This window comes from Desulforegulaceae bacterium, from assembly GCA_034006035.1.
Classification (GTDB): domain Bacteria; phylum Desulfobacterota; class Desulfobacteria; order Desulfobacterales; family JACKCP01; genus JACKCP01.
Genome location: JAVETN010000004.1, coordinates 1 through 57,671 on the forward strand (window position 1 = coordinate 1; position 57,671 = coordinate 57,671).

Consider the following 57,671-nt stretch of genomic DNA (forward strand, 5'->3'; position numbering starts at 1 on the left):
ATGGCAGTGGTTTTTCCCTTCAAAAGAACTTACCCTTGTACCGGATTCTAAAGAGTTAAGGAGATATCATCTTCACGAAACCCATGTACAAAAGGCTATTAAGATGGGAGTAAGAAAGTCTAAACTTGAAAAACGTGCGTCAGCCCACACTTTCCGCCATTCATTCGCAAGCCATCTTCTGGCTGCAAATGTGGATTTGCGGACCATACAGGAGCTTCTCGGTCACAGCAATATACACACTACAATGATTTATAAACAGACAGTTCAGTCTACAACTATCAGGGAAAAGATAAGTCCTCTGGATTTTGATGATAGTTTTTTCAAGTCTTTGAAGTACTCTTAATTTATAAAGCCCAAAGTTTTTTATTGTTTATATAATTATTTCAGTTTGTTGTTTTGGTCTGACCCCGTTAGTTTAGCAGAATTTAGGTTGAAGTAAAAACTCACTATGTCTTGTTAAACGGGTATTAAGCAGTTATAATATTTTTTTAAAAAGGAGATAAAATTTATGAACAAGCCCTGAATCTACCTGTTGAAGATAGGGTTTCTCCCATCGACAAGCTTCTTGAAAGTACAAATTTTTCTTTAAAAAAAGATGTTGAAGAGGCTTGGATAGAGGAAGTTGAAAAACGATATAATGATTTCAAAAGCGGAAAGACTAAGCTTATTTCAGGAGAAGAAGTTTTTGAAAAAATAAGAAAAAGATTTGGAAATGATATATAGTTTTCATGAGGAAGCAGAAAAAGAACTTTTTTTAACAGTTGACTACTATGAAAAACTTCAAAAAGGTTTAGGGTTGAGGTTTTCAAAGCAAGTATCTGATGCCATAAAAATAATTTGTGAATTTCATTTAGCTTTTCCAAAAAATGATTTGAAAACAAGAAGATGTCTGGTAAATAAATTTTTTTTTGGAATACTTTATTAAACTAATAAAGAAAATATCAGAATTATTGCTGTAATACATTTACACAGAAAACCTGATTATTGGAAAAATAGATAATTTATGAGTTTTATAAAAGAAAATCAGCTTGTTTTTGAAAATTCAAGCGACTCGATAATCGTTCTTCAAGACGGTTTGTTAAAATATATAAATTCAAACGGATTTAAAATTATAGGATATGAGTCTGAAGAAATAATAAATCATCATTTCACCAAATTTGTATACAAAGAAGATATTTCCCTTGTTGAATCAAGATATAAACAAAGACTTAACAACGAGCCTATTCCGGAAGTTTACCCTTTCAGACTTGTTTCAAAAACCGGAGAAAATGTCTGGTTTGAAATCCATGCAATAGAGATTGTGTGGGAAGAAAGACCTGCTCACCAGAAGAAAGCTTGCTGAAGTTGCTTTAAGCAAGAGAGAATCCCAGATAAGAGCTGTTTTGAACGCAGTTCCGGATATGCTTTTCCAGGTAAGAAAAGACGGGACAATTTCAAGTTTTCGTTCTGCCAAGGTTACAAAAACATCATATCCCGATGATTTTACAGGAAAGCATATAGCAGAAATTATTCCTTCAGAGCTTTTTGACGATTGTTTGAATAAAATCAATGAGGCTTTTAATACAAAAGAGGTGATTGTTTTTGAGTTTCCTGTTGAAAATTTTAAAAGGAAAAGATTTTACGAGGCAAGAATTGTTGCATACAGCTATAATGAAGTATTGGCCCTGATACGTGATATTACAAAGAGAAAGCTTAAGGAGGAAACCCTTAAAAAAAATCAGGAATTGCTGAAACAAGAGCTGAAAAGGCTTAAAACAAGTATTAAAGGTCGAAATCCTTTTGAGGGAATAGTCGGACGAAGTAAGAAAATGCTGGATGTTTTTGATGAGATTTTAAAAGCTGCATCAGGTTCTGCCCATTTATTGATTCATGGTGAATCAGGAACAGGTAAAGAACTTGTAGCCCGTGCTGTCCATGATTTGAGTGATAGAAGTTCAAAGGGCTTTGTTCCTGTAAATTGTGGAGCAATCCCTGAAAATCTTCTTGAAAGTGAGTTTTTTGGATACAGAAAAGGAGCTTTTACTGGAGCTGTATCAGATAAAAAAGGATTTATGGAGCTTGCAGATTCTGGAACTCTTTTTATGGATGAAATTGGAGAAATAAATCTTAATATGCAGGTAAAGCTTCTTCGTGTAATTGAAGGAGGAGGATTTACTCCTGTTGGAGGAGTTGAGCTTCTTGTTCCTGATATAAGAATAATAGGTGCAACCAATAAAAATCCTTTTGAACTTGTAAAACAAAAACTTTTAAGACAGGATTTTTTTTACCGTATAAATATAATTCAGATAATCCTTCCTCCTTTGAGAGAACGCCTTGAAGATCTTCCTCTTCTTGTTTATCATTTTCTTGAAAAATTTGGAAAAGGAGTGAATTTTCCCTCAATTCCTTCAAAAATAATGGACAGGTTTTTATCCCATTCCTGGCCTGGTAATGTGCGTGAACTTGAAAATGCTGTTCACAGATATGTTACCATGGGAAAAATTGAACTTTCCACAATGGATGGTTTGCCAAAAAAGGAAGAAATTGAATGTGAAAATACTTTGGGAACTGATTTAAAGACGGCTTTAAATGATTTTGAAAGACGGCATATTTTAAAAGTTCTTGAATTAAATAAATGGCAAAAGGGTAAAACTGCATCACTTCTTGGGGTACACAGAAAAACCCTTTTCAGAAAACTAAAAGAACTTGGAATAGAATAGTCTAAAAATGTGTCAATTTTGACACAAGCTTGTTTGAGCCCTTTAAAACACCCTCCTTGATAGAAATATCTACTTGATGTGGCAATTTAGTCACAAAAAAGAGTTTTTCATTTTACACTGAATATAATCAAAAAATATATAAATTTAAGATAGTTATCTTCGGTTTTTATCGGTGGCATATCCTTTGCTTTAGATTAGTTAATAATGAATACAAAGAATAAAAAATCTAAAAGTATGAAAGGGTATAAAAATGGATTTTTCGGCAGAATACAAAAAAAAGTGCGTTGAAGCGTCAGAAGCTGTAAAAGTAGTGAAATCGGGAGATATTGTTGACTATGGCTTTTTTAACGGACGTCCGGTTGTCTGTGACAAAGCTCTTGCAGACAGACATGAAGAATTAAAAGATGTTTTAGTTCACGGAGCTGTAACCCTTCCCCCTGTTCCGGAAGTTGTTCAAAAACCCGGCTCATTTATTTATCATGATCTCCAGTTCAGCAAGATTTCAAGGGTTCTTCAAAAGGACTACAATCTTTGTTATTATTATCCAATCATGTATCATCAGGCTCCTTCATGGTTTAGAGACAAGATTGCTCCCAAAAGAAATGTTGTTATTTGTTCTGTGTGTCCAATGGATAAAAGCGGATATTTTAATATCGGGCCCCATAACTCAGCGTCATTGGCTGCAATGGAAGAATCTGATTATGTAATTGTTGAAGTTAATAAAAACATGCCTGTATCCCTTGGGGGAGCAGAAGAATCAGTTCATATTTCAGAAGTGGATTTCATTGTTGAAGCTCCAGCAGATCTTACTCTTGTTGATCTTCCTGTTCCAGAGGCTTCAGATGCTGACAGAAAAATTGCAGAGCATATAGTTGGATTTATTAAAGACGGCTCTTGTATTCAGCTTGGAATAGGTGCAATGCCAAGTGTTGTTGGAAAAATAATAGCTGAATCAGATCTTAAAAATCTTGGCGGACATACAGAAATGCTTTCTGATGCCTATGTTGACATGATTGAGTCGGGAAGAATGAACGGCAAGATGAAAAAATTTGATAAAAACAGAGTTCCCTATACTTTTGCACTTGGAAGTAAAAGACTTTATGATTTTATTGATAATAACCCGGCAGCAGCTTCATATCCTGTAAATTATACAAATGATCCCAGAATTATTGCAGAACTCGATGATTTTGTTTCAATAAACAATGCCCTTCAGGTTGACCTTTATTCCCAGGTTAATGCTGAAAGTCTTGGAATAAGCCAGGTTTCAGGAAACGGTGGAATGTGGGACTTTGTAATTGGAGCTCAATGGTCTAAAAACGGAAAAAGCTTTATCTGTCTTACTTCAACATTTAAAAATTCCAAGGGTGAAGAAAAATCAAGAATTTTGCCTGTTTTTGAACCAGGTTCAATAGTTACAATTCCAAGACATCAGGTAGACTATATTGTAACAGAATTTGGAGCGGTTCAGGTAAGAGCCCAGTCTACATGGAAAAGAGCGGAACTTGTCATAAGCATAGCTCATCCTGATTTCAGGGAAGACCTTATCAAGGAAGCTGAAAAAATGAAGATCTGGAGAAATTCAAATAAAAAGTAAGATTTTTTAATTTTTTTTAAACCTGAATTGAGCAATTTTCAAATTATTATGGAGAGAAGAGATTTGAAAAATTTAAAAATATTTGTTTTTGCATTTTGCCTGTTGATTTTTCCAATGGGGGTATCAGCAACATTTATTGATAACAATACAAATTTAAGTGCTGAATGGACAAGAATGCAGGCAAGAACAGGGTCTTTTGATTCTATGGACGCAATTACATACAACCCGGCCGGAACTGTTAAAATGGAAGATGGTTTTTATTTAAGTCTTCAAAATCAGGTTCTTCCCAAAGCCTACTCCCATAAGTATAACGGGGAAAAATATGAGGCAGACAATACAACTTTTTTTGTTCCGGGTTTTTTTGCAATGAACAAAAAAGGTAAATGGTCACAGTTTGCAGGCATAAACGTCATTGGAGGAGGAGGTTCACTTGAGTATCCTGACAGTATTTATACAAAAAAGGGTACTGATGCTGTAAACCTGACTCCTGGAAAGGAAAGTATTTATACAAGTGTTTATATGGGAGTAATTGCCGGAGGAGCTTTAAATATAAATGATAAGCTTTCTGTTTCCCTTGCAGGACGGCTTGTGTATGGCCTTAACAGTCTTGAAATTGAAGATGGTGATATGTTTGAACTTGAAAAAACAGCCATTGGGTTTGCACCGATAATTGGTCTTAATTATCAGGTAAATGAAAAGCTTAATATTGGATTCAGACATGAATTTAAAACATCCCTTGAATTTGAAGTTGATGAAATGAAAGGTGCTATGGCTCAAAAGATGCAAGCTATGACAGGGCTTAAAAAAGGAAATAAAAGCAGAAAAGATTTTCCCGCACTTTCAGCTCTTGGAGCAGCTTACATGGTAAATAAAAAGCTGAAAATTGCAGCAGATTTTACATATTGCTGGAATGAAGAAGTAAAATGGGATGAAGATCCAAAAGGCGATAATGCCTGGGAATTGGGTCTTGGGGTTGAATATGAAATAAAGGAAGGCCTTAAGATAAGTTCAGGTTATTCCTATGTTGATGCAGGTCTTGACGTGGATGATTATTCAACAGCAATTGGAAAAAACCCTTATCATCTTATTGGGGGTGGTTTTATGATATCTCCCATGGAAAATATGAAACTTAATTTTGGTGCAAGCAGGCTTTTTTACGACGAAAAAACAGATTCCGGAGGAATAAAGTATGAAAAAGAACTCTGGATTTTAGGAGCAGGAATTGAATACAGGTTTGATTAATATCTAAACCGGAGTTTTTTTAAAAAATAAATTTAAACCAGAATAGAAATTTTTATAATTTTGGTTTAAATGGATAATAAGGTTTGCCGGATTTGGAAAAGTCCGTATTAACCCGCCTCTTTTATATAAAGGCCGGCTTTTTGCCGGCCTTTAATCTTTTTAAAATTAAGAAAAAAGTCTTTTTTCAAAACGGTTTTTAAGATTGTCCAAAAAATTATCCCAGGGATTTTTATTTTCTTTGTTTCTTTCTTCCATCTGAGCCTTCATATCTTCAAAAAGTCTATTTATGGTAGAAAGAACATTGTCCTTTGGAACTTCAGTATTTTTAGCAGTATCTGCAAGTTCATCTGTCAGTCTTTGAAGAAGAGATTTACTGTTATCAGAAATTTTAGTGTCAGCTTTTGACTTATCTGATGTATCAGGTCTTTGAAAGGTTGATTTTTCAATATAATCATATTGTTTTGTAGCTGAATATCTAAGATTTGCTTCAAAACCTCCAATTGTGTCAAGTCCTGAAATAGATACTGCATTATCAACTGCTTTATCCATGTTTCCCCTTGAAAGATGCTTCATTGATTTTTCAAGTTTTGATATTGCCTTGTTTATATCCCTTAATTCTTCCTTGCTGAAGTCTCCTTCAAGTGAAATTTCATAGGAGCTGCTGTAGTTAATATTTGCTGAAAAACCAGCCATGGAAGCTGCTGAGTCATTGGTCTTTTTAAATGCTGAATAAGTTGTCATTTCAGAATCATAGGCAGAAGCAGCTCTAAGTGTTACAATATCGCCTTCTTTGGTGGTAAGCTTCAGTTCTGTTTTTTTTGATTCAGACTGAGCAATTCTTCCGGCACTGGCAGATTGGGTTTTTATAAGATTTTGATCCCCACGGGACTGCTCCTGAAAAGGCAGGTTGTTGGGTATAAAATTCAGCTCCATGGTTTTTTCTCCTTAATTTATTCTGAATTGAGGGGTTATTGACTTTTCACCCTTTGGTTTATTTGTATTTCGGCTTAAAAAAATAAAACTTTATTTTGTTTTTAAAAAATGCTGATTTTCCAATAAATATTTTCTGGTTTATAAAACTTTTCTTGGTTTTTCAAAACTGTGGCTTATCAGATTTTGAAATGATAAATTGGGAAGAAATATAAACTGCTTATGTTTACAAATATCCCATTTTAATGGTGGAGGCTCTCAAGAAATCAGTTCTTTATAACAAAGGCAGAAAAGAATTTTACCTAGCTGGAACAAGAATTCTTTCAGCCTAAATTTAAACCCATTTAGGTAAAAACATAAATTTAAAAGTGATAATTTTTTAGATGACACCAGGCCCTTTTGCTGGTATTCTGTAGTGCTTTTAAAAAAGAGACCTTTCAAATTTTTAAAAATCAGACATTTTGAAGAGGTTTATTTTTTATGCTTTTCATCCATTTGCAGTATTTAAGTTAATATAAATAGAGGTAAAAAAATGAGCACAAAAACAAGAATAGAAAAAGATTTTCTCGGGGAAAAAGAAATACCGTCAGATGCATATTACGGGGTTCAAACACTGAGGGCCCAGGAAAATTTTAAAATAACAGGGATCCCAATTAGTTCTGAGCCCAGGATGATTGAAGCACTAGGTTTTGTAAAAAAGGCGACTGCATTGGCAAATATGGATTTGGAAGTGCTTCCCAGGGAAATAGGAACTGCAATTTGTTCTGCTTGCGATGAAGTAATAGCTGGAAAATTAAATGATCAATTTGTAGTTGACGTAATCCAGGGGGGTGCAGGAACCTCAACTATAATGAACGCTAACGAGGTGATTGCTAATCGTGCCATTGAAATTTTAGGCGGAAATAAGGGTGAATATAATCTTGTACATCCAAATAACCATGTAAATTGCTCCCAGTCTACAAACGATGCTTACCCTACATCATTAAGAATTGCTTTGGTAAGGATCATTCCTGATCTTATGGAGTCTCTTCAGTCACTATCAAAGGCGTTTAGTGAAAAAGGTGAAGAGTTTTCCAATATTTTAAAACTTGGGCGGACCCAGATGCAGGATGCAGTTCCAATGACATTGGGCCGTGAATTTAAAGCATTTGCTAAAGCCATTGGCGAAGATGTTGCTCAATTGGAAAATGTTGGGAAACTTTTTTTAGAAATTAATATAGGGGCTACTGCCATAGGCTCTGGTTTAAATACTCCCTCAGGATATAAAGAATTGACAGTTGGCTATCTAAGTGAGCTGACCGGGTTGGAACTTAAGTCAAGCGAGGATCTTTTTGAAGCAACCTGGGATACAGGTGATTATGTTCAATTGTCCGGGGTTTTAAAGCGAATTTCGGTTAAGTTGTCAAAAATTTGTAATGATCTAAGGCTTCTTTCATCTGGTCCCCGTGCCGGGTTTAATGAAATTAATCTTCCCAAAATGCAGCCTGGTTCTTCAATTATGCCTGGAAAGGTAAATCCTGTTATTCCTGAAGTGGTAAATCAGATTGCATTCCAGGTTATTGGAATGGATTTAACAGTGACCCTTGCAGCAGAATCAGGACAGCTTCAGCTTAATGCAATGGAACCTGTGATGGCTTTTGACTTGTTTTCCATGCTTGATATGCTGAAAAAAGGTTGTTCTGTACTTGAAGAGCGCTGTGTTAAAGGGATAACTGCCAATGCTCAAAATTGCCGGGATCATGTTTTTAACAGCACAAGTATTGTAACAGCACTTAACCCTATTATTGGTTATGAAGCTGCTGCTTCAATTGTCAGTGATTTGTTGAAAACCAACAAAAGCGTTAAAGAGCTGGTGATTGAAAGAAATCTTGTATCAGCAGAAGTTTTGGATGAAATCTTTTCAACAGAAAACCTTATGAATCCAAAGTTTTTCAAATAGAAATATGCTTACCAAGGCTTAAATTAAATCTTAGCCCTGGTTAAGCCTGAATCTTGTAAATTGTATCAGGCTGAAAATCAGTCTGATACAAGATTATTTTAGTATTCCTGGTAGTTTACCCTGAAAAATATTTTGTAAAGTGTAGGTACAAAAATAAGGGTAAGTACAGTTGCAAACATAATACCGAAAATTATTGAAATAGCCATTGGTTCCCACATAAGCCCGCCTCCAAGCCAGAGTGGAACAAGTCCAAGTGAGGTGGTTATTGTTGTCAGAAGAATGGGGCGGAGCCTTTGAATTCCTGAATCAACAATTGCGTGGAAAGTATCCTTGTTGTTTTCTGTTTCTTCAATATTTATTCTGTCAATAAGAACAATTCCATTGTTTATTACTATTCCTCCAAGGGAAATAATTCCGAGAAATGCCATGAATCCAAAGTATGAGCCCGTAATGTAAAGGCCTGCAATGACTCCTACAAGACCAAGGGGAATGGTTAAGATTATTATCAGAGGTTTTCTTATGGAATTGAACTGGGCTATTAGGAATATGATTATAATAAAAAAGCAGATTGGGAGTTTTTTTGCCACAGCACCCATTGCATCAGCACTTCCTTCTGCGTCTCCTCCAAGTTCAAAGCTTATGTTTTTTTGTTTCAGATTTTGGTTGTTATTAAGCCAGGGAGAGATTGCTCTTGTAATTTCAGCAGCTGTGTAATTTGTTTTTACATCCGAAGTTACTGTTATGGTTTTTGTAAGATCCCTTCTAAGCACTTTTGTAGGCTGCCATTCAACTCTTATTTCTGCAACCTGGGACAGAGGAACACCTTTTCCTGATTGCTGAGCATAAATATTTATTGTTTTAAGGTCTTCAATTTTAAGCAAATCAGCTTTTTCATTTTTCATTACTATGGGAATAGTTTTGTCACCCTCCCTAAAGCTGCCTGTTCCTACTCCTGAAAGGATTGTCTGAAGTGAAACTGCAATATCTTGATTTGTTATTCCTGCCATCTGTGCAGCAGCAGGATTAATTTCTATTACAAGTTTTTTAGTTTTCATTCCCCAGTCATCGTCAACATTTTTAGCTCCTGGTATTGTGCGAAGTTTTTCTTTTATTTCTTCTGCAGCAAAATATAAACTTTCTATTTCATCACCTGAAAGTCTTATCTCCACAGGGTTTGCAGAGCCGCCTCCGCTTAAAAGCCTTGAGACTGTATAAGTTGCGTCAGGGAAATTATTGAAAATAAATGAATCAACTTTTTCAATAATATAGTCGTTTATATTGTCTGAGGTGGTGTTTAAAAGAAGATGGGCAGAGTTTGGATTTGATTCTGGGGGCAAATATCCAAGATCATATTTTGGAGCACCTTCTCCAATATAGGAAGACCAGTTTATAATTCCTTCTTTTCCAGACTGGACAAGAAGGTTTTCTTTTACAAACTCTTCAATATTTACAACAACTTGTTCAGTTCTTTCAATTGTAGTGCCAATAGGAAGCTCTAGGTTTACTGTTACAAGAGCCCTGTCGCTTTTTGCCATGAAAATAAAAGGGATTTTTGTTCCCAATATAAAGGAAAGCAAAAATACAAAAACAATTGTTGCTACGGTTAATTTAGAATATTTAAGGCAAAAGATAAGAGCTTTTTTATATTGGGAAGCTATTTTTTCAAAAAATGAATTTTTCTTGTTTTCTGATTTTGAAGACGATTTTATTCCGTATACACAGAAAAGAGCAATTATTGTAAGAGTTAGGATCCATGAGCTTAAAAGAGAATAACTCACAACTATAAAAATATTACCCATAATTTCGCCCATTACAGAATCCGCAAGAAAAAATGCCATAAAAGCAGCTGAGGTGGTAATAGATGATGTAAAAAGTGGAAACATAAGTTCTTTTGCCGATTCTATGGTTGCATCAAGAGAACTTTTTCCCTCATCAATTTTAAAAAGAACTGATTCTGACATTACTATTCCGTTGTCAACAAGAATTCCCAGGGCAATTATAAGAGCAGCAAGGGAAACTTTGTTTAAGCCCACGTCTGTAAGGGATATCAAAAAAATTGTTGTAATCATTGCACAGGGAATAAGTGAAGCAACAATAAAACCTGTTCGCAAGCCAAGAAATAAAAGCATGAGTACGAGAACAACAACAACAGACTGAAGAAGATTGCCCACAAAATCATTTACTGATTTTTCAACAACAAAATCCTGGGAGGCAACCCTTTCAAACTCAACTCCATGGGGATATTTTCCCCTTAAACTATCAAGCTTTTCATCAATCTGAAGGCCTAAGTTGATTGTATTTCCGCCTTTTTTCAGGTTTACTCCAATTGCAAGTCCTTGAACTCCGTTTATTCTTACAATATTTGTCTTTGGTTCCTCATATCCTCTTCTTATTGTGGAGATATTTGAAAGTTTTATGATTTTACCCTCATTTGAGGATATAATCATATTTTTAAGATCCTCAATGTTTTCGAAATTTCCTGTGGGCTCAAGGATTATTCTTTGTTGACCGACTTTTATTTCCCCTCCCGGAATTATTATATTTGTTCTTTCAATTAAATTGCTCAGACTGCTTTTTGTAATCCCAGTTTCAAGAAGCCTTGCATCATCAAATTCCACATAGATTTTTTCTTTTTGTTTTCCTGCAATTTCAACTTTTGCAGCATCAGGAAGTTTGATAAGTTCATCTCTTATTTCATCTGCAATATCATTGATTTCAGCATAGGAGTGCCCTTCGGCTGTAAGGCCCACAATAATTCCAAAAACATCTCCTACTTCGTCATTTATTTCTACATGAGCTCCTTGAGGAAGTTCTTTTTGTACATCTTCAACCTTTCTTCTTATTCGGTCAAAAATTGGCTGAAGCTCATAAACATTTTCTTTTAAAGAAATATTGACTATGGAAATTCCTGTTCTTGATTCGCTTGTTATATAGTCAACTTCGGGTATTTCCTGGACAACTTTTTCTATTTTGTCAGAAATAAGATTTTCAATTCGATCCGGGCTTGCTCCTGAATATGCGGTGACAATGCTTATATATCTTATAAGAAAAGGCGGCATATCATCGCGGGGCATTGAATTAAAAGAAGAGATTCCGCTTATGAGCACAACAGTAAGGATGGAAAGGGTTAGTACATAATTTTTTATTGAAAACTTTGTAAGCATGCTTTTCTCCGAAATCTTTACTCAAATCTAACTTTGAGTCCATTGGATAGTTTTGAAATACCTGCTGTTACTATAAATTCACCGCCTTTAACTCCGCTTATTATTTCAAATCCTCTGTCAGTTATCCCCCCTGTTTGAACAATCCTTTTTTCAACTATTCCAAGGCCGTTTGTATCAGGCTTTAATATATAGACAAAATTACTCGAACTATCTTCTCCAACTGAATGAACTGGAACCATAAGGTGTCCACCCGATGAAATGTTTTTAAAATCAAATCTTACATCAGCAGGCATTCCTGGTCTTATTTTTTTTGTGGGGTGAAGAATTTTTATTTTTACAGGATAAGTAGAAGATTTACTGTCAAGGCTATAGGAAACTTCTGTAACTTCTCCATTGAAAACTTTGTCTTTAATGGAGTTGAACTGAATTTCAACCAGATCTCCTTTTTGTACAGAAGATATATATATTTCAGGAATTCCCGAACTTATTTCCATTTTCTCAAAGGATTGAATTTCAAGAAAAACCTGACCTGCTTTAATGTTTTCCCCTTCTTCAGCGGATTTGTTTGATACAATACCTGAAACAGGAGCAGTTAACTTGTAATATCCCAGTTCTCTTTTTTGAAGCTCTGCATTTCTTTTATCAGCAAGCCAGGTGGCATTGGCATTTGCAAAGTTATCTTTTGCAGCTTCATATTCATTAAGGGAAATATTGTTGTTTTCATAAAGACTTTTAAGTCTTTCAAGATTTGATTTAGCAGTTTTTCTATAAACCTGGGATCTGTTTAGGGAGGCAAGCATTTTTTCATACCTGAGTTTTGCATCTGAATCATCGAGGACTGCAATTAATTCTCCCTGGTTTGTTTTGTCGCCTTCTTTTACATTGATTTTTTCAATTTTTCCTCCAACTCTAAAGCTTAGTCTTGATATTCTTCCAGATTGTGAAACACCTGAAAAAGTTCTTGAATGCATCTCGTTGGATTTAAAAACCTGAATATATTTTACAGGTCTTACTACCTCTTGTTCTTCGCTTTGTTTTTCTTCGGCACATGAAAAAAAACCAAGAAACAAAGCAAAGATAATTGCTATTTTAAGTTTTGAGTTCATTTTTTCTCCTTGTTGAAACCTGAACAGAGCGTCCCATATTTTTGGAATTAGTTGTTTTGTATATAATCTTTCATTTTTTCTCCTTGTTGAAACCTGAACAGAGCGTCCCATATTTTTGGAATTAGTTGTTTTGTATATAATCTTTCATTTTTTCATTAAAATTTTGGTTTTCTTGATCTGAATAAAAAAAAGAATATCTTCCAATTGTTCTCTGAAGCTTAAGCGTTGTTGATAAAAAATCGTAAACTGAATTCATCTGACTTAGATCTGCACTTAATGATTCATTTTGTGCATTCACAAGCTCAGTAACAGAGACCTTTCCCCTGGCATAGAGATCTTGAACAAGGACAAGGCTTTTATTTGCATAGTCGGCTGAAGTTTTAGATGCTTCAAGGTTTATAATTTTGTTTAAAAGTTCAAGAATTGCCGCTCTTACATTGACTTCAATTGTGTTTGAGATGATTTTTCTTTCTTCTTGAAGCTTGTCAAGGTTGAGCTCGGTTTTTTTTCTGTCAAGATTTATTCTGCCCTTTGAATAAAGAGGCCATGAAAGGTTTAATGCAATAGTCCACTCATTATCTTCAAGATCTTTGTTGGGAATACTTGAACCCTCACCGCTTCTGTCAAAAATATGTAAAGCTTCTCCCGCAACTGAGGCAATAGGAAGAAACCTTTCCCTTTTGTACCTTTTAAGTTCCCTTGAGTAGGCTTTTTCGATAAAATTAATTTGTTTTATTTCCGGAGAGTTTTCCAGGGCTTCTTTTACAAGGAAGTCGGAAAATTTTTTAAATGTGGAAGGGTTGTTTATATATTTGTAGGATTCTTTTGATTTATAATTTTTGAAAAGTTCACCTTCCAAAGATTCATCCACAAGATAAATTTTTTCCCTAAAAGCTCTGTTAAGTATTTTATTCAGGTTTAATATCTGAAGCCTGTGGGTGTTTGAGGCTTCAAAAAGGTCCTTTGCATCTGTTGCTACTGAACTTTTCCACCTGTAAACATCTGATTTTCCTGAATAGCCGGCAACTTCCCTTTGCTCTGAAATTGAAAGGTGCTTTTTTGTAAGCTGAAGGTTGTCTTTTCTTATTTTTGCTATGGTTTTTGCTTTTAACACATTGAAATATGCTGTGGCTGCCTGGTTGACAATGTCTAGTTGTTTTGTTTCAAGAGCACTTTTCTGGGCTTTAAGATAGTTTCTGCTTGCTTCCTTTCCAGAACTTATTGGTTCGGAAAAAATAAGCTGTTCTACCCTGACAGAAGTGGAGGCAGTTCTTTCTGCTGCTGTTCCCATGGAGTTTTCAGCTCTTTTTGAGTCTATTATTGTTTCTCCTGCATTAAGACTTAAGGAAGGAAAATATTGTGATTTTGCAAGTTTGTAATCCTGACCTGAAATATCGGTTTCAAGGGATGATACTTTTAGATCAAGATTGTTTTTTAAGGCCTGCTCAACAACATCTTTAAGACTTAACAATGATTCTTGGTCAATTATATGAGTGTCGATGACTTCAGCTTCTGAAAGAACTGCAAAGGAAGGTTAAAATCCAAGTTTTGAAGCTGTTTCCATGTTGATTACAAATTTTTTCTCAAGGTCCATTTTCACAGGGAGTTGGGATAATTTATTTCCACCTAAATAAGATTCAATATTAAGTGCTATTCTTCTTATGGTTCTTATATGGCTTTCCTCAGGATAAAGGGCTGCGATTGCACCTGAATTTATATCTGAACTTGAAGAGCCGAAAGCTAAAATACCAAGGTTTGAAAGAGCAAGCAGGTAAAAAAGTTTTTTTTCGTTTCCAAATCTTCCAAAATACCCAAGATAAACACTGTCATAGTCTGATATTCTAGTTAATACATCATTAATTCCAGTGGTAAGATGGATAACTCCTATTTCAGCTCCAAAGGATTTTGCTGATTTTTTAAGAGGTTCTAAATTATTTATAACTGAATCAATAATTTCGCTTTGTGCAACTATTGCAAGCTTTTTAAAGGGGTAAACCTTGTGAAAAGTTTTAATGTCTCCTTCAAAATCTTGATTAAAAAGAATGTATGTGAAATTTTTAACTCCGGATTTGTTTTTGTTTGAAACATCAAGCCCTTGAATAAGAGGATCAATTATTCCAACAGCTATTACAGGTTTTTTAAATTCTTTTTCCGAAGAAATAACCGCACTTGAAAGAACGCCTATGCTGATAATAAAATTTACCTGGTTATTGTTTAAAAGTAATTGATAGTTTTCCTTTGCTTTTTTGGCACTCCAGTCAGATGAAAGAATCAGCTAGTCTTTGATTACAATGCTGTCTGTAATAAGAGCTTTGACTTCTTTTTTCAACAGGCTGATAAAGGGCTCCGACATTTTTGGTAAATCATCAACAATTATTCCAGGTACTATTATTTGAGGGGCTGAATATGAAGTGTTTGCAAAAATGATAAAGACAAATAATGATAAAGCGATTATTTTTTTCATTTTATTTCCTTAAATTAAGGACAATAAAAGCCTAGGTTGATAATTGGTCTGAATCTTCCAAGGCTTTATTAGTATCATCCTTTTTCAACTAAAATTATCAGATGGAATCAATGATTGAGTTAAAGGTATTGCTGGGACGCATTGTTTTTTCAAGTTTTTCTCTGTCAGGCTTATAGTAGCCTCCGATATTGGCAGGTTTTCCCTGGGCATTGCTTATTTCTTCAATTATGATTTTTTCATTTTTTTTAAGTTTTTCTGAAATTTTTTCAAATTTTTCTTTAAGCTCAATATCAATATCTTGATCTGCAAGAGCTTTTGCCCAGTAAAGGGCAAGATAGAAATGACTTCCCCTTGTATCCAGTTCCTTAACTTTTCTTGAAGGTGATTTTTCATTCTCAAGGTGGATTCCTACTGCTTTATCAAGGGTAGCTGCAAAAATTTCAGCTTTTTTATTTTTAAATTTTCTTCCAAGATGTTCAAAGGAAGCAACAAGGGCACAGAATTCTCCAAGAGAATCCCATCTTAAATGACTTTCTTTTAAAAACTGATCAACATGCCTTGGAGCTGAGCCGCCTGCTCCTGTTTCAAAAAGACCTCCGCCTTTCATAAGGGGAACTATTGAAAGCATTTTGGCACTTGTTCCAAGCTCTAGAATTGGAAAAAGATCTGTAAGATAATCACGTAAAACATTTCCTGTTACAGAAATAACATCTAGTCCTTTTCTTATTCTTTCAAGGGAAAATTTCATTGCATCATCAGGATTCATTATTCTTATATCAAGGCCTGAAGTGTCGTGCTCTGGAAGATATTGTCTTACTTTTTTAATAATTTCCAAATCATGGGCTCTTTTTTCATCCAGCCAGAAAATGGTGGGAAGGTTAGTTATTCTTGCCCTTGTAACAGCAAGTTTTACCCAGTCATAAATTGGAGCATCTTTTGTCTGGCAGGCTCTGAAAATATCCCCTTTTTCAACCTTTTGCTCAAGAATGGTATTTCCGTTTTCATCAATTATTTTTATAATTCCATTTTCAGGGGCTTCAAATGTTTTGTCATGGGAACCGTATTCTTCAGCTTTTTGAGCCATAAGGCCTACATTTGAAACGCTTCCCATGGTTGAAGGATCAAATTCTTTGTTTTTATTGCAGTCATCTATCACTGCCTGATAAATGCCGGCGTAAGATCTGTCAGGAATCAAAGCTATGGTGTCATGGAGCTTGTCATCAGGGCCCCACATTTTTCCGCCGTCACGAATCAATACAGGCATTGAGGCATCTATTATTATATTGTTTGGAACATGGAGATTGGTTATTCCTTTGGTTGAATCAACCATGGCAAGTTTGCAGCCTTTTTCATATGAAGCCAGGAGATCTTTTTCTATTTCATTTTTTTTGTCTTTATCAAGGGTTTCAATTCTTTCATAAAGATCATTAATTCCATAGTTTTCATTAAATCCCAAAGATTTGAGAGTTTCTTTGTGTTTTTCTAAAGCATCTTTATAAAAAACAGATACACAATGCCCAAACATTAAGGGGTCAGAGACTTTCATCATTGTCGCCTTCAGATGAAGGGATAAAAGAAGGTCATCTTTTTTAGCCTCAAGAATTTGGTCTTCATAAAACTTTCTCAAAGCTTTTACATTCATTGTTGTTGAATCAATAATTTCGTCTTTAAGAAGGGCGGTTTCTTCCTTGAGAATGGTTGTTTTTCCAGCCTCATCAATATGTTTGATTTTTACTGTGCATTCTTTGTTTATCAGAGCAGATTTTTCATTTGAATAAAAATCCCCCTCAGTCATATGGGCAACTCTAGACTTTGAGTTTTGGGGCCAGGGTTTGATAAGTTTATGGGGCTTTTTTTGCCCAAAATCCTTTACAGCTGCAGCAGCTCTCCTGTCCGAGTTTCCTTCTCTTAAAACTGGATTAACTGCACTTCCAAGAACTTTTGCATATCTTAAATTAATTTGCTTTTCTTCTTTTGTTTCAGGTTCTTCAGGATAATCTGGAATATCATATCCTTTTTCCTGAAGTTCTTTTATTGCAGCTTTAAGCTGTGGAATTGAGGCACTTATATTGGGAAGTTTTATTATATTTGTTTCTGGTTTTTTTACAAGGTCTCCAAGTTCTGCAAGAAAGTCTGGAATTTTTTGATCTTCTCTTAATTTTTCGGGAAAATTTGCAATAATTCTTCCGGAAAGGGAAATATCCTTTTTTTCAAAAATAATTCCGCTATCTTTTGTAAATGCCTGGAGAATAGGCAGGAGCGAATAAGTGGCAAGGGCTGGTGCTTCGTCTATTTCCGTATAGATAATTTTTTGGTCTGTCATTTTTAATCCTTAAATTTAAGCTGGTTATGGAAAAATATTTAAAAAATTGTCCAAAGCTGAAAGCCTGGTTCTTTATTTGTAAAAAAATTAAAGAAATTTTAAAAAAATTACCATATAGTTCAATCTATTGCAATTGTCTTGATGTATTGTAAAGATTTTCAATTTTGCTGAAAAATTAGTTCAAGTTATTTTTTTTATTGAATTTTTAAGGTCGTTTTTAAGGTCTTTTCTGTCTTCAAGTCCTGTGCTTATTCTTATAATAATTTTGTCTTTATATTCAGAAGAAAGGTCTCTTCTTACTTTTCCAGCGGAAGCAAGACTTTTATAGCCTCCCCAGCTGAATCCCAGTCCGAAAAGTTTTAAAGAGTTGAGAAATTTTGAAATTTTATCAAAACAGATCTCTTCCTTAAATATAAATCCGAAAAGTCCTGAACTTCCTTTAAAAAATTTTTTATAAAGCCCATGCTGAGAGTGGGATTTGAGGGCTGGATGAAGAACTTTTTCAATGATCTTTTCTTTTTCAAGCCAGGAAGCCAGATAAAGAGCGGTTTTTTCATGCTCTTTTAGTCTTAGTTTTAGTGTTTTAAGTCCTTTTAATGCAAGAATACAGTCTTTTGCAGAATTACAAACTCCCATTAAAGAGTAGTATTTATCAAAATAATCAGAATGTTTTTTATTTATAGAAGCACTTCCCATTAAAACATCAGAATTGCCTGAAATATATTTTGTGATTGATTGGATTGAAATATCAATTCCATTTTCAAGGGGTTTAAAATACAAAGGAGTTGCCCAGGTATTGTCCATTATTGTTATTAAATTATGTTTTTTTGCAGTTTGAACTGTTTTTTCTATATCTTGAATTTCAAAGGTGATTGAGCCAGGAGATTCAATAAAGACTGCTTTTGTGTTTTCTTTTATAAAGTCTTCAATGTTTTCTGAATCTGAAGGAAGATAATCTGTTTCAATATTAAATTTTGGTAGAAAAAATTTACATAAAAGTTTAGTTGGCCCATAAACATTGTCACAGACAAGAATATGATCACCGGATTTTAAAAAGGCTAAAAGAACATGTCTTATTGCACTTATTCCTGAAGGGAAAATTCTTGTGATTGAAGCATTTTCAAGAATATTTAAACTTTCTTCAAGTTCCCTTTGGTTTGGCATCCTGTTTGTTCCATAATAAATCCCAGTATATTTTCCCTCTTCAGCAAGAATCATCTCTTCATGGGAATTGTATAGAATTGTTGATGCTTTGTATTCAGGTGAATTTATTGTGCTTACTCTTTTACCTCCTATTATATTGTGATCGAAATCAAGATTTATAATTTTTGTGAAATCATCCAATTTAATTTACCTTTCTATTTTAGTTTAAAGGCTGAAAGATACCATATCAGGTAATTTGTTATATTATAAAAAACTTTATATATATGAAGATAATGATTTTGTATTCAGAGTCTTTGAATTTATAAATTTACCCTTTCAAAGTTTGAAAAAAAAGACTATTGCTTAATCCATTTTCATATTAACTTAATAAAATGGTGTAAAAATGACAGCAAAAACACAAAATCATCCTATCCAAAGCGGTATAGCTCTTCTGCCTTTGGGTCTTTTTATTCTTATTTTTCTTGGAAGCGGTATTTTTTTTCATTTAAGGGAAACCCCCTATGCCTTTTATCAGCTTTCAGCTCCTGTTGCTATTTTACCTGCAATTATTCTTGCAGTAATTTTAAGCAGCCAGCGTCTTGGAAAAACAATTAATTCTTTTTTGACGGGAATGGGCGACACAAATATAATGGCAATGTGTATGATTTATCTTCTTGCAGGGGGATTTAGCTATGTTGCAAAGGAAACAGGGGGAGTTGATGCAACTGTAAATTTTGCCCTTGATATTATTCCTTCAGGTTTTATTCTTCCCGGAATTTTTATAGTAGGAGCCTTTATTTCAACTGCAATGGGAACATCAATGGGAACAATAGCTGCAGTTGCTCCTATTGCCCTTGGGATTGCTCAAAAAACCGGAATTCCTCTTCCATTAATGGCAGGAACTGTGCTTGGAGGAGCAATGTTTGGAGACAACCTTTCCATTATTTCAGATACAACAATTGCTGCCACAAGAACCCAGGGTTGTAATATGAGAGATAAGTTCAAAATGAACATTTTTATTGCACTTCCAGCGGCAATTATAACAATTTTATATCTTTTCTTTGCAAAGTCAGGAACATCTTCAGTAGTTCCCATTGGTGATTATAATTTTTTTCAGGTTATCCCATATATAGTTATTCTGGTTATGGCAGTTTCAGGAATTAATGTATTTGTAACTCTTTTTACAGGAATAATTCTTGCTGGTATTTTAGGTTTTTTCACAGTTGACACCTATAACCTTCTTATTTTTTCAAAGGATATTTACGGCGGTTTTACTTCCATGCAGGAAATTTTTCTTTTGTCCATGCTCATAGGCGGGCTTAGTGCTTTGATGAAAAAAGACGGGGGACTTAACTTTGTAAGTTCAAAAATTGAAAAAATGATTAAGTTTTTTTCCAAAGGCGGTAAAAGCAATAAAGCAGCAGAGCTTGGAATAGGATTAATGGCTTTTTTTACAAACCTTTGCACTGCAAACAACACTGTATCAATTATTGTTACAGGAAGTGTTGCCAGAGAAATTGCAGAAAACAACAATATAGAGCCCAAAAGATCAGCAGGTATTCTAGATATTTTTTCCTGTATTTGTCAGGGGCTTATTCCTTATGGCGCCCAGGTTCTTCTTGCAGCTTCAATTTTTAAGATTTCTCCTGTTTTTGTTACAGGAAATGTTTTTTACTGCATGATTCTTGCTGTTTGTGTAGTTATTGCAATTATGTTCAGAAAAAATGCGGATAATTGATAAGAGCATAAATATGAATATGTATTTAAATGTTGATTTAATTCAGGATAATGACTGGGCTGAAATAATGAAGCTTCAAAATAAGGCCTATGATACAATTGAACCCGAAACAAGCGAAGTTCTTGGTTTAAAAAATAAAGTGTCAAAAAAACCTGTTTTGTTCTTAAATATAAAAAAGAGTTTGCAGGATATTTTTTATCGCTTCCTTATCCTGAATTTAAAACACCATCAATGGTTAAGCCTGAAATAAAAGCTTATAGGTCTTCAAATCTTCATCGGAGGATGCCAAGTAAAACGAGTAATAAAATTCAATGAAAATATAGATGTTTCTTTGTCTTTAAAAAATAGTGCTCTATATAAAAAAAGGCAGATCCTGTGAAATGGAACTGCCCTTTTTTGTATTAACTTTTTGAGAACATTTTTGTTTTAGTTTTGTTTTTTCCTCATAAATGAACAAAGTCCTAGTATTCCAAGACCAAAAAGAATTAATGTTGAAGGTTCAGGAACAGGATCAAGAGTGTTTGAAAAAGAGCCTGCTTGAATGAATACGCCTGAGTCATAAGCGTAGTCTCCGGCATCTGCAATTGCAAGCTTTAGATTATAGGTTTCACCTGGAGTAAGGTCATTTATGTTAACTGTAAACATGGACGTAAACCCATCGTATTCAAACATGTAGTCTCCGTTTTCATTGTCAAAATAAAATGAAGAATTTCTGTTGTTATTGACGTTATTGATTGAAACAGGAGTTTGTGTTCCAGGTATAAGAGCATAGTTGATATCGTTCATAAAAAAGCCGAATACATCGTTAAAGCTACTGTCTACATATTCGTTGTATTCATCTGATGCAAATATATAGTTGAAATATGCATTTTCCCCTGAACTTTGAAAATCTATTGACAGTATTGTTGCATCAAAGGTTTCATAGCCAGGAATAAGATCGTCAAGTATAGATGAGCCGGGCAAATTGTTATTTCCGGTTATTGAGTCACTTGTATTTACTGTTCCGTTAGCATTTAAAGCAAAACCAGATGTTAAAAGAATTCCTTTGTCAATTTCAAGTCCTGATAAAAGGCCATCTGAAAAATATCCCGAGGCTTCATTTGCTCCGGTATAAGATGTCCCAACGATTGTAATTCCTGTGCCTAAAAGTGTTTGTGCCATATTATCCGAATTGTCAAAAGGAGTGATTGTTACAGCACCTGCATTTACTGAAGACATTAAAAATAAAAAAAATATTAAAAATAATGCTTTTGCTTGTTTCATAATTACCTCAATTCGTTAGTTGTTGATATGTGATGAAAAATTGTCTTGTTTTTAAAGTTTCACCTCCCACTGTAATTATATAGTTTGAGAAAAAATCCGTAATTCAAACACTTTGTTTTAAAATATTAAAACTAAAAATAAATTGGGAATTTGTTTTAGAAATATAATATGAATTTATTTCTAAAGTAAATATTTTTTTAAACAAAATAATTCCGGGCTTTGTATTTCAAACAACACTGTATTAATTAATTATTGTTACAGAGTTGCCAAGCCCTGAATTTAAAATACTATTAATCCATCCTCAGGTTTTTTTGGAATATAAAATGTTTAAACAATTAATTTAGCGGGTCAGAGCAAACAAGAGAACTTTATCTTTTTAACTAGCTAAGGTGCTAGGTTAATGGGAAGTTTTTTGTGTTCCCAGATACTTTTAGTTATTTTCTTTCTTTTTGTCTTGTCCAAGCATTCATGGGGCTGCGTAGGGGCTTTAGTGCATGGCCCATGGCCCGGGCAGGCTCTATTATGTAAAAAACCTTGGGGTCTATTTTTTTAACTTCTAGCAGAATCCACCTTAAATCTCTTCGATTGCATACAAGGTAGAGCTCATTGATAATTCCTTCAATTCCCTCGCCTACATATGTAGTGACAGGCAGTCCTTTTGATCTTAAGAAGTTTACCATTTCATTGCTGGAGCTCCTTGTCAGTAATTTTAAAGCAACAATTCCAAAGGCCAGCCTACGTTCGACAAGAATGCCAACTGCGTTACCAGTTGCATATCCAAAGGAATAAAAGATAATTAGAATAGGTTGTTCATTAATCTGGCTGAGGACTGTGCTCACAGCAAAAAGCCAGATGGTAATTTCAAACAATGCTAAAACAAATGCGATGAGAGGTTTTCCCTGAACAGTCATCATTATTCGCATGGTTCCTATGGTAAAATCACACATTCTTGCAAAAAAAATAAACACTCCGGTTAAGATTATACCAAACTCCATCTTGCTCTCCTATGAGGCTAAGTTAAATCATTAGAAAAAAAACAAACCAACTCTGGTTGAAAGAACAGGATCAGCTGAAGGTTTGTAAGTTAATTTGTTAAGTTCTGTTTTTTTATAAAAAGAAATTACTTATTTGTCCAAGTTTATCAGCAATAAGTACAATTCCTAAAAGAATTAAAAATACTCCTGCAAAAACATTTAAAAATCTTATAAACTTTCTTGTTTTCTGCATAAAACTTAAAAGAAAATGAATGAAAAAAGAAAGAATAAAAAAAGGAACTGCAAGGCCAAGAGAGTAAATCAAAAGAAGAAATCCTCCTTGAGTCATTGTTTCCTGGGAACTTGCAATAACAAGAATACTTCCAAGAATTGGCCCTATACAAGGAGTCCAGCCTGCTGCAAAGGCATTGCCGGCAAAAAAAGATCCAATCAGATGGACAGGTTTTTGTTTTAATTCTATTCTTTTTTCCATCTGAAGAAATCTAAGCTGGATAATTCCTGTTAAATGAAGCCCTAAAATTATCACAACGGTTCCGCCGATAATTCTTAGATAATTCCCAAATTTTGAAAAAAGTCCACCTGCAGCTGTTGCAGAAAATCCCATGAGAACAAAAACAAGGGTAAAACCTGAAATAAACATTAAAGTGGATAAAATTATCTGTTTTTTAAGGGCACTGTCCTTTTCACGTTCAAGTAGCTCTTCAATGGAAACCCCTGTGATAAAAGAAAAATATGCAGGCAGAAGCGGAATTATACAAGGAGAGAAAAAAGATAAAAGTCCTGCTCCAAATGCTGCCGGGATAGTTATTGTCTGTTCAAACATATTCCTCCGGAATCAAGTTTTAAAGTTTAATTTTATCCTTGTGAGACTGGAATTAAATTAGGGTTACAATTTAGTTTCCGCTTAATTCAATACTTTTGTCATGGGCGGCCTTAACTGCTTTTTCAACAATTTTTTCCATATTTTCAGAAACAAACTTATTAAGGGCAGCTTCTGTTGTTCCTCCCTTTGAAGTTACTTTTTGTCTTAAAACTTCAGGATCTTCACCTGTTTGTTCCATAAGTGAAATAGAACCTTTGGCTGTTTGAAATACAAGTTCAAAAGCCTGGTCTTTGGTAAGTCCAAGTTTTTTTCCGGCATTAACAAGGGTTTCAATAAAATAGAAAAAATAGGCAGGCCCTGATCCTGAAACAGCTGTTACAGAATCCATAAGGTTTTCTTCAACAACAATTGATTTTCCCATGGAATCCATTATTTTTTTTGCTGTTTTAAGGTCTTTTTCATCTGGGTTTTTTCCTTTGCAGATTCCGCTCATTCCCATTCCTGAAAGACAAGGTGTATTTGGCATTACTCTAATTACAGGGAAATTTTTTTCGTTTTTTTCATTTGTAAAAGAATAGATAATGCTTTCAATGGTTTTAGTTTTTATTCCAGCTGCAATGGAAATTATAAGTTTTTTTTGGGTAAAATTAGTTTTTTTAAAAGACTCTTTTAAAACTTCATCAAGAACCTGGGGTTTTACAGCAAGAATTATTATATCTGATTTTTCAATTACTTCATGATTAGATGAGCAAAGACTTAATCCGTATTTGTTTTTCATGTATTCTTTACGCTTGGAACTTAAATCATTTGCAAACAAAAAGTCTTTTGCTGCTATTTGTTTTTCAATCATGGATGAAATTATGGCTTCCGCCATATTCCCAGTTCCTATAAAACCTGTTTTGAAAAGCATTTTTTTCCTTTCCCAGACGGTGAAGTTTTTATTTACTAAAGTTTTTAAATTTTTTTAACAAACTCTGATTTGAGTTTCATTGGGCCAATTCCCTCTATTTTGCAGTCAATATTATGGTCGCCATCAACCAGCCTGATGTTTTTTACCTTGGTTCCCACTTTTACAACCGAAGAAGAGCCTTTGATTTTTAAATCTTTTAAAACACTTATGGTGTCACCGTCATTAAGGGTGTTTCCGTTTGCATCAACAATTCTTTTTTCCTTGGTTTCTTTTTCTTCAGCAGGGGCTTCTTTTGACCATTCATTCCCGCATTCAGGGCAGACAAACATTATTCCGTCATCATAGGTATATTTTGAACCGCATTTTTTACAATCTGGAAGGTTGTTCATTTATAAATCCTTATTTTTATCGGGTTATTTGTTTATTTATATCTTAATAGGCGAGGGTGGTTAGGGTTTTTGCAAAAAATTATAATAAATCTCTATATCAGATGAACTGGATTTGTCACACTTGAATCTTTGATTTTATACTTAACAGCAAAAAAAGAATATTGAAAAATATGAAAATTAATTAGAAGATGGTTTTATTCATAAATAAAGGCATTAGATTTTTTTTGAAAAATTTTTATAATCAAAGCTTATGGTGAGTTTGACAATCTAAAAGGAGATAAATAATGGAAAGTTTGATTTTTAAAAAAGAAGGCAAGATAGGACGGGTTACTCTTAACAGGCCTGATAAATATAATTCTTTTAACCTTGAAATGGTAAATGAGTTTGATTCTCTTCTAGATAAGCTCAGATATGACGAAGAAACCACAGTTATTGTTCTTGACGGAGGTGATGCCAAAGGTTTTTGTGCAGGACTTGATACTGAAAAATATGTAAATGATATTTTTGCAATGAATCCTGTAAAAGCTTATGATGCCCAGGCAAGAATGAGCAGACTTTTTCTTAAAATGCGTCAGATTCCCCAGCCGATTATTTGCTGTGTTCACGGTGCTGCTGCAGGAATCGGCTTTTCCCTTGCAATGGCATCTGATTTAAGAATTATTTCAGATAATTCAAAATTTTCAGCAGCTTATATAAATATTGGTCTTGGCGGAGCTGATATGTCTTCAAGCTATTTTCTTCCAAGGCTGATAGGAGCAGGACGGGCCTATGAATATCTTTTGACAGGCAATTGGATGAGTGCTGAAGAATCAATGAGCCTTGGTTTTGCCTCACGCCTTGTTTCAAAGGAAGAGCTTGTTCCAACAGCAATGGAGATTGCCAAAACAATGACTACAAAAAACCCCATGGGAATAAGGATGACCAAAGAGGCAATTAACGTAAACCTTGATTGTGCTGGACTTGAAGCTGCTCTTCTCATGGAAGACAGGAATCAGATGATGATTACCTACACATATAAAATGAAATAAGGGCTGAATAAAAGTTTGAGATTTTTAAGCTCTTAAGTGGATTGAGAGATTAAATTCTGAATTGTTGCCAAGAAATTGTCACCAAGAAAAAAGGAGATTAAAATGAAAATAAATATCACTTTGGATATCACCCCTGAAGAGTTGAGAAAAGCTTTTGGACTTCCGGATCTTAATTCTTTTAATGAAAATATTATGAAAAAAATGATTGAGGGAATTCAGTCGGGAAAATTTGCTCCAGAAGAGCTTTTTAAAACCATGAATCCGGCATCAAACCCAATAGGCAGGATGTTCATGGACTTTGCCATGAAAAATATGGATATCATGGGTAAAAAATCAACAGATAGAAAAGAAGAAAGCAATTAGTTTGTTTAGAGATTTAGAATAATTTATGTTTGATTTTCAGATTTGGGAGAGGTTTTGGGAAATAAATTTTCAGCTGGGCAGAGCTTCAAATCTCTTTTTAAAAAATCAGGAAAATAAAAGTTTTAATTTTGGAAATTATCTGAAATACAAACCGCCTGAAAATGGCGGTTTTTTTTGTCTAATTTTTAAAATTTACACTTGCCTTTAATAAATAATCCCCTATCATAAAGCTTTCATAATCAGATTATAAGTACTAATATAAGTACTAAAATGATAAAGTTAATCAAGATGGTTCAATTAGGTGTTTAGTTTTTGAATAAATCAAAGACTAGGGTAGGTTTTGCAAACTGACTTGAAAGCAGGATAAATATTCCAATGGATAAAAACATAAAAATAATCATAATTTCAGCAGTAATTTTAGTTGTTGCAGGGGTAATAATTTTTATTTTCATGAACAGGCCTGAGTTAACACTTCCTGAAAAGGCAAACTCTGACGCTCAGCTTGGAATAACCTTTGAAAATATGGGTGAAGATTTTGTTTTTTCTTCTTACAAAAAAAATGAGCTGGAAAAAAAATATGGAAATGGGGTTCTTGAAGCTTGGACTCCTATAAATTTTGACGATTTTTCCAAAGAATTTTTAAACAAATTTCTTCCAGATATCTATTTTGTCTCACAAAAATTGGAAGACCCAAAATTAAGGGAAAAAGTTGGTAAAAACTCAATTAAAATAAAATATCCATATTCCCAGAGAAATACAAAAATTATTAAAGATATCCATTTTACTTTTTCTGGATTTACCAAAACTCCGCTTCTTTTCAGAGTGAGTGGCTATGACCATAAAAACTTCTTAAAATCCCTTAATAAAAATTTTTCTGAACCCAAATCAATAGTTTTTAAAGATAACAATTATTATTTTTGGGAAAAAGACAATTCTATAATGATAGGCGAAATAAAACAGGACAGGCTTACCAATCCTTACCTTTCATTAGTTATTTATTATACTGAAAACATTAAAGATTTTTTTAATTCCGTTGAAGTTTCCAGCTCAAAAGGCATTGAGGATTTTTTTTAGATCTAATTTTTTCTTCCATTAATATCTTCTTGGAGTTTCGTGGCTGAAGCTTAGATTAGTCTAAGTTAGCTCTTGCGAAAGTTTTTTTGATTTCCTAAAATTTAAAATAGTTAAATAACTCTCAAATTTATAACGGAGGAATAAATGTCTGATCATAAAGTTGTTGTCATAGGCGGAGTTGCCTGCGGACCAAAAGCCGCTGCCAGGGTTAAAAGACTCAATCCTGAAGCTGATGTAACCCTTATTGAAAAAGGAGAGCTTTTGTCCTATTCAGGATGCGGAATGCCTTTTTATATTTCAGGCGAAGTTCATGATCATAATGAACTTATGGAAACCCCCGCTGGAGTTGTAAGAGATACCCATTATTTTAAAGCTGTAAAAGATATAAGTATTTTTAATAGAACTCTTGCTCAAAAAATTGACAGAGAAAATAAAGTTGTCCATGCACTTAGAATTGACTCAGGAGAAAAGTTTGAATTTCCATACGATGATCTTGTTATTGCAACAGGGAGTGAAACTGTAAAGCCACCCATCCCAGGAATTGATCTTAAGGGGGTGAATATCTTAAGCACAGTGGAAGATGCAAGGGAAATAAGAGACAGGGTTTCAAGGCTTAAAGGTAAAAATGCAGTTATAATCGGCGGAGGACTAATTGGGATTGAGGTTACAGAAGCATTTGTTATTCAGGGAATGAATGTAACTGTAATAGAAAAAGAGGATCAGCTTTTAAAGTATTTAGTAGATCCTGAAATTTCAATTCATGTAAAACGGGAACTTCAAAGAAACGGGGTTAACCTTGCAATCGGTCAGACAGTCACAGAGATCAAAGGCGATGACTTAGGTGAGGTTTCAGCTGTTGTAACTGAAGAGGGAACTTTTCCTGCCGACATTGTTTTGGTTTCTGTGGGAGTAAGGCCTAATGTCAAGCTTGCAAAAGATTGTGGGCTTGAAATTGGAGCTACTGGTGCCATTGTTACAGACGAATATTTACGAACAACTGATAAAAGTGTTTATGCAGGCGGAGACTGTGCTGAAAATAAAAACAGGCTGACAAACGAAGCTATTTATACTCCCATGGGTTCTACTGCAAACAAGCAAGGAAGAGTAATTGGAGATAATATCTGCGGAAGGAATACAAAGTTTCCTGGAGTTCTTGGAACTGCAATCTGCAAGGTTTTTGATCTTACAATTGCAAGAACAGGGCTTACAGAAAAAGAATCTAAGGAAAAAAACTTCAATTATGTAACAGTGCTTACCCCTGCTCCTGATAAACCCCATTTTCTTGATGATGCAAAACTCATAATAATTAAACTTATTGCAGAAAAGCCCTCTGGTAAAATTCTTGGATGTCAGGTCACAGGCTTTGGTGAGGCTGCAAAAAGGCTTGATATAGTAGTGGCTGCAATGTGTCATAATGCCACGGTTTATGATCTTGAATATTATGATCTTGCCTATGCCCCTCCTTATTCGCCGGCTATGGATAATATTATTGTGGCTGCAAATATAGCGGAAAATAAAATTACCAACACAGGAATGTCATCCACGCCCGCAGAAGTAAAAGAAAAAATTGACAATGAAAATGATTTTGTATTTCTTGATGTAAGATCTCCCCAGGAATATGAAATGTCAAGAATTGAAGATAAAAGAGTTAAGCTTCTTCCCCTTGGAGTTTTAAGGGAAAAATTATCTGAATTGCCAAAGGATAAGGAAATTATTGCTTTTTGTAAAATTTCTTTAAGAGGATACGAAGCCCAGAGAATTCTTGAAGGAGAAGGCTTTACAAACGCAAAATATATGGACGGCGGTGTTTTGTGCTGGCCCTATGAAAAATATCTAAAATCTTGATTAGCAACAGCCTGGTTTTCAGGCTTTTTTATAAATATAAAAATTGGGAGGTTTCATGAAAATTTTAATTGTTGGAGGAGATGCAGCAGGAATGAGTGCTGCAAGCCAAATCAAGAGAAAATATCCTGAAAATCATGTAGTAGTTCTTGAAGCCACTCAGGATGTTTCGTATTCGGCATGTACAATGCCATACAGTATTGCAGACCCTGACGATGATATAGAAAGACTTATTGTCAGGGCTCCTAAAGAGTTTAGAAAAATAGGAATAGAACTTCACCTGGGTCATTTTGTTGATAAAATTGACAGGGATAAAAAAACAGTTTCAGGGAGAACTACCAAAGGAGAAGAGTTTTTATTTTCCTATGATAAACTTTTTATTGCAACAGGGAATCGGCCCTTTATGCCCCCTATAAAAGGTCTTGATCTTTATGGGGTATTTCCTCTTAAGTCATTGGAGCATGGAAGACAAATAGACAAATACCTTGAAGAAAACACTGTGAAACGTGCTGTAATAATAGGGATGGGGTATATTGGCCTTGAAATGTGCGAAGCTCTTTATTCAAGAAATATTGAAGTCACCATGGTTGAAGCTGCACCTGAAGTTCTTGGCTGGCTTCACAAAGACCTGAGAAATCCTGTGAAAAAAGAGCTTGATGACAAGGGGATTGATTATTTTATAAATACAAAAGTAATTGAAATTCAAAAGTCAGGAAGTTTTTTCACAGTTAAGACAGAAGACAAAAACTTTGAAACAGATTTAGTAATTGCTTCCATGGGAGTTGTTCCAAACAGTGAAATTGCAGAAAAAGCAGGGCTTGAGCTTGGACCTTCAAAAGCCATAAGAGTTAATACTTACATGCAAACAAGCGATCCAGATATTTACACTGCGGGCGATTGTGCCTGTGCAAGACATATAATTACTAAAAAATGTGTTTGGATTCCCCTTGCTCTTACTGCCAACAGAGGAGGAAGGGTTGCTGCAAAAAATATTGTGGGAGAAAAGGCAGAATTTCCCGGTATTCTTGGAACAGCTGTGTTTAAGGTTTTTGATTATGAAGTTGCAAGAACAGGATTTAATTTTGATGAAGCAAAGGAATCAGGGTTTGATCCTGTGGAAGTTCTAATAACAACAATATCAAAGGCCCATACTTGTAAAAATTCACAAAAAATCTATGTAAATATGATTGCAGATAAAAAAACAGGGCAGGTTCTTGGGCTTTTTATGGTGGGTAAAGAGGGAGTGGCCAGAAGGATTAACTCCGGGGCTGTGGCACTTCATGCCGGAATGAAAGCAGACGAGCTTGCTGAGGTTGATATGGCCTATGCACCGCCTTTTAGTCCTGTATGGGATCCTGTTATTCTTGCAGCAGGGGAGCTGGTTAAAAAACTAGAGCCTTAATCAAATGCTGTAAATTCTTTTCACCCTGTCTGCTACATGAGGATGTGAGTAGTTTAAAAACACATTAAGCGGATGGGGTGAAAGATTTGAATAATTATCTGCTGAAAGTTTTTTTAAGGTGTTTGCCAAAACATCTTTATTCCCAGTGGATTCAACTGCAAATCTATCTGCTTCATATTCGTTTTTTCTTGAGAATCTAAGCATTATAACTCCAAGGAAAAGATCAACAGGAGAGTAAAGAAAGCCAAAAAACACAAGGCCGGCATAAACAGAAACCTGTTCAACATAAAAAGCATTAAAAAGATCTTCAAAGCTTATAAAAAAAGACAAAAGATAAAACATAACCCCTGTCTGGATAATTCCAAGAAATGTTGCAGTAAGAATATGCTTTTTTTTGTAATGCCCTGTTTCATGGGCAACAATTGAAACTATTTCCTGGGGAGAATGTTTTTTTATTATTGTATCAAAAAGAACAAGTCTTTTGGATTTTCCAAAACCTGAAAAAAAGGCATTTGACTTTTTGCTTCTTTTTGAGCTGTCCATTATAAAAATGTTTTCAATGGGGAAATTGTTTTTTCTTGAATAATCCATTACTTTTTGTTTTAGTTCTCCATCTTCAAGGGGAGTGAATTTATTGAAAAGTGGCATTATCCACAAAGGTACAATTATTTGCATTGAAAGAATTAAAACAGTTACTCCGGCCCAACATAAAATCCAGGCAAAATTTCCAGTGTATTGAAAAAAACCAAGGATAATTCCAATAATAGGAAGCCCTATTACCAATGTAATTATAATCATCTTGATTTTATCAAAGGCATAAAGTTTTGGGCTGGTTTGATTGAATCCGAATTTTTCTTCAATCACAAAGGTTGAATAAAGTGAAAACGGAAGATTTATAATGAATTTAGCTAAAAGGAGAAGAGCTATATAAATTACCCCTCTTAAAATTTCCCATGAAAAAATGGAAGTAAGTAAATTATCCAGGTAGCCAAATCCCCCTGAAAACCAAAAGACAATAAAAACTACAAGATTTAAAAAGCTGTGGATTATTTCAAGTTTTGAATTTTTTAAAATATAGTTTTGAGAATTTTTATATTTTTCTTTATCAAAATAATCTTCAAAACCTTCTGGGATTTCAGCGTTTAAATTTTTAAGGTTAAGAAAAAAAGATAAAAGGTTCAGTGAAAAATAAATAAGAACAGCTGAGAGAATAATAATCTGAATATATGTCATTTATAAAGTATCCAAAAGTTAAGTGTTTTAGTTCTTAAGATATATTAGTTTTTCTCTGATTTTAAGAATATAAAAATATTTCGCAGTTTTTACAATCAAATTTAAATTCTATTTTTTTCTTTTTAAAATTTTTATAAAAAATTAATATACGAATTTAAATAAACTAGCTTAGAACTTTTTGAAATAAATAAATGGTGCACTGCAAAAAGAGCTGTTTGACAATTTGTTTTTACGCCTTATGTTATATGTGTAGTAAGTTCAGGTTGATGTCTAAATCTGACTTAACAAAATGATGCATTGCAAAATAAGGAGGTTTAAATGAACCAAAAAGAAATGTTTAAAAATATTTTAAGTTTTAATGAAGAAGTTTTAGGTAATATTTACAATTCAATGGTCATAATTCAGGATAAAACCCAGAAGGCTGTTGAAGAGGCAATGGAAAAAGCTTCTTTTCTTCCTGAGGAGATGAAAACTTTAAGCAGGCAATATTTTGCTGGTGTTGCACAAACCAGGGAAAGTATTAGAGAAGCTGTATTAAAGGGCCAGGAACAGATGAAAACTTTTGTATAAAAAAATCAACCTCCCTTGATTTTTAGGGAGGTTTTGTTTAATTACTTAAGTATTCTAAATGAAACTCCAGATATGAAGTTTGCCAGATCAATAAATTCTTCCGAGATTTCAAGTGAAAGCATGAGCTCATAAGAATCATTGTCTAAAACTATCTGGTTTTGTTTTTCAGTGTAGCTTCCTTCCCATTCCACGCAGGCATTATGACTTGCCAGCACCATCCAGAGATTAAACATCCTGTCTTGATTGTCATCCCATAATAAATCTAGTTCAGTTTCAAAATCAAGAACTGTTCCAAGGGGTTGCCAATGGGTTTTTTTGGCAAACTCAAGGGCTTTCAACCATTTTTCTTCTGAAATTATAAATTTTTCTTTTGTAATAAGGCTTTCTAAGTGATAATTCATTTTTAACTCAATTTCGGGGTAAAGATTTGCTTAATGAAAATTATACTAAACTAAATATATCGGCCCAGTATTTTATATATTTTTCAATCTTAGGAGTTTTTCTTCCATATTTCAATCTGTATTGTCACAGAATAGGCTTTTCAAGCTTTGAAGTAGGGGCCATAGCTTCACTTAAAACTTTTTCTATAATAGTTTTTCCTCTTTTCTGGGGTTTTCTTGCCGATAGATTTTCCATAAGAAAACAAATATTTATTATTGTAAATATTTTCTCATCATTAATCTGGGGTTTGTTTTTTTTTACATCTGATTTTTATCCCATGATGATTATAATGTTTTTTTATTCACTTTTTCATTCTCCTATTGTTTCATTCCTTGAAGCTTTTACTGTTGATGTTTTGGGAAAGGACAAAAATAATTATGGTAAAATCAGGCTCTGGGGCTCAATAGGGTTTGTGATTTCTGTTTTTGCCTCAGGCTATCTTTCCGATAAACTGGGAATATTTTCAATTGTTGTTATGATTTTTGCAGGCTCTTTGATTCATTCTTTTCTTTCCCTTAAAATTCCTGAAATTGCAAAGGAAAAAACCAGTCGGAAAAATTTTGATTTGTCTTTTATCTTTAATCCCAGGGCGGCTTTATTTCTTTTTGCTGCTGTTCTTATGCTTGGAAGCCATAGTCCTTATTATACTTTTTTTTCAATTTATCTTTCTGATCTGGGTTATGCCGATATTTTTATCGGTGTATCCTGGTCTATTGCTGTATTTGCAGAAATAACCATGATGCACAGATCTGGATATATTTTCAAAAAGTTAAGTCCTGAAAAAGTTCTTGTTTTTTCAATGTTTGCCGCATCTTTCAGGTGGATTGTCTTGTTTTATTTTAATTCAGGCTTTGTCATTCTTATTTCCCAGGCTCTTCATTGCTTTTCTTATGCAACTTTTCATATGGCTTCAATTCTTTATATTGACAAGCTCACACCAGCAGGAAGAAAAACAACGGGTCAGGCTCTTAACAATGCTCTTACCTACGGGCTAGGGCTGATGGTAGGAAATTTTGCAAGCGGATATTTTTACGATTTTTCAGGAGGGGATCTTCTTTTTCTTGGGGCTGCCCTTACAGCCTTTGCAGGGGCTTTTATAATGCTTTTTTCATTGAAGTTTAAATTTAAATTGGATTAACTGCTAATTGCATCAGGCCTTTTTGTTTGCTCCTGATGCAATATATTTATTTGTTAGAAGGGCTGTGAAAATTCAAAGTTAAGAGGGCTTGATGGCAGTTTTTACACATTATTTTTTAAATGAGATCGGATTTTTTTAAAATCTTTCGTACAATGGGCACATGAATTGAAATATTTTCAATTCCTCCTTCTTCCCTGTCCACAAGAATTACGGCTGCAACAACATTTAGCCCTTCCAATTTTGCTCTTTCTATGGCTTTAATTGTAGATCCTCCTGTGGTGGCAACATCATCTATAATTACAACTCTTTCTCCTTTTTTAACATCCCCTTCTATCCATTTGCTTATCCCATGGTCTTTTTTTTCTTTTCTTATGGAAAAAGCTTTAAAAGGTTTTTTCGATGAATAAGAGGCAAATGATGCTGCTATTGAAACCGGGTCTGCACCAAAGGTAAGTCCTCCAATTGCATCTATTTCCAGGTCAACAACCTCCTGGAAAACAAGGTTGCCTACAAGATAAAGTCCTTCTGATCTTAAAACAGCCGGCTTGCAATTTACGTAGAATCTGCTTTTTGTCCCTGAAGCAAGGGTAAATTCTTCAGTATCTGAATATTTTACCGAATATTTTTTTAAAAGTTCAATAAGCTGGTTTTTCATTGGATTTCCCTGATTTTCTCATCTTGGAATAAATGGTGAATTTTTGAATATTTAACAAATTTTTAAAAGAGATTGCAAACCCCTGCTGATTTTTAGGAAGAAGCGTTTTCGGGTAATCAGCAGAGGTCTGAGCGGAAAAAACCAGGAGCCCTTCCCGCTTTGAAGTGACTATCAGAAAGACAGGACTATGACAACGGGAAAAAAAATGCTAATTATAAATTTATTAAAAACTGGAGTTGTTCGATAGGTAATATTAAGCTGTTTTTTTGAACCTGTTGAATAAGCAAGTTTAATTATCTCAGTTTTTGAGTGGTTTTTGATTAAACTTTTGAATCTTAAGTTAAAATGGAATAAAAAGCGGTTATCATTATTGAAGTTTGTCAGAGATATTTCATCAGCCCGGAGGTAAAATTGACTATTTTAGGCTCTCAGCCAATAATCAGAATGTTCAATGTTTACAAGCGTTATGATAAAATGTCTGCTCTTTCTGACATTTCCATTGATATAAATTCTGGAGAGCTGATTTTTATCACTGGGCCAAGCGGAGCTGGAAAAACCACGCTTTTAAAACTTTTTTATAAGGCTGAAACAGTAACTGCAGGACAATTGCTTATTGGAGGGCTCAATCTTTCAAGGGTAAGGCCTTCAGCTCTTTATAAGCTTAGAAGGAAATTTGGAATAATTTTTCAGGATTTCAAGCTTATTCCTTCAATGACTGTTTTTGAAAATGTGGCCATAGTTCTCGAAGCTTCAGGTGAAAAACAAAGGATAATTGAAAGAAAAGTTTCAAAGGTTTTAAGAACAGTTGGAATAGAAGACAAAAAAAATCTTTATCCCCCCAGCCTTTCAGGAGGGGAACAGCAAAGGGCGGCAGTTGCAAGGGCAGTTATTGGAGAGCCGGAAATTATCATTGCTGATGAACCAACAGGCAGCCTTGATCCTGAATCTGCAAGAATTATTATTGAACTTTTAAGGGAATTCAATGAAAGAGGAACAACTCTTATTATAGCAACCCATAGTCAGGAGCTTATAAAACAGAACAGAGGCAGGGTGATAAGGCTTAAAAAAGGACAAATTGTGGAAGCTTTGACATGATAATAAATTCTTCAAGTTTTAAAAGATGTTCAAATGATATAAAAAACAACAAGTTTTTGCATGCGATTACTTTTATAACAGTGGTTTTGTCAATTCTTATTGTGGGAACTTTTGTTCTTTTTGCTTCAAATGCCCAGGAGCTTCTTGACAGGTGGAAGTCAGGAATAAAAGTTATAGTTTACCTTGAAAACAATATCTCCTCTTCAGAAAAAACCAGGACAAGGCTTGAAATAAGAAATTTTGAGGAAGTTGAAGATGTTTTTTTTGTTTCCGGTGAAAAAGGTCTTGAAGAGCTTAAAAATCAAATGACAAGACAAAAGGCGATTTTTGAAAATCTCAAAACAAATCCCCTTCCTGACTCTTTGGAAGTTTTTCTTAAAAAAGATAGAAAAGACCTTGAATCCCTTGAGTCTCTTGCCTCAAAAATAGAGCAGTTCCAGTCTGTAGGTGAAGTCGAATATGGGAAAGAATGGATAGGAAGATTTGTCAAAATCATTTCCCTTTCAAGACTTGCTGCAATTTCAATGGGTGCTGTGTTTTTTATGGTGACTGTGTTTATTATTGCAAATACAATAAGACTTGCTCTTTATTCTCGAAAAGAAGAAATAGAAATTATGCAACTTGTAGGTGCTGATGACAGGTTTATCAAGTCTCCTTTTTATATTCAGGGTTTTTTGCATGGGTTTCTTGGAGGTATTGGAGGTCTTTTGATCTTGTTTTTGCTTTTCTTTATATTTTCAGTAAATATAAGCCAGGATTTATCTGCTTTTATAATAAAGATTAAGTTTATGTCTTTAAAATCTGTTTTTATAATTTTATTTTGTTCTACACTTGTTGGATGGCTTGGATGCTATATTTCCTTGAAGCAATTTTCAAAAAACTCATAAAATCAGCTTTTACAGGAGTTTTCTTGATTGTTTTAACCTGTGCAGAAGCTTATAGTGCCAAAGCTGTTGTTAAATCTTCAAAGCTTAATATGAGAGAGGGCTCATTGTTTGGAGCTCCTGTTACAGCTGTCCTTTCGAAAGGGGATATTCTTGAAGTTTTGGGGCCAGATGACGGCAAATGGCTGAAAGTAAAGCTGAAAAATAAGATTGGGTACGTAAGAAATAGACCAATTTATGTTGAAATTATTGATGGTAAAGAAAAAATTGATACAACCAGTGTTTTGTATAAAGAAAAAAAAGATGAAATTGAAAAAAGAATTAAAAAAGAAAGAAAATTTTTAAAAGAATACCGGGAAAGAACAAAAACTATTTTAACCGGGCTTGATGAAATTGACAGGGCTGTAAATAATTCTGAAAACAGATTGTCTTCAGTAAAAAAAGACTATAAAGATTTAATTGATAAAATTCGTGAGGAAAAAAGAAAAATTGAAGATACTGAAAAAGAAATTAAAGAGCTTCAGCCTTTTGTAGATAAAAGGATTGTATCTCTTTACAAGCTTTCAAGAGTAGGTCAGATGAACCTTCTTTTTTCAGCAGACTCAGTTGTTGATTTTATAAAAAGGCAAAAAGCTTTAAAAGATATAATAAGTGCTGACTTGTCACTTATCGGCAGATATTCGTTTTATAGAAATGAATATCTTGAATTAAAAAAAAGTCTTGAACTTGAAAAGGAAAAGCTTGGCGAACTTTCAGACCAGATTGCCAAATATTTGAGAATTAAGGAAATAGAAAAGGAAAAGAAAAAAGCTCTTTTAAAAGAAATCAAAGAAAAGGAAGCAATGAAGCTTTCTCTTATTGATTCTTTGAAAGAAGCAAGTTCAAAGCTTGATGAAGAGCTGAAAATTCTTGAGCAGAAGTCAAAAGTTAAAAAGGATAAAGAATTAAAATCCTTTGCTTCATTTAAGGGACTTTTGAATTACCCTGTAAATGGTAAAATTATATCTGGTTTTGGGGGAGGCCGTAGTGAAGATGGAGGAGTTTATGCCCATAAAAGTGGAATCGGGCTGAAAGCCGATTTGGGAGAGCCAGTTCATTCTGTATTTTCCGGGAAAGTAGCTTTTGCGGACTGGTTTAAGGGTTACGGTAATATGATGATCATTGATCATGGGGATAGTTATTTTACTATTTACGCTCATGTTCAGGAATATTTTAAGCAAAAGGGTGACAGTGTCAGAAAGGATGAGGTAATTGCAACAATAGGTGAAACCGGTTCTATGAGTGGACCTTTCCTTCATTTTGAAGTTCGGCACCATGGAACAGCCTTAAATCCCCTGAGCTGGATAAAAAAATAAATTAAGGAGCATAAATGAAAGATATTAAAAAATCCTGGAAGGCTTTTTTTCTTTTTGTATTTATATCAGGGCTGGTGCTGACAGGTTCCGGCGTTTACCAGACTTTGAATGCAAAATCGGGGGACATTCCCTATCGTGAGCTTGAGGTTTTTTCTGATGTATTAAACCTTATCCAAAACAATTATGTTGAAGATGTTGAGGCCAAAGAGCTTATAGAACATGCAATTGAAGGAATGGTAAACGGTCTTGATCCCCACTCTGCATATCTTCCTCCAGAGGCTTTTGAAGAGCTTCAGGCCGATACAAAAGGCGAGTTTGGAGGCATTGGTATTGTTATAACAAAGGAAGATGGTAAAATTACTGTTATTTCTCCTGTTGAAGGGACACCTGCCTATGAGGCGGGAATTGAAACCGGAGATTCAATAATTGGTGTGGATGATAAATCCACAAAAAACATGAGTCTTTGGGAAGCTGTAAAGCTTATGAGAGGTCCTGTCGGAGAACCTGTCAAAATTACTATTTTCAGAGAAGGTGAGAAAGAAGCCCTGGTTTTTGATTTAAAAAGGGACCTTATCCCTGTTAAAAGCGTTAAATACGCAATGCTTTCCAATGATTGTGGATATATAATGATAACAAGCTTTAAGGAAAAAACCATAGAAGAGCTTAAAAATGCCTATAATGAGCTTGTATCAAAAAAAGAGCTTAAAGGTCTTGTTTTAGATCTTCGTTCCAACCCAGGCGGACTTTTGGATCAAGCTGTAAGTGTCAGTGATTTTTTTCTAAAAAAAGGAATCATAGTATCAATTAAGGGAAGAGATTCAAAAGATGTAACTGAATACAATGCCCAAATCAACGGCACTGAGGGTGAATATCCCATGGTTGTCCTTATAAACGGGGGAAGTGCTTCAGCCTCTGAGATTGTTGCAGGAGCTCTCCAGGATCATAAAAGAGCTGTTATTCTTGGAACTTCCTCCTTTGGAAAAGGCTCAGTTCAGACAGTAAGGCCCCTTAAAAACGGTTCTGCATTAAAGTATACAATTGCAAGATATTATACCCCAAGCGGACGTTCAATTCAGGCAGAAGGAATAACTCCTGATATAAAGCTCGAATATATAAGAGCTGAAGAAAAAGAAGAAAAAAATGATTTGAAAATTTTAAAGGAAAGTGATCTTGTAAATCATCTAGAGTCTGAAGATGAAAATAAAGAAAAGGAAAAAGATAAGAAAAAAGACGAAAGTCTTGTCCACAGTGACGATATAAAAATAGAAGTTCTTAAAAAGGACAATCAGGTTCAGCATGCATTGAACATGCTTGTAGGTTTTCATCTTTTCAAGAGGCAGTAAAATTTTAGGTTAGTATCAAATAAAAAAACCGGTTTATAAACTTAAACCGGTTTTTTTATTTATAAGGATATTAACTTTTTAGAAGCTTTTTTTGTAACCTTTTATTTTTGTTGGATCATAAAGAGAATCATCTGTATTTGCATTAAGTTTTACAGATTTTAAAGTGCTTGTTTCTATTGTCTGTCCATCTTCTATTGACTGAGACTTGAAAGGTATTAAAATTCCTGAAACCTCACGAAAATCAGAGTTTATTTCAACTATACTTCCATTTTCCATTGATTCTTTTACAAGGAGAAAGTCATTTACAGAAATCCACATTTCTGATTTTTCCCCGTACTTAAAGTTTGCTTCAATTTTATAGCATTCAAGGCCTGAAACAGTTTCTTTAGAAATAAAGTTGACTGAAAGAGGTTTTGAGTCCTCATCGTCATCCTCATCTTCTTCCCCTCTAGGAAAAGAGTAAAATTCTCCTTCAGAAGAAAAAGTTGAAACATTTTTTCCGTCATCTATCATTATTGTTTTATGCCCTTTTTTTACCATTGCCGACTCTGGGCTTTCCATAATTGTTGATTCAACCCTGGATTTGTTTTCTTTAATATAAATTTTCCCGCTTATGACTATTCCTCCAGTTATTGACTCATGTTCAAGTATTGCATTTCCAAATTTGTTCTTATTTTTTTTCTCGTTTTTCATATATTGATTGTAAATTTCCATTCCGTTCATTGCCGATGAAAAAGATGGAAAAACCAGTAAAAACATGATGATAGCGGGAAAGAGTTTTTTCATGTTATCTCCTTTTGGGATTTGTATTTTAAAATTAAAAGGAGTTTACAATTTTATTTTAATTTTAGAAATATAATTGTTGAAAAAATATAACCACAGTTTCTAAAGACTGAAGTTTTAAGAACAGATCAAGTTTTAAATTTATAAAATATGGGGATAAAAGGAATTGAACTAGTGATTGGCAGGGATATCTTTTTTTGCCAATCACTGGTTTGATTTGATTATTTACTATTCAAAATTGTTTGTGCAAGGTTGATTATATTTACAGTAAAAAAGCCGAATTTTTTAAGTACAGTGCTTCCCGGGGCAGATGCTCCAAAAGAGTTTATTCCAAGTATTTTTCCTTGATCTCCTGAGTACTTTTCCCATCCTGAGGATGAACCTGCTTCAACCACAAGCCGTTTTTTAATTTTTGAAGGGATAATTTTTTCCTTATAGTCTTTATCCTGTTCTTCAAAAATTTCTTTTGACAAAAGGCTGACCACCCTTATTTTGCTGCCTCTTTTTTCAAGCTCTTTTTTTGCTTCAATGCAAAGATGAACCTCAGAACCTGTTGCTATCATTATAAGATCAGGGTCACCTTCACAATTGTCAACAATATATCCTCCAAGATCAGGCTTGCCCTCCTGATTTGAGCTGTCAAGAACTGGAAGTCCTTGTCTTGAAAGAACTAGAGCTGTTGGGCCTGTTGAATTGTTTATTGCTCTTTCCCAGGCTGTTCTTGTTTCGTTGGCATCAGCAGGCCTTAGAACTGTAAGTCCGGGGATAAGTCTTAAAGACTGAATATGTTCAATTGGCTGGTGAGTTGGTCCGTCTTCGCCTACAGCTATTGAATCATGGGTAAAAACATAGATTACAGGAAGTTTCATTATACTTGCCATTCTTATTGCAGGCTTCATATAATCTGAAAACACAAGAAATGTTCCAGCATAAGGCTTAACTCCTGAGTGAAGAAACATTCCATTAATTATTGCTCCCATTGAATGCTCTCTTATTCCAAATCTTATGTTTCTTCCGTTGTAGCTGTTTTTTGAAAAATCTTTTTCATTTTCAATTTCTGTTTTATTTGAGGGGGCAAGGTCTGCCGAACCACCTATAAGTGTTGGAATTAATTTGGCAATTTGATTTAAAATTATTCCAGAAGCTTTTCTTGTTGCAATTTTTCCATCTTCAGGGGTAAATTTTTTCAGGTTTTTATTCCAATCCCTGTCAAGGAAGCCGGTAATTGCATTTATAAGATTATTTGCTTTTTCTTTGTCTGATTTGTTGAATTCTTGAAATTTTAAATTCCATTGATTTTCGTATTCTTCAAATCGTTTGGCAGTTTTTGTAAAGTAAGTTTTAACTTCTTCAGGAATGAAAAATGGTTCTTCAGATTTCCATCCCAGGGCTTTTTTGGTAATCTTTATTTCTTCTTCCCCAAGGGGAGCTCCGTGTGCTTTTTCTGAACCTTCAAGATTGGGGCTTCCATGGGCAATTTTTGTTTTTATTTTTACAAGGCTTGGCTTATTTTGTTCACTTTTAGCTTTATTTACTGATTTTTCAATAAGATCAAGGTCAGTTCCGTCTGCTACTTCAATAACCTGCCATCCTGCTGCCTCAAATCTTTTTACCACATCTTCTGTAAATGAAAGCTTTGTGCTTCCTTCGATTGTGATTTCGTTGTCATCATAAAGGCAGATGAGTTTTCCAAGCTCAAGGTGGCCGGCAAGAGAGGCGGCTTCATAGGAAATTCCTTCCATCAAGTCTCCGTCTCCGCAGAGTATATAAGTAAAATGATCAATAACTTCAGGGTACTTTGAATTAAGATGGGCTTCAGCCATTGCCATTCCCACTCCATTGGCAAAACCCTGGCCAAGGGGACCTGTTGTTGTTTCAACCCCTGGGGTATGGCCAAATTCTGGATGTCCCGGAGTTTTGCTTCCCCATTTTCTGAATTGCTTGAGATCTTCTATTTCAAGGCCGCCTTTGGAAAGGGCAATAAGTGAATAGAGAAGGGCTGAAGCATGTCCTGCTGAAAGAATAAATCTGTCTCTATTGATCCATGCGGGATTTTTTGGGTTGTGCTTCATTATTTTTGTCCATAGAACAAAGGCTGCGGGAGCCATTCCCATTGGAGCCCCGGGATGCCCGGAATTTGCCTTTTGTACAGTGTCCATGGCAAGTGTTCTTAGTGTATTTACTGCTGTTTCTTCAATATTTAAGCTTAGTTCTGACATTCCCTTCTCCTGAAGTTTATCCGGTGACTGCGATTTTTATTTTCGCTTGTCATCATGAATTTTAATTCAAATTACTTTTCATTTTAAAGGTTTGATTACCTCTAAAATTTTAGATATGCAAGGAAATTTCATGGCTTTTATAAAAGCTACGGCCGTCAAGGCCGTAATCAAATCCCGATGACAAGGTTCAAGAACTTACAAGGCTCTCATATGTTCGGGTTTGAGTTTTACTTTGCCTTTTAAAGCCTTTTCAATAAGTTTTAATGTTTTATCTTTGTCTTCAGGAAGCTTTGCCCTTATGGGAAGGTAATTTGAAGCATGGTTTGCATGAAAAAGACCGTCCATATCTGTGTGTGCAATCATTATTCCAATTTCTTCAAGAAGTTCCTGGGGGCTTAAAATTTTAAACTCTCCCCTTGAGTATTCTTCTTTGTACAAAGGTGTCCCAGGGGTGATCATAAAACTTAGAGCTCCAACAAAATCAGGCTTCATTTCACTTAGAACTTCCCCTGTTCTTTTTGCGTGGATATGGGATCTTTCCTTACTTCCAAGCCCGTTTAAAACAGTTACTGAAAGCTTGATTCCCGCTTCTTTAAGTTTTTTTGCCATTTCAATCATGGTTTTAGTGTCTGCACCCTTGTGCATCTGCTCAAGGATAACATCATCCCCAGATTCAAGGCCCATATATGCAATCTCAATTCCAAGTTCTTTAAGTTCTTTAAGATCTTCAACAGACTTCATTTTTATGCTTTTAGTATTTGCATAGGTTCCGACCCTTTCAATCCAGGGCATTTTTTCCTTTATTCTTTTTAAGATTTTCACCAGCCTTTTCTGGGGAACTATAAGGGCATCTCCATCGCATAAAAACAGTCTTTTAATATGTTGATAGTCCCTTGCAGCTTCATCTATATCAGCAAAAATCACTTCATCTGGTTTTATGGTAAACCTGTTGGTTTTATACATTTCGCAAAATCTGCATTTATTATGTGAGCATCCTACTGTGATCTGGAGAAGAACGCTATATGCTTCGCTGGGTGGTCTGAAAATTGGTTCTACATAATCCATTTAAATATTCCTTTTTTTTATTTTAAATCTGAATTACCCTTTTAATACTGATAGTACTATAGTTAATACATAAATTAAAAATTGCAAAAATTAATTTAAAAAGAAGATGGTTTAGTAACTTATGAATTGTTATATTGAAGATTGTTTTGCCTCTCCTTTAAAGGACATTGAAAAGCTTGAACAAAAATTTTCCCTTGATAGTAAATTTTCAATTCTTCTCATGGAACTTTTGGATTCAGGGGTGGATCCAAAACTTGTTGATGAGCTTAAGATCTGCGGGTTTTACTCTTCTTTTTTTCAAAAGACTTTTTTAATTCCCAGGAATTACTTTGATCTGGAAAAAACAGCAAAGGGTCTTTTTTTAAAAACAGATAAAGCTTCTTTTAATTATATAAAAGAATACCAGGTTTCTTCATATGAAGAATTGAAACTTTTTCTTTTTATTTCAGTACGAAAAGAGCTTGGGAAAATTGCCTTCAGGGATATCCTGGGAAAGGCAAGCCTTGATGAAACCCTGAAAAATCTTTCATTTCTTGCAGACTCCATTGTTAAAAAAGCTGTTAGTTTTCTTCATGAGGATTTGAAAAAAACATACGGGACTCCAAGAAATAGAAATGGTGAAGAACAAAAGCTTATTTCTGTTGCCATGGGGAAACTTGGAGCTTTTGAGCTTAATTTTTCATCAGATATAGATCTTGTTTTTGTTTATCCCCAAAACGGGGAAACAGATTTTAAAAACTCTATAAGTTCAGAAGAGTTTTTTACAAAGCTTGCCAGAAAGTTTGCAGCTCTTTTTAAAGGAGAACTCCCAGGAGAAGATATTTATATTGTTGATTTAAGGCTTAGACCTTTTGGAAGTTCTGGGCCCATTGTAATCAGCATAAAAGCTATTGAGCATTATTATCAGACCCAGGGCAGGGAATGGGAAAGATATGCTCTTATAAAATCAAGGTGCATTACTGGAAGAAAATCAGATATAAACAAGTTTTATAAAAGTATAAAACCTTTTGTTTTCAGGCGTTATCTTGATTATGGAGCTTTTGATTCCATGAGGGAGATGAAACATAAAATTATTTATGAAATCAAAAGAAAAGATAATGAAAACAATTTAAAAAACGGTTTTGGTGGGATCAGAGAAATTGAGTTTTTTGGTCAGATTTTTCAGCTGATCAGAGGGGGGATAGATAAAAGATTCAGGGAAAAAGGGATAATAGAAATTTTAAGGCTGATTGGCCGTGAAGAAGTGATTCCTGAAAATACAGCCAAAGGCCTTGAGAATGCTTATGTTTTTTTGAGAATGGTTGAAAATAGAATTCAGCAGCTTGAAGGAAAGCAGACCCACAATCTTCCTGAAAAAAAATCAGAATTAAAAAAAATTGCCTTTAGTCTTGGATTTGGTTCGCTTGAAGAGTTTGTTTTGAAACTTGATGAGTATAGAAAATATGTACATTCACATTTTATGGCTGTTTTAAAGGATGAATCCGATCTTGAAGAAGATGATGAAAGCTTTTTGTTCAAGGCTTTTTGGGACTCCCCGGAAAAAACTTTTAAAAAATCTCCAGAGTTTCTTTCTGAAGCTGAGTTTGGCTCATCTTCTCATCTTTTAAAAATAATATCTGATTTTAAAAAAGAAGTAGAAAATTCAAGAATAACCAGGGAAACTCTTTTTAGAATCAACAAGCTGATGCCGGTTTTAATAAAAGAAATGGTCAAGGCCGACTTAGGTTCAGGAGCTGTGTCAGGAATTATAGGGCTTGTTTCTGTGATAATAAAAAAAAGCTGCTATCTTTCTCTTCTTTTTGAAAATCCTTCAGCTGTTTATCAGCTTGTAAAATTGTTTGGGCAAAGCTCGTGGGTGGGAAATTACCTTAAAAGGTATCCTGTTTTACTAGATGAGCTTCTTGACTCAAGAACACTTTACTACCCTCCTGAAAAAGACGAGATGTCCCTGATTCTTGATTCAAGGATCAGAGGAGTTGATTTTGGAGACACTGAAAGGCTGCTTGAAACAATCTGCATTTTCAGACAAAGCATGATTTTAAGAATTGCTTCAGCAGAGATTTCGGGTGAATATCCTCTTATGAAAATCAGTGACAGGCTTACAGAGCTTGCAGAGGTTATACTTGAAAGAGTGCTTCAAAAGTCCTGGGTAGAGCTTGTTGGGCGATACGGCTATCCTGAAGATGAGTCTGGGAGAAATCTTTTAAGCCCGGGAATTGCGGTAATTGCCTATGGAAAGCTTGGTGGAATTGAACTTGGCTACGGCTCTGATCTGGATCTTGTTTTTGTTCACAATGATTCAAAAGGTTCAACTTCAGGCCAAAGAAGCATTTCTTCTATTCAGTTTTATACAAGACTTGCTCAAAAGGTCTTGTCTTATTTAAGTGTGAGAACATCTGCTGGAAGAATGTATGAAATTGATCTCAGGTTAAGACCGGGGGGAAATTCAGGTGTGATTATTGCTCCTTTCAAGGCTTTTTCAGAATATTTTTATTCAAAAGCGTGGACTTTTGAGCATCAGGCTTTTGTTAAGGCAAGAATGGTTTTTGGATATGAAAAAGCTGAGCAGGAATTTTTTAAACTTCGGGAAAATATTCTTGGTATAAAAAGGGATGAAAGGGAGTTGAAAAATGAAATCAAGGAGATGAGACAAAAAATTTTAAAAACCCATGGGTCAGGTAAAAAAGACGTTTTTAATCTGAAATACGATCAAGGTGCCATGATGGATATTGAGTTTCTTGTCCAGTATCTGGTTTTAAAAAATTCCCATAAAAATAAAAATATTGGTGCTTTTACAGATATTGTAAGAATTCTTTCTTCTCTTGAAAGGGAAAAGATTATATCCCGTAAAGAGGCTTCTTTTTTAAGGCAGGCTTATCTTGTCTACAGGTCTATGGGACATAAGCTTGATTTGATGGAAGCAAAGCCTGAATTGGAAAATGGAAGGTTTGATGAATTAAGAAAAGGTGTAAGGTCTCTCTGGGAAAATCACCTTGAATAATTGGTTTTCACTAAGATATTCTTGTAATTTAAAAATTAATATTTATTCTGTTTGATTCTGGATAAATATATTTAAAAGATTGGAAGTTTGTTGTTTTTGTGATTGAGGTTTGATTTTTCCAGTCTTTATTAAGATACTCTTCTATAAGATAATTTACTAAAATATTTGGAAATATCTAGATGAAAATTAAAACTCTTGCCAGTGAGCTTAGTGAAAAAAAAGAAAAGCTTTCTGAAGTTTTTCTTAATTCAGGAGAAGAAAGTTTTAATAAAAATCTTTCAGAGCTTTATGATGAGTATTTTGTAAAAAGTTTAGAATATATTCTTGAAAATTCAACTCTTTTTACCAACCCCTTTGCCCTTGTTGCTTTAGGCGGCTATGGAAGACAAGAGCAGGCTCCCCATTCGGATATTGATCTTCTTTTTTTGTTTGAAAATTCTCCTCAAGAAGATGAGGCTGAGAAAATAGTAAGACAAATTCTTTATCCCCTCTGGGATTACAAGTTTACCATAGGATATTCCACAAGAACTATTTCAACTTGTATCAAAGAGGCGAAGTCTGATCTTTTCAACTTCACATCAATGCTTGATTCCAGGTTTATTTGTGGGTGTTCTTCTCTTTATTTCAAGTTTGCTGAAAAGTTCAGAGCTTACATTTCCAAATCTCCAAAAAAGTTTATAGAAAAAATAATTCTTCAATCAGAAAAAAGGCATAATGAATATGGAAATTCAGAATATCTTCTTGAGCCGGATATTAAAAACGGAATGGGAGGACTTAGGGATTATCATACCATCAGATGGATAGGTAAAATTAATTTTAATCTTAATGAACTCAAGGATTTTCAGTACCAAGGATATCTTTCAGAATCGGAATATCCCGAATTTATAGAGTCCCTTGAATTTATAACCAGGGTAAGAAATCATCTTCATTTTTTAACAAAAAGAAACTCAGATAAGCTTCATTTTGATCATCAGCTTAAAATTGCTTCAAGGCTTGGGGTTATAGGAAAAGACGGAAAAACCCCAGTGGAAAGTTTTTTAGGGGAGCTTCATTTGAGAATGAATTTTTTAAAAGAAATTGTGCTGATGATTCAAAATGAAATCGGAAGACCAAAAAAACTTGGTATTAAAAGAGTTTATAAAAAACTAACCAAAGTTGAAGGCCTCGAAATAAAAAACAATCTTTTAGGCTTTAAAAATTCAAAAGCAATAATAAAAGATCCTTCTCTTTTAATTGAAATTTTCAAAGTAAGCGGGCTTAAAAAAGTTCCTCTTAATTCAGAATCAAAAAGACTTGTCCATGATTTTGGTTATCTTGTTGATGATCAATTCAGAAAAAATCAAAAAAATATCAGGGCTTTTGAAAAAACACTCACTATTCCTTATACGGAAAATCATCCCCTTGATTCAATGCTTAATACAGGAATGCTTTCTTATATGATTTCTGAATTTAAAGAAATTACAAATAGAATTGAATACAATGATTACCATATTTATTCGGTTGGAAGGCATAGTATAAGGGCAGTCCAGTCTGTTCAAAGGCTTATTTCAGATAAGGAAGGCCTTAAAAACTCAGATCTTTACTCATCAGTTTATTCAGAGATCAGGCCAAAAAGAGTGTTTTTGTGGGCAGTTTTTCTCCATGATATTGGAAAAGGGCAAAAAGGCGAAGATCATAGTATCTCAGGGGCAAGAACAGCAAAAAAAATTCTTAAACGTTTTGGAATAAAAAAAGAATATATAGACACTATTTCTTTTTTAATAGAAAATCATCTTTATCTTGTAAAAACAGCCACAAGAAGAGATATTTTTGATGAAGAAACAATAATAGCCTGTGCAGTAAAAACAAAAACTGCCATCCAACTTAAAATGCTTTATTTGCTCACTCTGGCTGATTCAATGGCAACAGGGCCAAAGGCCTGGACAGAGTGGAATGAAAGCCTTGTAACTTCACTTTTTTTAAAAACACTAAGAGTGTTGGAAAATGGAAGCCTTTCAGCTCCCAATGCAATTTATCATCTTGAAAAAAAAGCAGGAGAAATAACAAGCTCTTTAAAAAAAATCACAGAAAATGCCGAAGATATTGTGGCAGGAATGCCTCCCACATATATATTTGAACTTTCAAATTCAGATATCTTAGTTCACTCACAGCTTTATATAAAACTTTTAAAATCAGATCGTTTATTTGTAATGGAAGTGGAAAAAAATAAAGACTCAGGTTTAAGAAGGGTATTTTTCTGTGCTAAGGACAGGCCGGGTTTTTTTTCAAATGCAGCAGGAGTATTTACAATAAACAATATGGATATCCTTGATTCAAGGGCTTTTGGCTGGAAAAATTCCATTGCCTTAAGTATTTTTACGGTAACAGCCCCACTTGATACTGTTTATGAATCAGAAATCTGGGATAAAACAAGACAAGATCTTGAAAAGGCTCTTGAAAATGAGATTGACTTAAAATCGGCAGTAAAATCCAGAAAACAGGGTTTTTTTAAAAAAAATATTTTTAATTCAAAAGATTATGTAAAAATAGACAATGACTCCTCAAGTTTTTATTCAATAATTGAAGTTCACACCAAAGATTATCCAGGTCTTTTGTTTGAGCTTACAAACCTTTTGTTCAGATTTGGCATTGATATAAAAAATGCAAAAATTGGAACTAAGGTTTTGCAGGTAGTTGATGTGTTTTATGTAAGCTCCATAAAAGAGGGCGGTAAGCTTTCTAAAGAAAAGTGTGAAAAATTAAGGATTGAAATTTTAAAGGAATTATCAAAAATCAGGGAGGAAGATTATGAAGAAAATTGAAGCGATAATCAAACCTTTTAAAGTCGATGATGTAAAAGAAGCTCTTAATGAAATAGGGATTGAGGGGATGACTGTAAGTGAGGTAAAGGGCTATGGAAGACAAAAAGGACACAAGGAAATTTATAGGGGGGCAGAATATGTGGTTGACTTTGTTCCCAAGGTCAAAATTGAAGTTGCTTTAAGGGCGGACAGGGCGGAAGAAGCAGTGAGAATAATAAGGGAGGCTGCAAAAACCGACAATATAGGAGATGGCAAAATTTTTGTTTCTAATCTTGAAAGGGTTGTAAGAATCAGAACAGGTGAAATAGATGAAGACGCTTTGTAGTTGGAATCTTTCAAAGTTTGATCTTTTGCAAATTGTCAATTATTCAGTGATTTGGTAAAAAATAAATTTATCTTTAGTCAGTGTGATAAAAATTAAGCATTTTCATGATAAAGTTTTGACTGCCGGCTTAGAAATAGATAAAAAAGACTTTGGTTCTTCATCTGAAAAAAATAAAGAACCACAAACAAAGACAAGGTTGACCTGATATTTTTGTACGGTGAAAGTAATTATAGAAAACAAGGAGATTTTAAATGACACCAACTCAGGTGTTGGAATTTGCCAGAGAAAAAGGGGTAAGGGTAGTAGATATAAGATTTATGGATTTTCCGGGAATCTGGCAGCATTTCTCGGTGCCTTTAGCTGAGCTTGATGAAGGAAGTTTTGAAGACGGATTTGGATTTGACGGGGCAAGCCTGAGAGGATGGAGGGCAATTCATGAAAGTGATATGATAGTGATTCCTGATCCATCAACAGCAAAAATTGATCCTTTTTTTGAGCATCCCACTCTTGTTCTTATAGGAAATATTGCAGATCCCATAACCCACGAACCCTATGATAAGGATCCAAGATATATTGCCCGGAAAGCAGAAGCTTTTCTCAAAAGTACAGGAATAGGTGATCTTTGTTTTATTGGTCCTGAACCCGAGTTTTTTATTTTTGACGATGTAAGATATTCAAGTGAGGCTCATAATAGTTTTTTTTCAATTGATTCAGTTGAGGCAACTTGGAATACAGGCAGGGAAGAATTTCCCAATCTTGGCTACAAGCCAAGAAATAAAGAAGGTTATATACCTGTTCCTCCATCAGACAAACTTCATGACTTAAGAAGTTCAATGATGCTTGCTTTAGAAGATATTGGAATAGAGATGGAATGCCATCATCATGAAATTGCTACAGCAGGTCAAAGTGAAATAGACATGAGGTTTAAGCCTCTTCTTGAAATGGGTGATCAGCTTGTATGGTTTAAGTATATAATAAAAAATATGGCATACCTGAATGGCCGTTCTGCTACATTTATGCCCAAGCCTATTTTTGATCACAGTGGTTCTGGAATGCATATTCACGCGAGTATATGGAAAGAGGGGAAGCCTTTATTTGCAGGAGATTTATATGCAGGTATATCCCAGGAAGCTCTTTATGCAATCGGTGGTATTTTAAAGCATTGCGGGGCTTTGTGTGCAATAACAAACCCTACAACAAATTCATATAAAAGACTTGTTCCTGGACATTCAGCGCCTGTTAATCTTGCATATTCAAGCAGTAATAGAAGTGCAGCTGTGCGAATTCCAATGTATGCAACTTCACCAAAGTCAAAAAGGCTTGAGTTTAGAACTCCAGACCCTTCTTGCAACGGATATATGGCGTTCTCAGCTATTTTAATGGCGATGATTGACGGAATTGAAAACAGAATAGATCCAGGAGATCCTCTTGATAAAAATATTTATGATCTTCCTTCTGAAGAATTAGCTCAGATTCCTTCTGCCCCTGCTTCTTTGGATGAAGCTCTTGATTGTCTTGAAAAAGACAATGAGTTTCTTTTAAAAGGGGGAGTTTTTACAGAGGATGTGATAAAAACCTGGATAGATTATAAGCGGGAAAAAGAAATAAAAGCTGTTAATTTACGACCTCACCCCCATGAGTACATGCTTTACTACGATGTTTAATAAGGAGTTGGGTGATTTTTAAGTTTTTTCCTGGAAAATTTGATTTATCTCAGCATTGATTTGCGGCCGATGGGATTTAAGATTAGAAAATTAATTTATTTAAAATTATAAAAATCAGGAAAAACTAATGATTACAGCCTTAGCTGCTCTTTTTTTAGGTTTGATTCTACTTTTGTGGGGTGCAGACAAGTTTGTTGAAGGAGCTTCAGGAGTAGCTGAATATTTAGGGGTAAGTCCTTTTCTCATAGGTATTTTAATTGTAGGATTTGGAACATCTGCCCCTGAACTGGTAGTTTCATTTACAGCTGCATTGAATAAAAGCACCTCAATTGCAATCGGCAATGCCTACGGCTCAAACATTGTTAATATTGGGCTTATACTTGGAATTACAGCTTTGATAAAACCTGTGAAGGTTAGAGCAGGTGTACTTAAAAAAGAGATTCCCATTCTTTTTGCAATCACATGTTTTTCATATCTTCTTATTGCAGACAGCAGAATATCAAGGATAGAAGGTTTTATCCTTTTGATTCTTTTTTTTGTTTTGATGGGTTGGAGTGTTTTTCAGGACAGAAAAAAAAGAAGGAATAATTTTGACCTTGAAATAAAAGAGTCTTTGGAACTAGTCAAAGTCAGTTTAAAATCATCTGTATTTTATACAATAATTGGGCTTTTGCTTTTGGTTGTTTCTTCAAAGCTTCTTGTTTTTGGTGCGGTTTTTTTTGCAAAAAAGGCAGGAATAAGCGAGCTTGTAATTGGATTAACAATAATTGCTCTTGGGACATCTCTTCCTGAACTTGCATCGTCTTCAGCAGCGGCTTTCAAGGGAAAAAATGATATTGCCCTTGGAAATATAATAGGTTCAAATCTTTTTAATACCCTTGCAGTCACAGGACTTGCCTTTTCAGTTTATCCTTCTAGTTTCCCGAAAGTCTTGGTGAGCCGTGACTTTATGTTTATGCTTTTTTTGACTGCAATGATTTTTGTTACCGGGTTTGGTTTTAAAAAGCAGGGAGAAATAAACAGGATTAAAGGTTCTTTTTTAATTGGTGTTTATATTTTATATCTTTCTATTCTTGTTTTGAAATGAACAAAAGGCTTACAAAAATTTTAAAGGATTTTTATGAAGAAAACTCTTCTTATTATTTTTATAATTTTATTAAGTGTTAATGTTTTTTCTGAAGACTCACAATTTTCTTATGATGAAAACTATTTTATCGATCATTTTGAACAGGTGCTTGAAGGTGCAAAAAAAACAAAAACAGCTTATTCTGGTGACTTTGAAATTGAGAAAAAAGCCTATGACGAGTTAAAAAAACAAGTTGATGGTTATCTTGAAAAAATAGATATTTATAAAAATCTTTTAATCCTTCCTGATGTGAGCATTTCTGTTCTTGAAAAAAGTTTTAATGAGATAAATGTTCAATTATCAACAATAAATTCAAGAATTTCAGCTCTTAAATCCAGGCTTGACAAAATTGAAGAACAGCTTGTTTCTGTTGAAGATAAAATTAGATTCAGTTCGGAAATTATCAAAAGCAGATCAAAAGATAATAAGGACAACCTCTATATTGAAGAAATAAAAAACTACAACTCAATTTTGCAGGAACAAAAAAAACTTTTACTCTCAGTAAAAAACTTTATTAATTCAAGAGTCAAGCTCCAAGAATCTCTTTATTCTTCTCTTGGGGATTTGCAGCTGATTTTTGAAAAAGATATTAAAGATAAAAAAGATGTAATTTTATTCCAAAAAGAAGAAATTTCACTAAAAATTTTTTCTTTTAAAGTTATTTACAATGATTTTATAAAAATTTTTGAAATTTTTTCATCATATTTTACCCATTCTACTTTATTAAAAAAACAAAATCTTTTGAAAGAGCATCTTAATACTGGTCATTTTGTGGCTGTTTTTGCTTTTTTAATTTTAGCTGTCTTTTTTTTAAGCATAAGAAAATATTTATTAAAAAATGAAAAATACAAAAGTTTAAAGCAGATGCAGTGCGGTTATCCTCTTGATCTTATTGAAAGCTCTATGTTTTTAATTCTTCTTCTTTTTTTGGTTGAGGTTTTCATCAGATCAAAACTCTACATTGTTTTTCCAGATGTTTTAAAGTTTTTAAGGGGTTTTACCCTTGTATTACTTTTTACAAGATTAGGCTCTGTTTCCCTACGGCTCATTTCATTGAAAACTAATGTTTTTTATGTGATGTCTTTATTTGGGTGGAGAAATTTTTTAGTATGGGGAGTAAGGTTTTATGCACTGATTTATCTAGGCTTAAGCAGTTTTGCTTCCTTTGAAAACACAATCCTCCTTGCCTTGAGAGTTGTATTTGAGCTTTTTTTGTGCATAGTTGTATTTTTATTTTGGTTTGTATGTAAAAGGTCTGAAAAATATAAAGAAAATCATCCATCTAAAGTTATTGAATGGTGGTCTAAAGGGATTGTTGTTTCAGGTCTTTTACTTGAAGTTGCGGGATTTAGATATTTGACTTCCTGGTGGTTTATTTCATGGGGGAAAACTATAATACTTATTTGTGTTGTTTTTATTTTTTATCAAGCACTTGAAAGTTTGAGAAAGCAAATCCATGAAAATAAACCCGATGAAGATGTTGAAAAAGAGGGTGATAAAAGTTCCTACTACTGGCTTTTTTCAAAGGGAGCCTATTTTCTTATAGTTTGTTTTTTTATTTCAGGAATTGCATTTGCCTGGGGAAAAGGAGAGTCTTTTCTTGATTGGATTTTTGTTCTTTTCAGTAAAAAATATATAATAGGAAAAATAGAACTTAGTTTTGCAGGTTTTTTTTATTCAGGTGTAGTAGTTTTTTTAACCTATATATTTACCGCTTTCTGGAAAAAAATGATGAAAGAATATTTTTTTAAGGAAAGTGGATTATCTGAAGGGGTAAAAGATTCAATAACAACAATTTCTGTATATCTTGTCTGGACTGCCGGTATCTTAATAAGCTTCAGTGTTCTGGGATTTAATTCAACCTCCATGGTCTTTGGTTTTGGTGCCCTTGGTATTGGTCTTGGTTTTGGGCTCCAAAATATATTTAATAATTTTATAAGCGGGCTCATTCTTTTATTTGAAAGACCTATTCAGGTTGGAGATGTTGTTGAAGTAGGGGGAGTTTGGGGCGAAGTTGTTAAAATAAATGTAAGATCAACTCTTGTGCAAACCTATACCCATTCATCTCTGATTATCCCAAACTCAGAATTTATAAGTGCCCAGGTAATAAACTGGAGTCATAGGGATCCTTTTATCAGAAGGGATCTGAATGCCAGGGTTTCATACTCATCAGATACTGCACTTGTGGAGAAGGTTCTTCTTCAAGCGGCAAATAAGGTGCCGGAAATAAGGCTTTATCCAAAAAAACCAATAGTTCAGTTTATAGCTTTTGGTGAAAGTGGAATGGAGTTCAGGGTAAGATTTTGGTCAACAATTGATGATTTTCTTGTTGCGGAAAGTAAGCTTAGGTTTGCGATTGCAAAAATTTTCAAAGAAAATAACATTGAAATTCCTATTCCTAAAAGAGACATTTACATAAAGTCAGACTCAGTTGGAGATCTGGCTGAAGTTTATGTTGACCAACAGGTCCCATAAATTCAAACTGCTGAATTGATTTAAGAAATGCTGAGCAAGGAACTGATAATTTAATTGAAAAATTTCCAGGTTTGCCTTGTAGATGTGGCAAAATTGGAAATTCAGCAGGGTTTTATAGGTTGATCTAATAGCCTGAAATTCATTGTAATTGCTTAATTTGAAAATATGAAACCCTTAATTAATTTAGGTTGTAGTTTCTTCGTTTAAGTTCAAGGCAGGTTTGGTTGAAGACTGCTTTTTTTTAAATATACTTTCTTTTTTATAAGTTTTTATTCTTGAGGCTGCTTCAGCCAATGCAGGCTCAATAGATTCAAAAACATTGTTTACTCCTATTTTGTCAATTATTTTACTGGCCTTTAAGATTCTTTCAACCTGAGGCTGCATCCCTGTAATAAAAATTGATGTTTTATCTTTTTGAGTTTTTTCGATCATTTCTTCAAATGCCCTAATTCCGGTAGCATCTATTGCAGGTACATGACCCATTCTTATCAAAAGAACTTTTGGTTTTTCTGTTACTATTTTTAAAGTATCTTTGAATTTGTTGGCAGCTCCAAAGAAAAAAGGTCCGTGTATTTCAAAAACAAAAACTCCTTTTGGTATGTTTTTCTTATTAATTTGCTGAAAGTCAGGTCTTTTTAATGTGCGCATATCCTTTTCAGAAGAAATGGATTTAAAGTGAGTAACCTCTGTCATTCTTTTCATAAAAAGAAAAGTAGATAAAATAAGTCCTACTAATATTGCAGTGGTAAGATCAAAAAAGATTGTTGTAAAAAATGTTGAAAGCAAAACAGCAACATCTGATTTTGGTGAACGAAAGAGCCTTATAAAATATGAGATATTACTCATATGATAAGCTACAATGATAAGAATTGCAGAAAGAGCTGCAAGGGGTATAAAAGCTACTAGCTTTCCTAGAAAAAGTAGGGTGCATAAAAGTACAAAGGAATGAAAAATTCCTGAAAGAGGAGTTCTTCCTCCATTTTTTATATTTGTGGCTGTCCTTGCAATAGCACCTGTAGCAGGAATCCCCCCGAAAATTGGAGACGCAATATTGGCAATTCCCTGGGCAATAAGTTCTTTGTTTGAATTATGTCTTTCTCCTGTCATTCCGTCTGCAACAACGGCTGAGAGGAGGGATTCTATTGCTCCAAGCATTGCAATTGTAAATGCTGGCATAATGAGTTCTGTTATTGGTATCTTTGTGAAATCAAAAACAGGAATTGCCGGCATGGGAAACCCCGAGGCTAGTTCACCAAACCTACTGCCAATTGTTGGGGTATTGATATTGAAAATTGCTACAATTAAAGAGGTTGCAATAATTGCAATCACTGAACCAGGGATGATTTTGTTGTAATTTTGCCAGACAATGATGAGAATTATGGAAAATATCCCTATAAAAGCAGTTGCTGGATTAATATAAGATGAAAAATTTAAGACATTATTTAAATTGAATCCTGAGTCTGGGATGGTTATTCCAAAAAAATCATTAAGCTGGCTAAAGGCTATTATCACAGCTATTCCTGAAGTAAACCCTATTGTTAAAGGGTATGGAATATATTTTATTACAGAACCTAATTTGAAAACTCCAAAAGCAATGAGCATTATTCCTGCCATTAAGGTTGAAATGGCCAGGCCTGAGTAGCCATATTTCTGGACAATTCCTAAAATGATTATAATAAAAGCACCTGTGGGCCCTCCTATTTGAACTTTGGAGCCTCCAAATGCTGAAATTATAAAACCTGCGACAATCGCAGTATAAATTCCTTGTTCAGGCTTTAGACCTGATGCTATGGCAAATGCAATTGCCAGTGGAAGTGCAACAATTCCTACGATAAAGCCTGATGTGAGCTCATTTGAAATTTCTTTGAAGCTCAGGCTTCCTTTTATGTTGATAGATTTAAAAAAATTGAAAATAGCAAGCATGCAATATCCTCCGCCATTAAAAAGTTAGTTGTTAATGGAATTAGATATCAAGTGGTCATTCGTCTTTCTTTCTGAGGGATAAGTCGAGCCAGATGATAGTATCTTAAAACGATAAGTATAGAGCTGAAAGCTTTAATTGTCAAGGGTACTATCTTTTTCAGGTGAGCTTGGTGCTTTTTTCAATCGTACTTTTTTTATTTTATAAGATTATTTTTCGGCATTCCATGTAAAATCTTTTATCATCAGCTTCTCCCATGGAAAAAGTTTTTCTGGGGAAAGTTCCATCCATGATAATTGTTTTAAAAAAGTTATTTTTTTCAACAGATGGTAGAAGAAAGCCAAGGTTCTTTTTTTTGGTTGAAAGTTCTTCCAAGTGCTTTTTGCCGTGAATATAGTCTATTTTTAAAGGTAAAATTTTTTCTGAGATCTGTTTAAGTCCGTCATCTAACTCACCTGCTGCCAGATTTCTTTGGGGAGATTTGATTTTTAAAACCCCTTTTCCATTGCTGTGGCAAAAAGGAATTTCAAAGGTATTTTCCAAATTTTTTTCAGGGTTTTCAAAGTTGCTGAATTTGATAATGGAAACTTTGGATCCTCTTTGTTCATAAAAAAGCTTGAGCTCGTCTAGAATCTTTTGGGGATCAATATCGAACAAAACTCTGTGAATAGGTTCAAATTCAAGACTTTTGTCATGGATATTGACTATTTCAACTAAAGCCCACCTGGCAGGGTGGTTCATTATGTTTTCATTGTTTTTGTTTTCATTTTTTATTTGTTCCCAGAAAGTTCTTGCTGTTGCAAAGGAGTGGTTTCCGTCGCCCATTGCATAAAGAAGAGGATCTTTAGCAGAATTAAGTCCGTATTTTGAGCAATATGAGGTTTCTTCTATAAGCAGAAAAAGTTTTTCCATCATTTTATCAATAACTTCTTCATTGTCATTGATAAAACCGGTGAGCTTTCCTGAGTTATTCATAAGTTCAAAGTCATAGAGCTTTTTATTGTCTTTAAGCTCAAATAAAGGCTCAATAATTTTTTTTTCCGGGTCATCAATTAAAACCATTATGTGAGGTGTTTCAAGGGAAGCTTTTTGTCTTACTTTGATCCTTGGCGGTATTCTTTCAAGTATTGTGCTTTCTGTGGGTCT

Annotated in this window: 46 protein-coding genes (1 of these 46 running past the window's edge); 26 read left to right on the top strand and 20 right to left on the bottom strand. The window is 34.2% G+C overall.

The annotated features are described in order from the left end of the window. From RBR53_04390 to RBR53_04415, 6 genes are all read left to right on the top strand, one after another. A partial coding sequence (locus tag RBR53_04390; GenBank protein ID MDY0131888.1) for a tyrosine-type recombinase/integrase occupies positions 1–343 on the top strand: 343 nt, incomplete at its 5' end. Positions 344–712: 369 nt separating this feature from the next. Beyond that, positions 713–925, top strand: coding sequence for a hypothetical protein (locus tag RBR53_04395; GenBank protein ID MDY0131889.1), 213 nt, complete (start codon positions 713–715; stop codon positions 923–925). Between the two features lie 78 nt (positions 926–1,003). Then, complete coding sequence (locus tag RBR53_04400; GenBank protein ID MDY0131890.1) at positions 1,004–1,342, top strand: PAS domain S-box protein; 339 nt, start codon at positions 1,004–1,006, stop codon at positions 1,340–1,342. Positions 1,343–1,382: 40 nt separating this feature from the next. Then, positions 1,383–2,699 (top strand): sigma-54 dependent transcriptional regulator, encoded by a 1,317-nt coding sequence (locus tag RBR53_04405; GenBank protein MDY0131891.1) that lies wholly within the window; start codon positions 1,383–1,385, stop codon positions 2,697–2,699. A 250-nt stretch (positions 2,700–2,949) separates the two neighbouring features. After that, the gene (locus tag RBR53_04410) at positions 2,950–4,293 is read left to right on the top strand and encodes an acetyl-CoA hydrolase/transferase C-terminal domain-containing protein (protein ID MDY0131892.1); all 1,344 of its coding nucleotides are present in this window, start codon (positions 2,950–2,952) and stop codon (positions 4,291–4,293) included. A gap of 63 nt (positions 4,294–4,356) precedes the next feature. Continuing rightward, a complete protein-coding gene (locus RBR53_04415) occupies positions 4,357–5,535 on the top strand; it encodes a hypothetical protein (GenBank protein MDY0131893.1) in 1,179 nt (392 codons plus the stop codon). Positions 5,536–5,700: 165 nt separating this feature from the next. Here RBR53_04415 and RBR53_04420 read toward each other — a convergent pair whose 3' ends face one another. Continuing rightward, complete coding sequence (locus RBR53_04420; protein ID MDY0131894.1) at positions 5,701–6,468, bottom strand: hypothetical protein; 768 nt, start codon at positions 6,466–6,468, stop codon at positions 5,701–5,703. A 529-nt stretch (positions 6,469–6,997) separates the two neighbouring features. Here RBR53_04420 and aspA point away from each other — a divergent pair. Then, positions 6,998–8,404, top strand: a complete 1,407-nt coding sequence (gene aspA / locus RBR53_04425) for an aspartate ammonia-lyase (protein ID MDY0131895.1) — start codon at positions 6,998–7,000, stop codon at positions 8,402–8,404. A 98-nt stretch (positions 8,405–8,502) separates the two neighbouring features. On the opposite strand, the gene RBR53_04430 is transcribed toward aspA, so the two are convergent. The 6 genes from RBR53_04430 to RBR53_04455 form a co-directional block, all read right to left on the bottom strand. Continuing rightward, positions 8,503–11,568, bottom strand: a complete 3,066-nt coding sequence (locus tag RBR53_04430) for an efflux RND transporter permease subunit (protein ID MDY0131896.1) — start codon at positions 11,566–11,568, stop codon at positions 8,503–8,505. A gap of 17 nt (positions 11,569–11,585) precedes the next feature. Continuing rightward, a complete protein-coding gene (locus RBR53_04435; GenBank protein ID MDY0131897.1) occupies positions 11,586–12,674 on the bottom strand; it encodes an efflux RND transporter periplasmic adaptor subunit in 1,089 nt (362 codons plus the stop codon). A gap of 121 nt (positions 12,675–12,795) precedes the next feature. Continuing rightward, a complete protein-coding gene (locus RBR53_04440; protein ID MDY0131898.1) occupies positions 12,796–14,145 on the bottom strand; it encodes a TolC family protein in 1,350 nt (449 codons plus the stop codon). An 804-nt stretch (positions 14,146–14,949) separates the two neighbouring features. After that, positions 14,950–15,138, bottom strand: a complete 189-nt coding sequence (locus RBR53_04445; GenBank protein ID MDY0131899.1) for a hypothetical protein — start codon at positions 15,136–15,138, stop codon at positions 14,950–14,952. Between the two features lie 97 nt (positions 15,139–15,235). Next, complete coding sequence (locus RBR53_04450) at positions 15,236–17,461, bottom strand: NADP-dependent isocitrate dehydrogenase (protein MDY0131900.1); 2,226 nt, start codon at positions 17,459–17,461, stop codon at positions 15,236–15,238. A 180-nt stretch (positions 17,462–17,641) separates the two neighbouring features. Further along, positions 17,642–18,805 (bottom strand): PLP-dependent aspartate aminotransferase family protein, encoded by a 1,164-nt coding sequence (locus tag RBR53_04455; protein MDY0131901.1) that lies wholly within the window; start codon positions 18,803–18,805, stop codon positions 17,642–17,644. A gap of 202 nt (positions 18,806–19,007) precedes the next feature. Between RBR53_04455 and RBR53_04460 the strand changes: the two genes are divergently transcribed. Both RBR53_04460 and RBR53_04465 read left to right on the top strand, forming a co-directional pair. Then, positions 19,008–20,342 (top strand): Na+/H+ antiporter NhaC family protein, encoded by a 1,335-nt coding sequence (locus RBR53_04460; protein ID MDY0131902.1) that lies wholly within the window; start codon positions 19,008–19,010, stop codon positions 20,340–20,342. Between the two features lie 13 nt (positions 20,343–20,355). Beyond that, a complete protein-coding gene (locus RBR53_04465; protein ID MDY0131903.1) occupies positions 20,356–20,592 on the top strand; it encodes a hypothetical protein in 237 nt (78 codons plus the stop codon). A gap of 176 nt (positions 20,593–20,768) precedes the next feature. Here RBR53_04465 and RBR53_04470 read toward each other — a convergent pair whose 3' ends face one another. The 5 genes from RBR53_04470 to RBR53_04490 form a co-directional block, all read right to left on the bottom strand. Next, complete coding sequence (locus RBR53_04470) at positions 20,769–21,605, bottom strand: choice-of-anchor L domain-containing protein (GenBank protein MDY0131904.1); 837 nt, start codon at positions 21,603–21,605, stop codon at positions 20,769–20,771. A 434-nt stretch (positions 21,606–22,039) separates the two neighbouring features. Next, the gene (locus tag RBR53_04475) at positions 22,040–22,600 is read right to left on the bottom strand and encodes a DUF5698 domain-containing protein (protein ID MDY0131905.1); all 561 of its coding nucleotides are present in this window, start codon (positions 22,598–22,600) and stop codon (positions 22,040–22,042) included. Between the two features lie 112 nt (positions 22,601–22,712). Further along, positions 22,713–23,423: a cytochrome c biogenesis protein CcdA gene (locus RBR53_04480; protein ID MDY0131906.1), complete on the bottom strand. Its 711-nt coding sequence runs from the start codon at positions 23,421–23,423 to the stop codon at positions 22,713–22,715. 70 nt (positions 23,424–23,493) lie between these two features. After that, positions 23,494–24,333, bottom strand: a complete 840-nt coding sequence (gene proC / locus RBR53_04485) for a pyrroline-5-carboxylate reductase (GenBank protein ID MDY0131907.1) — start codon at positions 24,331–24,333, stop codon at positions 23,494–23,496. 44 nt (positions 24,334–24,377) lie between these two features. Then, positions 24,378–24,722, bottom strand: coding sequence for a zinc ribbon domain-containing protein YjdM (locus RBR53_04490; protein ID MDY0131908.1), 345 nt, complete (start codon positions 24,720–24,722; stop codon positions 24,378–24,380). 284 nt (positions 24,723–25,006) lie between these two features. On the opposite strand from RBR53_04490, the gene RBR53_04495 reads away from it, so the two are divergent. From RBR53_04495 to RBR53_04515, 5 genes are all read left to right on the top strand, one after another. Next, positions 25,007–25,750: an enoyl-CoA hydratase/isomerase family protein gene (locus RBR53_04495; protein ID MDY0131909.1), complete on the top strand. Its 744-nt coding sequence runs from the start codon at positions 25,007–25,009 to the stop codon at positions 25,748–25,750. A gap of 102 nt (positions 25,751–25,852) precedes the next feature. Beyond that, positions 25,853–26,113: a hypothetical protein gene (locus RBR53_04500; protein ID MDY0131910.1), complete on the top strand. Its 261-nt coding sequence runs from the start codon at positions 25,853–25,855 to the stop codon at positions 26,111–26,113. Positions 26,114–26,488: 375 nt separating this feature from the next. Then, the gene (locus tag RBR53_04505; protein MDY0131911.1) at positions 26,489–27,187 is read left to right on the top strand and encodes a hypothetical protein; all 699 of its coding nucleotides are present in this window, start codon (positions 26,489–26,491) and stop codon (positions 27,185–27,187) included. Positions 27,188–27,331: 144 nt separating this feature from the next. Next, positions 27,332–29,032 carry an FAD-dependent oxidoreductase gene (locus RBR53_04510; GenBank protein ID MDY0131912.1) on the top strand — a complete coding sequence of 567 codons (1,701 nt, stop codon included), beginning with the start codon at positions 27,332–27,334 and terminating at the stop codon, positions 29,030–29,032. A 55-nt stretch (positions 29,033–29,087) separates the two neighbouring features. After that, positions 29,088–30,431 carry an FAD-dependent oxidoreductase gene (locus RBR53_04515; GenBank protein MDY0131913.1) on the top strand — a complete coding sequence of 448 codons (1,344 nt, stop codon included), beginning with the start codon at positions 29,088–29,090 and terminating at the stop codon, positions 30,429–30,431. Here RBR53_04515 and RBR53_04520 read toward each other — a convergent pair whose 3' ends face one another. Next, a complete protein-coding gene (locus tag RBR53_04520; protein ID MDY0131914.1) occupies positions 30,432–31,664 on the bottom strand; it encodes a M48 family metallopeptidase in 1,233 nt (410 codons plus the stop codon). Positions 31,665–31,982: 318 nt separating this feature from the next. Here RBR53_04520 and RBR53_04525 point away from each other — a divergent pair, with 318 nt between their 5' ends. Then, positions 31,983–32,234: a hypothetical protein gene (locus RBR53_04525; protein MDY0131915.1), complete on the top strand. Its 252-nt coding sequence runs from the start codon at positions 31,983–31,985 to the stop codon at positions 32,232–32,234. 41 nt (positions 32,235–32,275) lie between these two features. On the opposite strand, the gene RBR53_04530 is transcribed toward RBR53_04525, so the two are convergent. After that, positions 32,276–32,635 (bottom strand): hypothetical protein, encoded by a 360-nt coding sequence (locus RBR53_04530; protein MDY0131916.1) that lies wholly within the window; start codon positions 32,633–32,635, stop codon positions 32,276–32,278. A 26-nt stretch (positions 32,636–32,661) separates the two neighbouring features. On the opposite strand from RBR53_04530, the gene RBR53_04535 reads away from it, so the two are divergent. Next, positions 32,662–33,813 carry an MFS transporter gene (locus RBR53_04535; GenBank protein MDY0131917.1) on the top strand — a complete coding sequence of 384 codons (1,152 nt, stop codon included), beginning with the start codon at positions 32,662–32,664 and terminating at the stop codon, positions 33,811–33,813. A gap of 115 nt (positions 33,814–33,928) precedes the next feature. On the opposite strand, the gene pyrE is transcribed toward RBR53_04535, so the two are convergent. Continuing rightward, entirely contained in the window at positions 33,929–34,468 is a 540-nt protein-coding gene (gene pyrE / locus RBR53_04540; protein MDY0131918.1) for an orotate phosphoribosyltransferase, read from the bottom strand. Positions 34,469–34,879: 411 nt separating this feature from the next. Between pyrE and ftsE the strand changes: the two genes are divergently transcribed. Genes ftsE through RBR53_04560 form a run of 4 tightly spaced genes read left to right on the top strand, consistent with a single transcriptional unit; the run spans position 34,880 to position 39,145 of the window. Next, entirely contained in the window at positions 34,880–35,563 is a 684-nt protein-coding gene (gene ftsE, locus RBR53_04545; GenBank protein ID MDY0131919.1) for a cell division ATP-binding protein FtsE, read from the top strand. Then, on the top strand, positions 35,560–36,450 hold the full coding sequence (gene ftsX / locus RBR53_04550) for a permease-like cell division protein FtsX (protein MDY0131920.1): 891 nt from the start codon (positions 35,560–35,562) through the stop codon (positions 36,448–36,450). Before ftsE ends, ftsX begins: the two co-directional genes overlap by 4 nt. Then, positions 36,411–37,802 carry a peptidoglycan DD-metalloendopeptidase family protein gene (locus tag RBR53_04555; protein MDY0131921.1) on the top strand — a complete coding sequence of 464 codons (1,392 nt, stop codon included), beginning with the start codon at positions 36,411–36,413 and terminating at the stop codon, positions 37,800–37,802. The genes ftsX and RBR53_04555 overlap by 40 nt, the downstream gene beginning before the upstream one ends. Before the next feature lie 14 nt (positions 37,803–37,816). Continuing rightward, positions 37,817–39,145 (top strand): S41 family peptidase, encoded by a 1,329-nt coding sequence (locus RBR53_04560; GenBank protein ID MDY0131922.1) that lies wholly within the window; start codon positions 37,817–37,819, stop codon positions 39,143–39,145. A 78-nt stretch (positions 39,146–39,223) separates the two neighbouring features. Here the strand turns inward: RBR53_04560 and RBR53_04565 are convergent, their stop codons facing one another. From RBR53_04565 to RBR53_04575, 3 genes are all read right to left on the bottom strand, one after another. Next, positions 39,224–39,931 carry a hypothetical protein gene (locus RBR53_04565; protein ID MDY0131923.1) on the bottom strand — a complete coding sequence of 236 codons (708 nt, stop codon included), beginning with the start codon at positions 39,929–39,931 and terminating at the stop codon, positions 39,224–39,226. Positions 39,932–40,149: 218 nt separating this feature from the next. Continuing rightward, the gene (gene tkt, locus RBR53_04570; GenBank protein MDY0131924.1) at positions 40,150–42,147 is read right to left on the bottom strand and encodes a transketolase; all 1,998 of its coding nucleotides are present in this window, start codon (positions 42,145–42,147) and stop codon (positions 40,150–40,152) included. Between the two features lie 195 nt (positions 42,148–42,342). After that, positions 42,343–43,212 carry a radical SAM protein gene (locus RBR53_04575; protein MDY0131925.1) on the bottom strand — a complete coding sequence of 290 codons (870 nt, stop codon included), beginning with the start codon at positions 43,210–43,212 and terminating at the stop codon, positions 42,343–42,345. A 121-nt stretch (positions 43,213–43,333) separates the two neighbouring features. Between RBR53_04575 and glnE the strand changes: the two genes are divergently transcribed. The 6 genes from glnE (at position 43,334) to RBR53_04605 (ending at position 54,604) form a co-directional block, all read left to right on the top strand. Next, entirely contained in the window at positions 43,334–46,213 is a 2,880-nt protein-coding gene (gene glnE, locus RBR53_04580; protein MDY0131926.1) for a bifunctional [glutamate--ammonia ligase]-adenylyl-L-tyrosine phosphorylase/[glutamate--ammonia-ligase] adenylyltransferase, read from the top strand. A gap of 179 nt (positions 46,214–46,392) precedes the next feature. Next, on the top strand, positions 46,393–49,014 hold the full coding sequence (gene glnD / locus RBR53_04585; protein ID MDY0131927.1) for a [protein-PII] uridylyltransferase: 2,622 nt from the start codon (positions 46,393–46,395) through the stop codon (positions 49,012–49,014). Next, entirely contained in the window at positions 49,001–49,339 is a 339-nt protein-coding gene (locus RBR53_04590; protein MDY0131928.1) for a P-II family nitrogen regulator, read from the top strand. The genes glnD and RBR53_04590 overlap by 14 nt, the downstream gene beginning before the upstream one ends. Before the next feature lie 251 nt (positions 49,340–49,590). Next, on the top strand, positions 49,591–51,003 hold the full coding sequence (gene glnA, locus RBR53_04595) for a type I glutamate--ammonia ligase (GenBank protein ID MDY0131929.1): 1,413 nt from the start codon (positions 49,591–49,593) through the stop codon (positions 51,001–51,003). 127 nt (positions 51,004–51,130) lie between these two features. Beyond that, positions 51,131–52,090 (top strand): calcium/sodium antiporter, encoded by a 960-nt coding sequence (locus tag RBR53_04600; protein ID MDY0131930.1) that lies wholly within the window; start codon positions 51,131–51,133, stop codon positions 52,088–52,090. A 33-nt stretch (positions 52,091–52,123) separates the two neighbouring features. Continuing rightward, the gene (locus RBR53_04605; protein ID MDY0131931.1) at positions 52,124–54,604 is read left to right on the top strand and encodes a mechanosensitive ion channel; all 2,481 of its coding nucleotides are present in this window, start codon (positions 52,124–52,126) and stop codon (positions 54,602–54,604) included. Positions 54,605–54,787: 183 nt separating this feature from the next. Here RBR53_04605 and RBR53_04610 read toward each other — a convergent pair whose 3' ends face one another. Beyond that, positions 54,788–56,527, bottom strand: a complete 1,740-nt coding sequence (locus RBR53_04610; GenBank protein ID MDY0131932.1) for a SulP family inorganic anion transporter — start codon at positions 56,525–56,527, stop codon at positions 54,788–54,790. Positions 56,528–56,726: 199 nt separating this feature from the next. Beyond that, a protein-coding gene (locus RBR53_04615) for a DUF1015 domain-containing protein (GenBank protein MDY0131933.1) crosses the window boundary here: on the bottom strand, positions 56,727–57,671 show its 3' portion. Its footprint extends 396 nt past the window's final position; the window shows 945 of its 1,341 coding nt (coding positions 397–1,341); its start codon lies beyond the right edge, outside the window; its stop codon occupies positions 56,727–56,729.

Coding starts and splice junctions, on each gene's coding strand:
- RBR53_04395 (MDY0131889.1), top strand. CDS start 713: ATGATATATAGTTTTCATGAGGAAGCAGAAAAAGAACTTTTTTTAACA.
- RBR53_04400 (MDY0131890.1), top strand. CDS start 1,004: ATGAGTTTTATAAAAGAAAATCAGCTTGTTTTTGAAAATTCAAGCGAC.
- RBR53_04410 (MDY0131892.1), top strand. CDS start 2,950: ATGGATTTTTCGGCAGAATACAAAAAAAAGTGCGTTGAAGCGTCAGAA.
- RBR53_04420 (MDY0131894.1), bottom strand. CDS start 6,468: ATGGAGCTGAATTTTATACCCAACAACCTGCCTTTTCAGGAGCAGTCC.
- aspA (MDY0131895.1), top strand. CDS start 6,998: ATGAGCACAAAAACAAGAATAGAAAAAGATTTTCTCGGGGAAAAAGAA.
- RBR53_04430 (MDY0131896.1), bottom strand. CDS start 11,568: ATGCTTACAAAGTTTTCAATAAAAAATTATGTACTAACCCTTTCCATC.
- RBR53_04435 (MDY0131897.1), bottom strand. CDS start 12,674: ATGAACTCAAAACTTAAAATAGCAATTATCTTTGCTTTGTTTCTTGGT.
- RBR53_04445 (MDY0131899.1), bottom strand. CDS start 15,138: ATGAAAAAAATAATCGCTTTATCATTATTTGTCTTTATCATTTTTGCA.
- RBR53_04450 (MDY0131900.1), bottom strand. CDS start 17,461: ATGACAGACCAAAAAATTATCTATACGGAAATAGACGAAGCACCAGCC.
- RBR53_04460 (MDY0131902.1), top strand. CDS start 19,008: ATGACAGCAAAAACACAAAATCATCCTATCCAAAGCGGTATAGCTCTT.
- RBR53_04465 (MDY0131903.1), top strand. CDS start 20,356: ATGAATATGTATTTAAATGTTGATTTAATTCAGGATAATGACTGGGCT.
- RBR53_04470 (MDY0131904.1), bottom strand. CDS start 21,605: ATGAAACAAGCAAAAGCATTATTTTTAATATTTTTTTTATTTTTAATG.
- RBR53_04475 (MDY0131905.1), bottom strand. CDS start 22,600: ATGGAGTTTGGTATAATCTTAACCGGAGTGTTTATTTTTTTTGCAAGA.
- RBR53_04480 (MDY0131906.1), bottom strand. CDS start 23,423: ATGTTTGAACAGACAATAACTATCCCGGCAGCATTTGGAGCAGGACTT.
- proC (MDY0131907.1), bottom strand. CDS start 24,333: ATGCTTTTCAAAACAGGTTTTATAGGAACTGGGAATATGGCGGAAGCC.
- RBR53_04490 (MDY0131908.1), bottom strand. CDS start 24,722: ATGAACAACCTTCCAGATTGTAAAAAATGCGGTTCAAAATATACCTAT.
- RBR53_04495 (MDY0131909.1), top strand. CDS start 25,007: ATGGAAAGTTTGATTTTTAAAAAAGAAGGCAAGATAGGACGGGTTACT.
- RBR53_04500 (MDY0131910.1), top strand. CDS start 25,853: ATGAAAATAAATATCACTTTGGATATCACCCCTGAAGAGTTGAGAAAA.
- RBR53_04505 (MDY0131911.1), top strand. CDS start 26,489: ATGGATAAAAACATAAAAATAATCATAATTTCAGCAGTAATTTTAGTT.
- RBR53_04510 (MDY0131912.1), top strand. CDS start 27,332: ATGTCTGATCATAAAGTTGTTGTCATAGGCGGAGTTGCCTGCGGACCA.
- RBR53_04515 (MDY0131913.1), top strand. CDS start 29,088: ATGAAAATTTTAATTGTTGGAGGAGATGCAGCAGGAATGAGTGCTGCA.
- RBR53_04520 (MDY0131914.1), bottom strand. CDS start 31,664: ATGACATATATTCAGATTATTATTCTCTCAGCTGTTCTTATTTATTTT.
- RBR53_04525 (MDY0131915.1), top strand. CDS start 31,983: ATGAACCAAAAAGAAATGTTTAAAAATATTTTAAGTTTTAATGAAGAA.
- RBR53_04530 (MDY0131916.1), bottom strand. CDS start 32,635: ATGAATTATCACTTAGAAAGCCTTATTACAAAAGAAAAATTTATAATT.
- pyrE (MDY0131918.1), bottom strand. CDS start 34,468: ATGAAAAACCAGCTTATTGAACTTTTAAAAAAATATTCGGTAAAATAT.
- ftsX (MDY0131920.1), top strand. CDS start 35,560: ATGATAATAAATTCTTCAAGTTTTAAAAGATGTTCAAATGATATAAAA.
- RBR53_04555 (MDY0131921.1), top strand. CDS start 36,411: ATGCTATATTTCCTTGAAGCAATTTTCAAAAAACTCATAAAATCAGCT.
- RBR53_04560 (MDY0131922.1), top strand. CDS start 37,817: ATGAAAGATATTAAAAAATCCTGGAAGGCTTTTTTTCTTTTTGTATTT.
- RBR53_04565 (MDY0131923.1), bottom strand. CDS start 39,931: ATGAAAAAACTCTTTCCCGCTATCATCATGTTTTTACTGGTTTTTCCA.
- tkt (MDY0131924.1), bottom strand. CDS start 42,147: ATGTCAGAACTAAGCTTAAATATTGAAGAAACAGCAGTAAATACACTA.
- RBR53_04575 (MDY0131925.1), bottom strand. CDS start 43,212: ATGGATTATGTAGAACCAATTTTCAGACCACCCAGCGAAGCATATAGC.
- glnE (MDY0131926.1), top strand. CDS start 43,334: ATGAATTGTTATATTGAAGATTGTTTTGCCTCTCCTTTAAAGGACATT.
- glnD (MDY0131927.1), top strand. CDS start 46,393: ATGAAAATTAAAACTCTTGCCAGTGAGCTTAGTGAAAAAAAAGAAAAG.
- RBR53_04590 (MDY0131928.1), top strand. CDS start 49,001: ATGAAGAAAATTGAAGCGATAATCAAACCTTTTAAAGTCGATGATGTA.
- glnA (MDY0131929.1), top strand. CDS start 49,591: ATGACACCAACTCAGGTGTTGGAATTTGCCAGAGAAAAAGGGGTAAGG.
- RBR53_04600 (MDY0131930.1), top strand. CDS start 51,131: ATGATTACAGCCTTAGCTGCTCTTTTTTTAGGTTTGATTCTACTTTTG.
- RBR53_04605 (MDY0131931.1), top strand. CDS start 52,124: ATGAAGAAAACTCTTCTTATTATTTTTATAATTTTATTAAGTGTTAAT.
- RBR53_04610 (MDY0131932.1), bottom strand. CDS start 56,527: ATGCTTGCTATTTTCAATTTTTTTAAATCTATCAACATAAAAGGAAGC.